Source organism: Ruegeria sp. HKCCD4884, assembly GCF_013110855.1.
GTDB lineage: Bacteria > Pseudomonadota > Alphaproteobacteria > Rhodobacterales > Rhodobacteraceae > Ruegeria.
Genome location: NZ_WVRJ01000018.1, coordinates 1 through 57,671, shown reverse-complemented (window position 1 = coordinate 57,671; position 57,671 = coordinate 1). Strand labels below are relative to the sequence as shown.

The window sequence follows — 57,671 nt, the reverse complement described above, 5'->3', positions numbered from 1 at the left end:
GTCACGAAGGCCACCATCCCTGTTTGACACTGCCGCAAAAAGATTTCCGCTCTGGCTGGCATTGTTCGCCGTCGCAAAAAGGCTGTTGCTTTGGCCGGCATTGTTTGCTGCCGCAAAAAGATTGCCGTTTTGGTTCGCGTTGAAGGAGAACCAGGAATTGAAATCGGGTTCTGAGCTGCCTCCGCCCCGATGCAGGTCGATGGCAACGTAGACGGCTTCGGGCCCGACACTTCCTCCCGAAGTGTCGATCGGTGTGGCGGGGGGGGTACTCCCACCAGTTGACTGACCGGTGCTGGGTTGCTGCCCGCCAGTTGTCTGCTGATTGTCGACAATCGGTTGTCCGGCGCCCGTATCGGGCTGATCTGGATCGGTTGCGGGTTGGTTCGAGCCTGTATCGGGTTGGTCAGCGCCGCTCGCGGGTTGATCCGGGTCTGTTGTGGGTTGATCCGTTCCCGGCTGATTTGCAGGAGGCGGGGTCGGACTAATGGAAGGCTGACTCCCTCCGTTCGTCGGAGGAGATACGGGCGTATTGTTTGTCAGCAAATCCAGTGAGGTGCCCGGAGGATTGGTGGTATAGAGCGAGCCTGCGCCCAATGTGTCGGCCAGGCTGCCAGTTTTGACGACATACTGGGTATAGCCGTTCGCCTGCGCGGTTGCCTGAAAAGTAAAGTTCTGAGCATATTCGCCAGGCTGGATCAGGGCGTTGTTGGACACGTTCCAGTCGGATTGCCCTGTGTACCCACGTACCTGCGACGCGATATTGTAGTCGATCGTCACATTCTTAGAGCCCGAGGTCACGTTGATCACCGGGATCTCGATGCCACCGGTCAGAGAGGCCACATCCAGATGCAGGACCGAGTTCTGCGTGATTGTCAGCCCGTTCGCGCCATCAATGGAAATACCGTGGAAGTGGCCATTATAGATGGTGTTGCCCTGAATCAGCACGTTGTGATGCATGACATTCGGGTCGCTGGTATCTTTGCCGTCGCCCCCCATCCAGATGGTCTGGGTGTGGTCGCCATTGCCCATGTCAAAGATGTTGTCGCGGATGGTGATATTATCGCTGCCGCTGCCGTTGGCGCGCTGCACCTGGATCATGTCGCGATGATCGCTGGCCCCTGGCATCGCGCCAAAATCGTGGAAGTAGTTCTGGGCGACCAGAATGTTGTCGACATTGTCAAACACCAGACCGTCAGACCGGATGGAGTGGATATTGGTGCTAACGACGTCAACCCCGTCAGAGTTGGTGGCGATGACACCTTTCCACCAGCTTTTGAATTCCGAATTCGTGACCGAGACGTTGTCAGAGCTTTTGATGCCCAGCCCGACCCCGGTTCCCGCACCACCGGAATAATCCCCATCGAAGACCGAATTGGTGAAGGTAATGTTCGAGCTGTAGTCCACAGAAAACGGGCGTTGGAAATAGTAATCCCCGTTGCTGTAGGAGTAGTCGAAATTGATGCTGTCGAACGTGATGTTCGAGGCCTGGTTCAGCTTGACCGTGGAAAAGCTGGCCGGGGCATTCGGATCGGCAGACTTGATTGTTACGGTCGACGCGAACTGAGTCCCGTTCAGGCTCAGATTCCCATAATCGCCTGCCGCAAGCAGAATTGTTTCGCCTCCGGTCGCCTGTGACAGAGCCTGGTTCAGCTCTGCCGCGGAGGATACTGTGATTGTTGTAGACATTCTACACCTTCTGAGTTCGTAAGCGCCCGAAAGCGCACATGATCCCGCTCACCCAGATCGGAGGAAACAGTCGCGCGACGGCGACACAGAGGCCAAAGTGCGGCTATATTTTGAAACTTGTGCCTGTTTGTAGACAATGTTGTCTAAATGCTCTGGATTTGTGAGCGTGCACGAAACTCGATACCGGGAATTGTTCCTCTTCCCTTAGCGGTTGTCGGACAATTCGCAAATTGATTCCCCTATCGCAACAATGGACACATAGCTGCCACAATTCAGGCGTGTCCTCGCGTATATCTATCAGGTGTCGGCAGGTAATTGCCCGGTGCCGTAAGGGAAGCCTGGGCCTTGCCTTTGGTGGGGCCGGTGGGGGTGCAATCGTGGGGTGGTATTCGGGTGGGGCAAGTCGCGCCTTGATAGACAGCGCCCAAAGCCTCGCCTACACTTTCCCACAGGTAGTGATTTGAAAGGTGCGTCATGTTTGGATCAAGGCTTCTTGCCCTGATGGGAGGGGTCGTTTTTCTTCTGAGTTCCGCATTGGCTGCAGAGACATCCTGTGCGACCGATGATTTCAAAATCGGACTGCCCCCCGCTGCGGCAGGGCAGGCTGTGTCAGATGCAGGATCCCTGGCGGCTGCGTTGCAACAGGCCCAGGGCGGCGAGACCTTTCTGCTGGCACCGGGGGATTACGGCGCCTTGAACCTGCGCAAGTCGTTCCAGTCGCCGGTGGTGATCCGTTCGGCGAACCCCGATAAACCCGCCTGTTTCACCGGGCTGAACCTGAAAGGGTCCAGGAATGTGACCCTCGAAGGGCTCTATTTCGATTACACCTTCCGGGAAGGAGACCCGCATTTCACCGTTCCCTTCAAGGTCAGCAACAGCGAAAACATCAAGATCACGCATTCGGTTCTGGATGGTGATTATGCCTATGGGACCAACTCTGTCATCGACGGCAAGGCCTATGGGATCGGGCTGCGCATTCTTGAAAGCAACAATGTCCAGGTGATCGCGTCAGACCTGCGCAAATGGTGGGCAGCGGTTCTGACGATCCGGTCGGGGGGGCTGGTGTTCGCGGACAATCAGATCCACATCATCCGGTCAGATGGGATCGATATTGATGCCGCAACGGGGCTGACCATAGCGAGCAACCATTTCTTTGATTTCCAAAGGGCGGTGGGGTCGAAAGATCACAGCGACATGATTCAGATCATGCGGGTCACGCCCCGGGGGTCATCCGACATCGTCATTCGCGACAATATCTTTGATGTTGGTCGGGGCGACTACACGCAGACCATCTGGGCTGGTCAGGATGGAAAGGATATCAATCTGCCCGTCATGCGGCATCGCAACGTGCTGGTTGAAAACAACATGATCTACAATGCGCATATCCACGGCATATCGATTCATGGATCGGACAATATCTCGATCCGAAAAAACTCGCTGATCCATGTCCCCGGCGGCCATTCCTCTCCGGCAATCAACATCTCGTCCGACTCCAGCTCTGTGGTGATCGAACAGAATGTCACCTCGCAGATCATTGGATATGAAGGGCAGCGTGACTGGGTGGTGCTCAACAATGCCATTGTACAAAGCGAAAGCCCGTCGAAGAATGGCTTCTATGACAGTCAGTTCATTTACTATGCGCTTGGGAAGAGGCAGGGGTATAACGAATATGGCGTGCGCCCCGGCAGTCTTGTTGACAGTCTGAAGGCCGGATCGACATTGGCGGAAAGCTATCCAACACAAAAATGAGACATGATGACAGGTATGTCTGTACCCAGAATTGCATCCCCCCGCAGGCAGGCGTTTGAATGACGGTGCGCGTGGCAACCCAGACCGACACTCGGACAACAGGGCCGCTGGTCCTGATGCTATTGCTCGTATCGTTTGCAATGCCGTTCTATTTCCAGTTCCTCGGGCTGAGGCTCAGCGGGTACCGGCTTATTCTGCTTGTCTTCATGATCCCGGCTGTCTTGGGATGGCTGACGGGCAAGGCTGGCAAGATACGGTCAATTGATCTGCTGGTCGTGGCGTTTGCGTTCTGGGCCAGCCTGAGCTTTTTGGTCAACCATGGGGTTGTCGAGCTCTGGCAGTTTGTCGGGATCTTCATGATCGAAACATTGGTGCCCTATTTCATCGCCCGCACGTATATCAGGTCATTGGCGGCGTTTCGGTATTTTGTGAAATGGTTCCTGATCGTCATTCTGATCCTGCTGCCCTTTGCCATATTCGAGACCGTGACGGGCAAGACCCCGCTTCTGGATATCTTCGGTAAAGTGCTGAGCGTCTATCAGAAATGGGTGTTCCCGCCCCGGTTGGGGCTGTTGCGGGCGCAAACGACGATGCCGCATCCGATCCTGTTCGGGGTGTTCTGTGCCCCGGCCTTTGCCCTGTGCTGGTATGTACTTGGTTGGGGGAAATCCCTGTCCTCGAAACTGGGCTACGTGTCCATCGTTGGCGGGGCTGTGTTCTGCTCGCTGTCGTCCGGGGCATTCCTGAACGTCATCATTCAGGGCGCGCTGATGGGCTGGAACTGGACGTTCCGCTTTGTGAAAAGCAAGTGGAAGATCCTGCTGTCCGGTTTCGGACTTCTGATGCTGATTGCCGAAATAGGCTCGAACCGAAATGTGTTCGAGATCTTTGCAACACATATGACACTGACGCCTGGGACAGCCTGGGCCAGGATCAACACGTTCAATTTCGCAACAGATGACATCATGCGAAATCCGATTTTCGGGATTGGTCTGCATGACTGGACCCGACCGGCCTGGATGTATCTGCTGAACAGCGTCGACAATTTCTGGCTGGTCATCACCATGCGACATGGGTTCCCGGGGCTGTTTCTTTTGCTGGGCTCTGTGATCGCGATTTATACGCAGCTTGTCCGCAAGCCTTTGACCGGTGCACTGGCAGATGCGCGACTGGGCTATCTGATATCCTTGACCGGCTTGTGCGTATCGGCTGTGACGGTACATCTGTGGGATGCCACGTTCTGTTTCCTGATGTTCCTGCTGGGGGCGTGTGTCTGGATCCTCGATGCGGATGAGACGCAGGATGGAGAGGCCAGCGCGCTGCCGGATGCGGACGGGCAGAAAACGATGCGCTATACGCGGTTTCCCAAAGACCTGCCTCGCCCTGAAGGCCAGGAGGACGCCCCGGCTCAGGTCGCGCGCGTTGCCCGAAGTTCCGGCAGACGCAGGAGGGCACCGCCGCCCCGGACGGTCAGGGCCCGATAACGGTCCAGCGTTTCCGTACCATGCCCACTGCGCGGCGCAAGCGGCGCAACGGGGCCATCCGGCCCGAGAGGATGGCGTCTAGGTCCGAGCTGTTCATGCTGCCCTGCAGTGAGGTGCGGGGGCGCAGGAACGCGTCCTGCCGAAAGCGACCGCCATCGCTGGACCAGGCTGCTGTATACCCTGCCGCCTGCAAGCCCCTCAGGACCCTGGCGTCATATAAGCCGAAGGGAATACCTGCCTCGGTCACGGGATGTCCGCAGATGTCTTCCAACTGGGTCCGCGAGTTCTGCAATTCACGCACCAATTCGGCCTTGTCCAATCCGGTCCAGGCAACGTGCCGGATGCCGTGACTGCCGATCGTCATCCCTGCGTCTGACACCGCCCGCAGGTGCGCGGCGTCAAGCGATCCCGCCTGTCCGATGCGCCCTGTCAAAACAAAGAACCGGCCGCGCAACCCGCGCTCGACCAGGGCGGGCAGGGCAATGTCATGGTCCGACAGGTTGCTGTCGTCGAACGTGATCGTGAAACGGGTGGGGTCGGGGGCGGCCGCGATCCGGTCAAGCACGTCATGAAACTGCCGGAGCGAGATCCAGTAGGGTCCCTCGCCCGGCTCCAGATCGCGCTGCGGTGTTCCGATGCCGTGAAAGTTGATACCCACCAAACCGGTCATGCGCGCGCTTTCTTCAAATAGCCATGTGCCGTCTCGGCAGCGCTGACCAGAGTGGGTTTCAGGCCACCGGGGCGGAACTCATACGGGCCCGCGGCCATCAGGTCAGTGCCGCCAGTGCGCAGCTTGAACTGTGCGACGGTGGGATTGATCTCGGGGTCCAGGCCATTCAGATCATACCACCTCAGACCTTGGTCACGGCACCGCAGGATAGAGTGCCACATCAGGAAATGGCCAGCATTGGGGCGGCGGCCCGCCTGTGTGGTGGCGCCAAAGATATAGACAGCCCTGCGCCCGGCCTGCCCGATAGTCATCCCGGCAATATCGACCCCGCCCTGTCGGGCGAACAGAACGTCATGAGAGAAATCCGGGCCCGTGAGGGTATAGTAGAATTCAGGCGGGATATCCGTCTGGAACCCTTTGGTGGTCTGAACTTCCTGGTACAAGGTCTGAAACCGCTCAGCAGCTTCCGAGATCGGCGCGATATCAAGCTCCAGACCGGATTTCAGGGCTTTGCGCAGGGCGTTTCGCCATTTCCCGTGCAAATTTTGCATCAGGGTGTCTTCGTCCTGTGCGCAGTCGATGATCACGGTGCGCTGCCGGGGCGAGCGGTCCGTTGGCTGAAAGCCTGCCGCATCTGCAATCGGGTCGAGCGCTGCCGGGTCATGCGCGGTGGCTGCGGGCAGCCGTAGCCGCATGATATGGCCGGCCTTCTGCGCATAGTCACGCAAAGCGGAAAAGATGGCCTGTTGCAGATCTGGCGGCGGATACGGGTGATCCACCGGCTGGATCATCGGGCCGCCCGCAATCCAGGCGATCCCGCTGCTGAGAACCGGAACCCGTTTGATCCTGAGACAGGCGGCGGCCACCGGTGTGCCCTGCGGATCCTGCAGGCAGATGAACTCGGCTTCTGCACCAATCCGGCGAGCCGCTGCCTGCGCATAGGTGAGGGTCTGCTCAAAGGTCAGATCGTCAAACAGCGCGCTGAGGGCAGGCCAGTCTTCCGGGGCGACCCGGTGTAGGGAGAGCGCGCGCGCTGACATCAGCTTTTCACCGCCATCGGTTGGGTGGCCAGCAGACGCACCAACTGCGCTTCCTCGTCTTCGGCGAGCGGTTTTGAAGCACGCAGGGTAAACCCGGTTGGCACCGGAGCGTCGGCGCGTGGGGTTACAGGCAGGCCATGGGGTCTCAGAAATCGGGCTACATCTTTCAGGGTATGTTCAGGATTGGCGCAAAGTGCTTCGTAATCGACCCGGAGATGTCGATCCGGCCCGATATGGGCGCAATCGCGTTCAATGTCCTGCGCAACCCCAAGAACCTGTCGGCAGGCGCGTTCGATCAGGGTGTCGCCGCCCGCATTTGAAGGGCGGACGGACCACCATGCCTGCTGATCGGGTTTGGGCCCCTTGTTGCGCCGTTGCGCCCGGATGATCGAGCGGGCGGTGTCACTCGCATCGCGCCGCACCTCAAGAAACAGGCAGCCGGGAAACAGCGCATCCAGCAGCCGGACGCGGTTGGAATGCATGACATTCTTGTTGATGAAAGGCGCCTCAGCCAGTGCGGACATCCCCGCCAGCGTTGCCCGGATTTCGTCGACGGGCAGCGTCGGCAGAACGCGTTCGTCTGTCCAGGGCCCATCCTCGAGCCAGCGTTGCCAGATCCATCCGCCCTCATTTGGGGCAGCCCAGCCGGAAATATGACCGTAATCGCTTTGATAGGCGGGGGAATGGGGTGCGATCATCCATCCGCCCAGACGGGTCGCGGCCAGAGGGGTCTTGTAGAAGCGGTGCGCCAGATTCGAGAAATAGGCGAATTCGAAGCCGGTCGTCATGAGCTCATAAAACAGTGAGGTTCCAGACCGTGGGGCCCCCAGAATGAAGACATGGGGCCATCGTGCAATCGGGTGCTGTGCGATCATTCTGGATTCAAACGGGGCCAGAAGCGTATGCACCGTGCTGCGCGTGATCGATTTTGCCAGAGCTTTCATGCCGGGTGATCCGGCTTGGGATGGGGCGGCGTCTGTCCGTGTGGCGGTCTGACCAACGCGCCGAGCAGAAACAGAAACCTGGCCCGCCAGGCTTTGGCCCCTTCGTTGCCGGGTCGCAACAGGCTTTTGGGCAAGAACCAGAGGGCGCGCAGGGCATCGCCCACGGCCATCAGCAGGGTTCCGAGCCACGCCACCAGAGGGCCGCGCGTGAAGCGCAGAAACAGAATATGACCCTTGGCGATTTCAACGGATTTCCAGGGCGATATCTGCCCGGTGGACACAGCCCCGTAATGCATCAGCCGGATGTCGGGGTTGTACCGCACCTTGAGCCCGGCCTGCCGGACCCGCCAACACCATTCTGATTCCTCGCTATACATGAAGAACCGGTCATTCATCATGCCAACCTCATCAATGACATGTCTGGGCAGCATCATGAAGCACCCGGCAACGATGTCGACATCCTGTACCATGTCGCGCGGGCGCGACGCATAACGCTGATCCCCGAACAGCCGTGTTTTTCTGAGGATGCGGTTGGGCACCAGAATGTTCCAGAAAATGCTGCTGAGAGAGATTTCGCGGAACAGCGTGGGTTGCTGTGTGCCGTTCTCCAGCGAGACATGGCCCGCCAGCACGCCGACCTCGGGGTTGGCTTCCAGATAAGCCACGGCGCGTTCAAGCGTGCCATCGTAAACCTGTGCATCGGGGTTCAGAACCAGAATGTACCGACCCTGCGCCTGCCGGATGCCGATGTTATTGCCCCAGGCATAGCCGCCATTATACCCGGCTGCGATGACGTTGATGCGGGGAAAGTCCGCTCGCAGCGCCGCAACGCTGCCATCGCTTGAGTCATTATCGATGACAATGATCTCGACCCGCAGATCGCCGCAGTGTTCCAAAATCGACCGGATCGCCGCAGATGTGATGTCACGTGTGTTGTAATTCACGATCAGCACACTGAGATCGACAGCAGTGTCCGTCCCGCCTGCCGGGGAAGGTTCGACAGCGTGGGTCACGGCTCGGCTTCCGTCCTGATGTGGCGCCAGACATACTCGGGACCGCCCGTTGAATGCGCCCCAACCGATGTTTGGGGTCATGAGCTCTCTCCCCTCGGGCCGCGGGTGAAGACATGCCTGCACACCCCGCCGGCAAGGCTGAGGGCTGCGCTTTCAAAGCCTTCGGGGCGTTTGGACAGATGCCACAGGAACAGATGTGTCCCGACATAGGCGATCACACCGGCCAGGACTTTGGCAAGGAAGCGGATACGCAGCAGCGGCAGATCGTCAGGTGAGTTGAAGGCCCAGCCGACCTGATCGTGGTTGCCCAAAGCGCCTCCGACCAAAAGCACCACAGCAACCATAACAAGCGTGGACACAATGCTGCGCCACGCCACAAGAATAGGTCCGAAAAAGCCGCCTGTGCCAAAATCCCGTGCCATGATCAGGGTCAGGAAAATCGCAAACACACTGGACAACCCAGTGCCGAGGATCGCGCCAAAATAGCCAAAGCTCGACCCGATGAGCATCAGCACGATGGTGACCACCAGCAGGATGCTGTTTCGGATGCACAGGCGCTTTGTATCGCCTTTGACATAGCTTGCAGACCGGACATTGGCCTGCAGGGTTTCGATGGCTTTCAAGGGGGCAAGGACCCAGATCACCTGCGCTGCGGCCAGCCATTGCCAGCCGATGACCACGATAATCATGTGGTTGGCGACCAGCGCCATGCCGACACTGACCGGGATGATGATCCCAAGAAGAATGGCATTGGTCTGCTCAAAGGCTTTTTGCGTGGTGCCGTCGGTTCGCGAAATATGTGCCAGTGCCGGATAGATCACCCGCTCCAGGGGGGCGATGGCCTGATTTGTGAACAGCGATACCAGGCGAAAGCCGATCCGGAACGTACCCGCATCCGCCAGGCCCAGGGTCGCGCCGATGATCAGCTGGGGTGTGTTTGTGGTCAGGAACTGCGTGATCTGTGCCCCCAGGGACCAGGATGAGATGTTCAGGCAGTCCCGCCAGCGGCTGAGGGTCAGTCTGGGCCACATGGGCGCGGTGGAATAGGTCCAGATGACACGGGCGACCTGGGTCAGGAAATTGGCGACGACAACCGCCCAGAAATCCCGCCAGATCCAGGCCAGAAGAATGGCAAAAACCGTGTATACAAAACGGCTTATGGCCTCTTCACCCGCCACAAAAGCAAAGCGCAGATCACGTTCCAGCAGCGGAAAGCGTGGGCTCTTGAGCGATATGAGAACCGAGATGATGCAAAGCGCCGGAATAAGCTCGGTCAGCTCTGGCAAGCCCAGCATTGGCATCAAGGGGGTGCTGAGCCAGATCAGACACGCAGCACCAAGCCCCAGCAGAACCTGCATCGTGAACACCGTGTTCAGATGCGCTTCGGTGATGTCGGGCTGGCGGATCAGCGTCATCGAGACGGCCCGCTGAATGATTTCAAGCAGCGCGACGGCAATCACGAAATAGGCAATGACACCGAAATCCGTCGGTGTAAGCAGCCGTGCAGTGACAATCAGTGTCGCAAGGCCAAGGATCTGGCTGAAGATGCTCGAGGCAAACAGCGTCGCTGCCCCTGTAACGACCGATGTCTTGCGGTTTGGAGCGCGCTGCCCCGATGCGGCTTCAGGGGGTGGTTTCAAATGCGCCATGTTCCTAAGTTTAAAACAATACTCAACTGGTTACTCCAATGTTTCCGATTTAGCATGTCGCCGGAGCCGTTCCGGGTCGATTTGGATGGGCCTGTTCTGGCAATCCTGTCGGGTCATTGATACTGAGGTAAGTGAACCTGATCCTTATGTTGCATCCACATTATTGTTGTTCAATGTCAAATGATTACCCTGTTTACTCCCTGTGGGCTTTGACTCGCTTACAGAAAACCGTCCCGGACTTCAAAAAGATTATCCTGTAACGATGTCAGGAATTGGACACGAAACAAGACAAGATGCCAAGTATGTGAGGGTTTGGATTTTTTGATCCTGCGTAAGATGTTGAGTTCTGAGTATTAGAGCGGTGTGACGGAATGAAGATTGCGATTTTCGGGTTGGGATATGTGGGGTTTACGGCGGCCTGCTGTCTGACCGGGCAAGGACATACGGTGGTCGGTGTTGATGTGAATGCGGACAAGGTCTCTGAGATCAACGCCGGACAGCCCCCAATCAAGGAGCCCAAAGTGGCCGAGCTGCTGACCGAGGCGTTGGGCAGGAACCTGATCCGGGCCACGGTTGAAATTCCGAATCTGTCCGATGTGGATCTGGCAATCGTTTGTGTGGGCACGCCCAGCTCCACAGATGGCTCGCATAACATGAACTTCGTGGCCGAGGTGACGCGCCAGATTGCCAAGGCCGTCTCGCCCGACCGGGCGCGACCCCTGACGGTGGCGTACAGGTCCACCTTCCGGCCCGGCACCGTGCGGCAGCTGATCGAGCCGATTTTTCAAAGCTATCTGGGCGATCAAACGGCGCAGGCGGTCGAGATTGTCTATAACCCCGAATTCCTGCGCGAGGCTTCGGCGGTGGATGATTTCTTCAACCCGCCCAAGATCGTTGTCGGTACAGCAGACGGCAATCGATCCGCAGTGATGGATGAAATGCACGAAGGGCTGGATGCGCCGGTGTTCTATACCGCCTTTGAAGAGGCCGAGATCACCAAATTCGTCGACAATACCTGGCACGCCACCAAGGTGGCCTTCGCCAATGAGATCGGCCGCATCTGCCACAGCATGGGCGTGTCGGCCAAAACCATGCACGAGATTTTCGTCTCGGACACCAAGCTGAACATCTCGGCCTATTACACCCGTCCGGGCGGCGCGTTCGGGGGGTCATGCCTGCCCAAGGATGTCCGCGCGCTACAGCATATCGCCGGAGAGGTGGGCGCGCATACCCATTTGATCGACAGCCTGTTGCAGACCAATCAGGCGCACAAGACCTATCAGGCGCAGGACATCATGGCGCGTCTGCCCGAAGGGGGCAGGGTTCTGATGGCGGGGCTGGCCTTCAAGGCCGGAACCGACGATCTGCGCGAAAGCCCCAATGTCGATATCGCACGGCGCCTGCTGCAGGCAGGTTATCAGCTGTCGGTCTATGACCCGGCCATCAAGCCTGCCGATCTGCGCGGACAGAACCTGGGCTATGCCTTTACCCATCTGCCCAATGTCGGCAGCCTGCTGGTGGACCATACCACGGCCGAGGCCGGACCCTGGGATTTGGTGGTCGGGTCGAACCGGATCATCAATGAGCTGAACCTTGGCGATACAGAAGTGGTAAGAACCTATGAATATGACTAGCCCTGTATCCGCCGTGCAACCGATCTCGTTCGAGGAGTTGCGCCAGAGCCAGCCCCTGAAAGGGCTGAAGGTTCTGATTGTGGTGGAAAACCTGCCCGTGCCCTTCGACCGCCGCGTCTGGATGGAGGCCCGCACGCTGGCCGCCGCAGGCGCGCTGGTCTCGGTCATCTGTCCCACCGGCAAGGGGCATGAGGAGCGTGTCTGGGAAGACGAAGGCATCAAGGTCTATCGCCATCCGCTGCCTTTGGATGCCAGCGGCGCGCTGGGGTATCTGTTGGAATATGGCGCGGCGCTGTTCTGGGAAAGCTGGCTGGCGCTGAAGATCAAATTCACCCGCGGTTTTCACGTCATCCATGGCTGCAACCCGCCCGATCTGATCTTTCTTGTGGCGCTGCCCTTCAAACTGTTCGGCGTGCGCTATCTGTTCGATCACCACGACATCAACCCCGAGCTTTACGAGGCCAAGTTCGACAAGCGCGGCTTTTTCTGGAAGCTGATGAAGACGTTCGAGCGGCTGACCTTTGCCTCGGCCCGGGTGTCGATTGCCACCAATGAAAGCTATCGCAAGATCGCCATCGAACGCGGCGGCATGGCGCCCGAGGATGTGTTCATCGTCCGCTCCGGCCCCGATCTGAACCGGTTGCAGCACCTGCCGCCAAACCCGGACTGGCGCAACGGTCGCAAATATATGGTCGGCTATGTCGGTGTCATGGGCGATCAGGAAGGCATCGATCTGCTGCTGGAAACCGTGGCGCATCTGGTGCAGGTTCAGGGGCGCGACGACATTCAGTTCTGCCTTGTGGGCGGCGGCCCCAGCCTGGACAAGCTGCAGGCACAATCGGCTGAGATGGGCTTGTCGGACTATGTCACCTTCACCGGCCGTGCGCCGGATCAGGATCTGTTCGAAATCCTGTCGACTGCGGATGTCTGCGTGAACCCGGACCGGGTGAACGAGATGAACGACAAATCCACCATGAACAAGATCCTTGAATACATGGCGTTCGAGAAACCCATCGTTCAGTTCGACGTGACCGAAGGACGCTTCTCGGCGCAGGAGGCTTCGCTTTATGCCAAGGCCAACGATCCGGTGGATATGGCCGACAAGATCACCGAACTCCTGGCGGATGACGATCGCCGCGCTGCCATGGGCCGTTATGGGCGTGCGCGGGTCGAAGCGGAAATGGCCTGGCCCCATCAGGTGCCTGCCTTGATCGCGGCTTACAAGCGGATTTGGAAAGGGTAGGACCCTACGGCGGCTACTTGGCGGCTCGCTTCGCTTTGATGCACCTTGATGTATTTATCTAATGTTACTGTTCCATGGTTGGAGCATTCTTAGGAATGTTCAAAAATAACGGTATGTTTCAGTGTGGCGGAAGCGGTATGGCAATACCTACGGAACGCATTTGAGCGTGTGGAAATAGCCTTCAAAGGCAAAGTTACTTCGAGGGTAATTTGAGAAAAAGCGGATCCCTAAAATTGCCTACGATTTACTCTTGGTGATTATGACAGGATAAGGTGGTTGTGTTACAAATAATTCAGCCATGGGCTGAAGTGAACGGGACCACCTACTTCACTGTTTTTCGCTCATCTGTCAGTGGACGCACTGGCGCGTGTGTCGATCACCAGTTCAGTCGTCTGGTGACAGACGGTGTTTACTCGGCTGCCTGTTTGGCATCGGTAGATTTCGGTGGTTTGTTTAGGTGACGTAATTTCATCGCTGGAGCCTCGATCAGATGCCAGGACAGTACGGCGCAGAACAAAGTGAAGGGCAGAGAGATTGCCATATTGATGGCAGGTGTTGTGACACCGGATTGCGCCACAAGCTGCTGGATGGGAAAGGCGTAGATATAGACCCCGTAGGAATAATCCCCCAGGCGGTTGTACTGTAACAGAGCCGGCCATTGGGCGTATCCCAGAACAAAGACCGCATAAGACAGCGCAACCGCAAAAACCGGCAGGAACAGCGGGGTGAACCAGGCCGCAAGGGCCAGCGCACCCATCACTGCCAGCACGCCCCAGGACAGGGGAATCTCGTCGCGCCACAGATAAAGCACCATGCCCGACAGGAAGGGCAGCCCAAGTGTGGTCAGAGTCTCGATGCGCGGGTTCAGGTCGACAAAGGCGGTCAGGGCATAAAAGCACAGGAATGCGACGGCCATCCCGGCAAAGATCTTTCTGTGACCCAGCAGCCCCAGCACCCCACAGATGAGAACGCCAACATAGCACGTGACCTCATAGGACAGTGACCAGAGCGATCCATTGATTGCGGGCCCATATGGGTTGTTCTGAAACACGCCGGGCAAGTCGTATTGCAGCTTGAAGAGCAGCATGTTGCGTATGAAATACTCACCAGCCTCTGACCAGAAAACCGTCGGGGGGGCCTGGGTCAGGACAAAGCCGGCAATCAGGATCGAGATCAGGGTGACAACGGCCAGCGCGGGAAACAGGCGCAGCCCCCGAGCGATCAGGAACGCTTTGGCCGAGGGCTTTCGATCAAAGCTGCGCGTGATGAAAAAGCCCGAGATCGCGAAAAATGCCCACACGCACATCATGCCCAGCGAAAGCCCGTGCAGAACCGATTCAAAAGGCTGTCCATACGCGCCGCCCAGGCTGAGCGGATAGGCATGAGCCACCAGCACAAGGGTGGCTGCGATGATCCGGATCAGGTTGAAGTTGTTGTCCCGCCCGTCTGCCCGATCCGCGATACGGGGTACGGCCCTGACCGCTGAGATGTGCTTGGTGCTGTCACTCATTACGGGCACCTCCAGGATCAAAACGGTACGAATTGCGGCAGGCGGTTCAGGCTTGGCTCCATGAACCTTTGCAGCCGCGCGTCTGCTTCGGCTTCGGTTTCGCCCGGCAGGATGGGGGTGACAAAGCGGACAAGCGCCCCATCGGTGCGTCCCATGGTAAAGCCGTCCTGGATAACGCTCAGCTTGGCGCGGAAATCATTGACCATGCGTTTGCCGCGCTGCTCGAACCAGTAATAGACCAGCTGTTTTGAAAGCTCTTTCTGGATCACGGCGCGGTTCACTGTGAAGCTGCCGTAAGGGGTGTTGCCAGGATTGATCTCATAAGGTTCGAGCGTGAAAATCTCCCAGCCGCCCACCGGCAGGCACACTTCGGGCGAGTGGATGCCTTCGCCTTCGGTCTGCTTGTCGTAAAAGGCCACGAACATGTTCACGAAGTCACCCGAGCCGGTGTCGATATAAGTGGCGTTGAGATAGTCGCTGGCCCCCAGAACCTGCTCGACCTGCGGGTCAAGGCTGGTGGTTGAGCCGGACCAGTCTCCAAGCTGGCGGGGATAGAGCACAAAGGGATCCCGTTCAACCGGCTGCACTTCGGACGCAGGGCGCAGAACCCAGGCCGTGGACACCGCCAAAGTCAGCAGGGCCGCCGCCGCCAGCGCAACCGAGGCGCGGATGCCAAAGATACGCAGCGCAATCGGAGCCAGCCCCTCAGTGTCCAGATCGATTGTCTCGGCAAAGGGTTTCGGATTGGGGGCCATGCGCTGCAGGCCGATGGCCATCAGGAACAGAATAGCCACACACAAAAGGAAGATGATCCAGCCTTCGAAGAAATGCATGAACCCTTCGGCATGTTCGATGCCGTTCTGGTTAACCAGAATACCGATCACACCGATGCGGACGGAATTCATCAGCACGGTCAGCGGCGCGGCTGAGACAAGCAAAACCACCTTGTGCCAGATCGGACCGCGGTAGAGCAGGGCGAAGAGATACGAAAAGCTGAGGATCGGGAACAGGTAGCGCAGGCCCGAACAGGCTTCGGCCACCTGCAGCTTGTAGACGCCCAAGTCAATGACATTGCCTTCGATGAAGACCGAAACCCCCGCCATCTGGACGAACCAGACCCCAAGCTCGGATGAAACCCATTGCAGAAAGATCGTCAGTTTCCAGTACAGGAATTGCGGCAGGGGCAGCATGAACACAAGGTGGATCACAGGCAGCTGGTGATGTATGCCGCGCTGCCAGCCGAACACCGTAAGCATGACGCCGCCGGTCCAGATGATCATCGCATAGGTGACGATATCCGGGATGCGGGCCAGATTGCCCAATATGGCGATAGCCAAAGCCACCGCCACCACGGCCACACCGGGCCAACGGTCATGAATGACCGGGTTGGGTGGGGGAAAGTTCCGCAATTCCCGCAGGAACAGATACAGCGAGATGACAGGGATCAGCGGCCCGTGGCTATATTCTGGTGTGCTCCAGGCCGCTCCCAGCGACACGATCCCGATCCAGAAGATGGGCAGGGATCCAAGCAGCAAAAGCGCAAACCAGAACAATCCGGTTGCATTGATTTCCGGCAGAACCCTTCGGGCGGCCTCAAGCGTTTTGCCGGGGCTGTCATTCGAATCGAGATGATGCATCACCATCCATCATGCACAATAAAATCCGATCCTGAATTATGCCGCGTCCGGGTCGCGGTGATTTGATCGAAAATAAAAACAATTATCGCCAATTGGCCATATTTGTTGCCATTCAGGAATCGGCTCGGCGAGGGGTCAGGGTTTGAGTGTGAACCGCCGTCCAAGCGTCACAAACACCGAGCTCGATGTAGCCGTAAAGCCGTTCTGTTCATCCATTTCATATTGATAGCCCAGGTTCACGGCCCAGTCCCGCGTAATGGCGCGGGAATATGAGGCGTTGAACGTGCCGCGTTGACGCGGATTGGCCGCGCCGGTCCCTTCATCTTCCTGCTCAATGTAATCAAGGCTGAAAGACAGGGCCGAAACCGGATTGATGAAATAGTCATAGGTCAGGAAGGCCAGTGTCTGGCGGGTTTCCAGACTTTGCGTGCTGGTGCCGACCCGACGTTGAATCGTGGCTCCGATCCGGGAACTGGGCAGTTGGTAGCTATAATCCAACTGACCGATCGGAGTGGTTTCGCCAAACGGGCCATCTGACAGGCCGAGATTGAAGCTCAGCGAACTGTTTTGCCGTTGATAGCTTCGGCCGAATGTGGCGTTGGTCCGCGCTCCGTTCACTCCAAAGGTCTGGTCCAGCAAGATATCCGCAGTCCCGTCCGGCAGGGTTTTGCTCCAGCCAAAGCTCCACACAAAATCTTCGGTCACAGTATTTGTGTTGGTTGTGCGGAATGTCTCGTCGACCTGGCTATAGCCGATATTTGCGGTGACGGTTGTGACTGCAGAAATGTCATAGATCGCCCCAACCGAGACGACGGTGGTCTGCCGGTCGGTCCGCACATTGTCTTCAGCCTTAAAGTCACTGTAGCTGAGGTCCAGCGTTCCCTGCAGAACCGGTGAGAACCGGAAGAACGTGGTCGCGGCATAGTCGTCGAAGCTGTTGTCGAACAGGTTGGGGTCGATTGTGTTCTGATATGTGCGTTCGCGGTAGCTATAGTTGAACTGAAAACCCACAGGATCGTTCAGTCCAACCTGCCAATCCAGATCGGCGCGGGTGTTGACCCGGTCGCCGATGGTGCCGATCACATCCGAGGCGTCGATGATCCCGTCCAGATTGGTATCCGTCAGCGCCCGGTTGAAGGCCAGATCCTGTTCGCGATACTCCAGCCCAAGCCCCAGCTGGCTGTTGGCACGCGTGCGCTGATAATCCAGCCGCGCGAATGGGTCGGCAAACGAGGAATCGGTTCCGATTATTGGCTCATTGGCGATCCGGTAAAGCCCCGACAGATCAAAGATCAGCGTTGAATCCGGCGTTTGGTTCACAATCCCCAGGGCTAGGGTGTTTTCCCACCATGTGGTGGATCCAAGCGAAGGGTCGGTCAGTCTGAGATTGTCGTCATGCCTAAGGGAAGACAGGTAATCTAGGGTGATGCTCAGACCCGATCCGGTTCCGGTCGGCTGCCCAACCGTGGGTCGGCCAACCCGCCGGGCCGGGTTTTGCAAGGCCCGCTGGGTGATCAGCTGCTGGCTAGGCGTTTGTTGCACAACGGTGGTAGGTGCCGTCGTCTGTTGCAAGGTCGTCTGCTGCGTGGACGTTTGCGTTTGTTGTGTGGATGTCTGCTGTGCAACAGCAGGCGTGAGCGAAAGGATCACCCCTGCACTGCCCCCAATTGCAAGGAACAGTTTATTCCCGATTTTCCCCACCTGTATCAGCCCCTATTCGAATAGGCGGCGCGACGGCACAACAACAACGTCTCCGGCTTTGAGTACGGTATTGCCTTTGATCCCGCTGCCCGAGCCATTGTAGTTGTAGGTATACTTGTTCATCACGCCTGTTTTACGATCAGCTCTGCGCAATTCGATGCGCTTGGGAGCCGCGAAGTTGGTCAGGCCTCCGACCTGAGCCAGAACCTGAAGAATGGTCGTGCCTTCGGTCGCAAGGTGCTTACCGGGCACGTTGACCTCACCCATGACAAAAACCTCAATGGTCGGTCCGGTTGCTGCCGCTGCACCCGGAAGCGGGGGCGGGGCCAGCGCCGCGATCGAGACGAAGACGGTCGGGGGCGAGTTGAAATTTGAAGCCAATGCCGAGGAGAGAGACGCGCTGAGGCCGTTGGTTGACTGACCCGCGGCACGAAGCGTCCCGGCCAACGGGAAATTGACAGAGCCATCGGGAAGGACCAGCACGGTCCTGTTGAGGGTGGGGTCTTCCAGAACTTCCACCTGAAGGGCGTCACCCGGCTGGATTTGATAGGCCTGTGCCCAGGCACCAACGGCCATACCCATGGTAATGACGAGAGCGATCAATGATCCGATGACTGTACGCATATTCAAATCTCTCACTTTTTCTTGTTTATGCCGCCATGATTTGTGCAAAACAATCCGCGGCGTTTCGGATAAGGGCGATATGCGGCAGAAATGCAGCGTATTTTGCCACTATTGCCCGGCAGCGTTCGCTGTGCTGAGCCGTTGGACTTCCGCCTCCAACTCAGCTGATATATTTACAGGCCCCCCGGCGGCCTGGGCGCGCTTGTAGACCCGCAGCGCATCTTCCGGCCGGTCGACAGCGGCGTAGGCATTGCCCAGGTGATACAGAACCAGCGGGTGTTCCGACAGCACACGTGCCGAAGCTTCAAGATATGTGACCGCTTCTTCGTAATTGCCCAGCCGGTACGCGATCCAGCCATAGGTGTCCTGGAACGCCGGATCACGCGTGCCGCGCAGGCGCCTGGCCAGATGCTGCGCCCTTTGCAGGCTCTCATCGTCGCTGCGGTGGGTGCTGAGAAGGCTGGCCAGATTGTTCGCCACAACAATGGATCGGTTGCTGAGCGGGTAAAGCTGTTCATACACGGCAATGGCCTGATCCAGATCTCCGGCCCGTTCAAATTCGGTCGCCAGCAGCATCAGCAGATCGGGGTTTTCCGGCTGGGCAGCCAGCGCTTCGCGCAAAATGGCCTGTGCTTGGGTGGGATCGTTGCGGCTTGAGTGCAGTTCAAACAGGGCAAACCAGGCGCGGGTGGCATCCGGGCGGGTCTCGAGGATTTCACGATACAGGCGCTCGGCCTCGTCCAACTGTCCTTCGCTGGTCAGAATGCTGGCCTTCATGAAGAGCAGGATCAGCGAGTCGGGATCTTCGCTCAGCAGCCCCTCAAGATGGTTGGTGGCACCGGTCATATCGCCCTGGGCCAACATCAGGCGGATCAGAGCAACCTCGGCAGGCAGGCCGAAATCGGGGTCCCGGGTCAGTTCGTTCAGGAAAGCTTCCAGCTCGTCTGTGCGCTTTTGGCCCGCAAGCATATGCGCCCTAAGCTCTTTTGATTGCCGCAGAACCTGAGGATCGTCCATATCCCGCAATGTGCGCAGGACGATATCGAGCCGGTCCCAATCCTGTTGGCTCAGATAGACCTCGCCCAAAGCAATCAGCAGATCCGCATTATCCGGAGCCTGCCGCAAGGCATCGACCAGAATGCCTTCTGCGATTTTCGGGTCATCGCCGGCCAGAAGATACCGGGCATAGTTCAAGGATTCAGCGGGGGCGCTCTGGGAAAGCTCTGTGGCCAGCGCCAGCATTTCGCCGGTCAGTTCGCGGTCACCATTGCGTTCATGTGCCTTGGCCATCAGCGTTGCAAGATGCGGATCCCGCGGGGCTTCGCCAAGTGCTTCGCGCAGAAGAAGGATGGCATCGCCGGTGTTGTCATCCTCGATCAGCCATGCGGCCTTCAGTTTGGCGGCCTCGACCTCGGTGGGGTCTTCGGCCAGCACTTTCTCGACCACGGCCCGCCCGGCTTCATCCTGCCCGGATACAAACAGCATCCGCGCATATTCCACTTCGCTCTGGCGGGTTTGGGTGGTCCGCTCGGCATTCTCAAGCAGGGCCTGCATATCCGTCAGGGCCCCCTCGACGTTGCCCGAACGGAACTTCAGCGCAGCGCGCATGGTCTGAAACTGAAAGGCGTGGGCATCACTGGCTGCGACGATCGTATCCAACTCGGAAATGGCCGCATCCGGTCCCCGGTGATCGTTCAGAAAAGCGATAAGCCGTTGAACCGAAAGCGTTGTTTCTGCTGTTGGATCGGCTCGCGCCCGCAAGATATCTTCGGCGGCATCCAGATTGCCGTTGTCGATGTGATGTTCGACCAGCAACTGTTCTACGCTGGTGTCGCCGGGAAAGACCTGCATCATATGCGTGAGTTGCTTTTCGATCTCTGCGGGATTGGACAGCTCCTGCAGCGCCCGCAGTCTGATGGCGTAAAGACTGCCGTTCTTAGGCGCAAATGTCAGCGCGGTGTCGGTTTCGTCCACAACTCCCTGCCAGTCCTCGCTCCGGACCAGATGGTCGATGACCGTCTGTCGCGCGGTAATCAGGTCGGGATTGGTATTCAGCATTTCGCGGGCTGTATGGACGGTAAATTCCGCCTCAGCCTCATTGCCGGTCGTGACTGCCTGAGTATAGGCCAGCGTGTTGTTGAGGGATTGGATCACGATATCATCGGGGGCCAGCGCCAGCGCGGCTCCGGCATGGCGCTCCAATTCTTCCCAGTTGCCCAGATCCAGAGCCATTTCAGCCAGCGCCTGATGTCCTTCGAGATTGTCCGGATATTGTTCGACCAGCAAAAGATACTGACCATAGGCGATCTGAGCATTGCCGCGTTCACGCTCCAGGCGGGCAAAGGTCAGGCGGGCATCTTTATGCTGGCCGTTCAGCTTGAAGACATTCTTGAATTCGACCAGCGCGCGTTCGACATCCCCGTTTTCCAGATGAGCAAGCCCGGTCTGGTAATGCGCTTCCGCGCGTTCTTCGGCGGTGTCACAGGCGCTTAGAAACAGAGTGGCGGAGAGCAGGAGGACCGCCAGCGTTTTGCCAAAAGGGGTGTTGGTCGATGTCATTGTTGTGTCTCCCGCAGGGCCTGACGTGTCCAGACAGCGCCCGCCCGGGTCCATCCCTGTGCCATGTTACGGCGATATCAGCAGCCGGTGCAGCGCAATACGACCGTAACGGTCCGGGCCAGAATGGACAGATCGGTGCCAAAGGACATGGTCTTCCAGTATTCGGAATCGTGATAGGCCCGTTCGGCAAATGTTGACTGATTGCGCTTGGAGACCTGCCACAGACCCGAGATGCCAGGGCGCATGGAGTAGTAAAGCTTGCTGGGGTACAGCTCTTTTTGGGTTTCCATCATGGGGCGGGGGCCGACAACGGACATTTCACCGACAAGGACGTTCCAGAATTGCGGCAACTCATCCATGGAGGACTTCCGGAGGAACGGGCCCAGCTTGGTGATCCGCGGGTCATCGCGCAGCTTCTGGTTGAGGTCCCATTCGGCCCGCGCTTCGGGGTTCTCGGCAAGGTGCTTTTCCAGAACGGCCTCGGCGTCGTGAACCATGGTGCGCAGTTTTAGCAGATTGAAGCTCTTACCGTTCCGACCGACGCGTTTCTGGCGATAAAACGGGGTGACACCCTGACACAGCAGCAGGATGGCAAACATCAGAATCAGCGGAACAACGAAGGGTGCCGACAGCAACACGAAAGCAACATCGAAGATGCGCTTCCCACCATTTCTGTAAAACCCCGACCCGTGCGCCACGACAGGCATAACCGGAGCATTAGGGTAGCCAGGGTTGGCCACCTCTTTCGAATGAATTGTCACTATATAACCCCCCGGCACACACAAACACCCAAAACACCACCTACTCAACTCAGGAACTAGCTATGCTCAACCTCAACTTATGTATAAAAAATGTTATACATTTATATCAATTTAGCTCTGCCGATATCAACAACGCTTGGCAGACTTCCACGGAACAATTCTTAACAAATTCCAAACCACATGCCAAACAATAATCATGTGACAGGACCCTGGCTGACCACCAGAACCGCTGTTTTAAAGGGGTGATTTAGGGGCTTCGTTCTTCTTGCTTTGGTACGAGGACCCAGAAGTTGTGTCGAATGGAGCTACAATGATGAAATTTACGTTAATTTGATCGCAAAAAAGGTATTAATGAGTGGGCGCCCGCCCGCATGGGCCTTAGGCATGTGGTGCCAGGATTGACGCTATTTTGAGCAGTTTTTGAAGGAGGCTTCCGGAAACAATCACCCTGATGAGCATTGATTGAATTTGCCTGAGAGGGCTTTTAACGCATGTAACTGTTAGGGGTGTGACATGTCTTGATTTTATGGCACGCTCGTCACTAAGTACTTTTGGTTCATGTGATATGTTAGTGTCTGTAAGGGTTTTCTGGTGGTTCAGAGTGTTAAGTTGGATGATTTCCGAGAAACCAGAACCGGGTGTGACAAAGCGGAAGGCGACCGTGCGACCATGGTTCCCAAAGACGGATTTTACCTAGATTTCTTTGGACTGGACCGGCGCCCTTTCACGCTGCTGCCGGACCCCGGGTTCATGTATTGGTCGCCGCTGCACAAGCGCGGCTATTCGGTGTTGCAGTTCGGAATCATGAGCTGTGCCCCCATCACTGTCCTGACCGGTGAGATCGGGGCCGGGAAGACCACCCTTGTGCAGCACTTGCTGAGTGAGATGGAAGATTCGATCACGGTAGGGTTGATCTCGAACGCGCAGGGGGGGCGGGGCGAGTTGCTGCAATGGGTGTTGCACGCTCTTGGGTTGCCGATCGAGAATGACGCCAGTTATGTGCAATTGTTCCGGGCGCTTCAGGATTTTCTGGTCTCTGAATATGCCGAAGGCCGCCGCGTGGTGCTGATCTTTGACGAGGCGCAGAATCTGACGGTCGAGGGATTGGAAGAAATCCGTATGCTGACCAATATCAACGCAAACACGGATGAGCTGATCCAGCTGGTTCTGGTCGGGCAGCCCGAGCTGCGTGATCTGGTTCTGGATCCCAAGATGCGACAGTTGACGCAACGGGTCGCGGCAAGCTTTCATTTAGAACGCATGGATGAAGAGTCGGTCGACCATTACATCAGGCACAGAATGAAGATTGCCGGCGGGTCGGGTGAGGAGTTCACGGAAGCCGCTTGCAAACAGGTCTTTCAGCAAACCAGGGGCGTGCCGCGGCTCGTAAACCAGTTCTGCGACTTTGCGCTGCTTTATGCCTGGACCAATGAGACCAAGGATATCGACGAACATATCGTCAGCCAAGTCGTTCAGGATGGTGTATTTTTTGGTGGAAACTCGCTTGAGAAGGAGCTGACAGTCTGAAATGGGCCCCGTTCGCTATTACTTTTCCATTTTCCTGAGACGGTTTCCGTATTTTCTGATCGTTGCTCTGATTGTGTCTGTGGCGTCGATCATCATCGCCAGAGCTTTGCCTCCAACATATGAATCCCAGATGCGGCTGATTGTTGAATCCCCGCAGATTCCAGGCAACCTGGCGGCCAGTACCGTGAATACATCTGCGGCTGAACAGCTACAAATCGTGGAACAGCGTCTGCTGACACGCCCGGTTCTTTTGGACATTGCTCGCAATTTTGAGGTTCTGCCTGATCAGCAAGAGGCAACGCCCGACCAGATCGTCGATGCCCTGCGCCGGAATACACATATCCACATCAGCACTGGCCGCAATCAGGCCAGCTTGATGACCATCGTCTTTGAGGCACGTTCAGGCGCGATCGCGGCCGGGGTGCTGAACGAATACCTGACCGAAATTCAGAAGCTGGATGTCTCGTACCGTAAGGGGCGTGCGTCCGATACACTGGAATTTTTTGAACAGGAGGTGGAGCGGCTGAGCGATGAACTGGACAAGCGCAGCGCCCGGATCCTGAAATTCCAGAATGAAAATTCGGATGCGCTTCCCAGCAGCCTGCAGTTCCGCATGGCCCAGCAAGGCACGTTGCAGACCAATCTGGAACAGACCGACCAGCAGATATTTGCGCTCAAAGGTCAGCGCGAGAAACTGCTGAGCATCTACAGTTCGACCGGACAGATTGTCGGTGTGGGGCAGCAAGCGCAGACGCAGGCCCAACAACAATTGGCGCAACTGCGCAACCAGCTGGACAATCAGTTGGTGCTGTATTCGGAAAGCAATCCGCAGATCAAACTGCTGCGCGCCCGGATTGCCCGCTTAGAAGAGGTTGTGGCGGCTGAGCAGGCCGCTGGCAGTGTACCTGCCGATACGCAGACGGGGAACTCGGCGCTCGACATTCAGCTGGCGCAGCTGGATTCGCAGATTGCCGCCGAGGAAGATAAACGCGCCGTGATCGAAGAACGCCTTACAGATTTAACCCTGACGATCGACCAAACCCCGGCCAATGCAATTACGCTGGCCGAGTTGCAGCGCGATCACGATAATATCCAGACTCAGTACAACAACGCTGTGACACGCCTTGCCTCGGCATCAACGGGCGAACGGATCGAAGTAACCTCTCAGGGACAGCGGATTTCGGTGATCGAATATCCGGTGGTCCCAAGCGGTCCGACCAAACCCAACCGCCTGATGATCGCAGGGGGCGGAACGGTCTTTGGCATCGGGCTGGGGCTTGGGCTGATCCTATTGCTTGAGCTGTTGAACCGTTCGGTGAGACGGCCCGAAGATCTGATCAATAAACTTGAGGTGTGGCCGATTGCGACCATCCCTTACATGCGTTCGCGCAAAGAGGTGATCATTTACCGCCTGGCCTGGATCGCGGTGATCCTGGCCATCATGGTTGGTGTTCCGGCGGCGGTGTGGGCTGTCCACACGTATTATCTGCCCCTTGATCTGATCGCCGAACGTGTGATGGATAAATTGGAGGTTCGCTGGTGATGTCTGTTCTGTATATCCTGAGGAGGGTGTAATGGACCGTCTTCAGCAGGCGATTCAAAAGGCCCGTGAAGAACGGGAAAACCGGCAGGTTCCGCCGCAGCAAGCACCGGAAGAGTTTCAGGTTGAGCCCGAGGAAAGCGGTGTCGACGCCTGGGCAGCTGTGCCCGAGATCAAGATCAAGCCGCGCCTCATTTCCAGAAACCGTCTGGTCTCTTATGGGGGCGGTCAGGCAGCGGGATCTTATGACATGCTACGCACCAAAATGCTGCAGCAGATCCTGTCAAATGGCTGGCGTCGGGTGGCGCTGACGTCTCCGTATAGCGGTTGTGGGAAAAGCACGGCGGCGGCCAACCTTGCCTTCAGTCTTGGGCGGCAGGCAGACCTGAAAACGATTGTGATTGATCTGGACCTGCGGCGCAGAGGGCTGGCCGATATCCTGCAGCAGACCGGCGAACACAGTATGGCGGATGTTTTGCAGGGATCTGTAGCGTTCCGGGATCATGGCCGCCGCCATGGCAGCAACGTGATTTTCGGGTTGAACTACGCCCAGACCCGCAATCCGGCTGAAATTCTGCAGAGCCGGCGCGCCATCGAAATTCTGGAAGAGATCGAGGCGGAATTCAAACCGGACATTATTCTGTTCGATACGCCCCCCTTGATGGTGAGCGATGACAGCCACGGGTTCCTCAAGAATGTCGATTGCGCGTTGCTGCTGGCGGCAGCTGAAGAAACAAGCATCGATCATATCGACGTCGCAGAACGGCAGCTGGCCGAACTGACGCAGGTTATGGGGATCGTCCTGAACAAATGCCGCTATATCAGCGGAGCTTTCGGCAATGACCAAGGTTACTACTGAAACACACCCGGCTGACGCGGTCATCATCCCGCATTACAACGACATTCCCAGGCTGGAACGCTGTCTGAGTGCCTTGATGGACAATGATATTTCCAACACGGAAATCATCGTTGTCGACAATGCCTCTCCGGTGTCTCTGGATCAGATAAGCCGCGCCTTTCCCAAGGTGCGGTTTGTGGTGGAAACCCAAAAGGGCGCGGCCCATGCCCGCAATCGCGGCGTTGCCGAGACCACAGCCCCGCGGTTGTTTTTCATCGACGCCGATTGCGTTCCCGCCTCCGATTGGCTGACGGTTGGGCGCAGGATTGCCGACAGGGCCGACCTGATCGGGGGGCGCGTTGATGTCTTTGACGAAACCCCGGCGCCCCGCAGTGGTGCCGAAGCATTCGAGGCGGTCTTTGCCTTCAATTTCCGCAGATACATCGAAGTTCAGGGCTTTTCAGGCGCAGGCAATCTGCTGACCCGGCGTGACGTGTTCGACGCAATCGGCGGGTTCCTTAACGGTGTGTCCGAAGATCGGGAATGGACCATGCGTGCTGTGTCCCGTGGCTATAGCCTGATCTATGAAGACGATTTTCGGGTCAGTCATCCATCACGCCAGGATTGGCCTGCGCTCAAGGCCAAGTGGCGTCGAACCACGCAAGAAGCGTATCAACTGAACGGAACCGATCTGTCCGCGCGTTTGCGGTGGGCGTTGCGTGGTTTGGCCATGCCTGCAAGTGCGGTTGTGCATACGCCCAAAGTGTTGGCCAGCAATAAGCTGGGCTCGGTGGGTGAAACCATGCGGGCGGTTGCGACCCTGATCCGGCTCAGATGTACACGCATGGTCTGGATGCTGCTTCAGGCCGCCGGCGGCAGGATCTGATCTGTGACCAATAAAAAAGGGCCGCATCAGCAGCCCTTTTAACATAACATCTGTTATGAAGCTTCTTTTACACCGTCTGGCGGCGACGCATCAGCGCCAGCCCACCCAAGGCGGTTAGCAGCAGCATGCCACCTGCTGGCAGCGGAACCGCCGAGACATCGAAGTCAAAGCCGATCACCCCACCGTTGGTCGGTGCGGTCGATCCCGCCCACGAGAACACAAGTGTTTGGCTCAGACTGGTTGATGCGCTGCTGAACAGCGTGTTGAGCGTTGTCTGAAGGCCGTTGCCCAGAATCGCGCTTGTTGCAAACACGTTCGATGGGTTGGCTGTATCAACCCAGCTCATCGTCAGGCCAGTGAACAGGCCAAAGACATTGATCGTAACCGATGCGTTTGCTTGCCCAATCAGCGGATCAGTCGGTGATGTGAAATTCACCGCATAAGATCCCGGCCCGCCAGGGCTGGTTGCCGTTCCAATAAACAGCGGGTCTGACTTGATATCGTAAGTCCCGCCTGCACTGACCACCGTCACGGCGCTTGCTGCGCTGCTCATCAACACGACCGCTGCAAGCGCGACCAGCATGGTCTTTAAAGATTTAAACATCTATTCCACCCTCGTTAACTGTCGCGGTGAGGTCTGCCACGTCTAAAACCATCGTGACGCACACTCCCTTAACTTGAACTCTACCCACTCTTTTGACACATATCGAGTGTTTTTCTGCGAAATATGTCATTTATATGGCCACTTAGGGGATCTTGAAGCCACAATGAATTAAGTTATCAGCATCTGTTTCCAAATATTGAACGGTCATTTGGGGTCGGCGCGACTTAAAACCTCTCACTCTGAGAGCTGATTCTCGAGTGAAGCAGGTTCAAACAGTTGAAGAAAGGCCATCTTTTAACGGCCCGAAATTCGAAGGCGACGCGGTCATGCGTGTGCAAGCCGCATTTCGGGGAAAGTTGCAGGGATTGCACGTCTTATTTCCAAGAAAAAATTACAATGAGCTGCAATTTTATTTATTGTTTCCCGTCGTGGAGATGATCAGTAGAGTAAAGCACATCAACTGAGGAAAAAGCGCGAAATTATAGGGCTTTTGTAATTGTTCTTCGTTGCACGGAAAACTTCGTGTAGCTTTGGCAAGGTGATATTCTGAGTATGGGCGTTCAACTCTGCAGTCCGGATATATTCTTTATCCATTGTTACGCCTGATCGATTTTAAAAACGCCAGTACCGGATGGTGCGGTCTGGCGCATAGCTGCTGAGACCGCTGATGGATGCGTCTGATTTTTATCCTGATTATTTTTTCGATGACAAACATGCGACCCCCAGCGAGCGCCTGCAGGGCGGGCAGCAAACTCTTAAGCCCTGTATCTGGCTGATTACCCTGGCAACGTCCCACGACGTTGTGGCGTGGAAGTGACCTCGAAAAGCATAACAGGGCCGCCGCGTTGGTTCGGGGGGCTGCTGTTGCTGGCCGCAACAGTCATCGCCTGCCTGACCGTGCTGACCATCAATCGCGGCCCTCTCGTCTATTTCGATACCGGCAGTTATTTCCGGCAGGGCAACATTGCCTTGTCCATGATCCTGCCTGCGCCTGCACCACAGGATGGGATAGCCGCCCAATCCCCCGGTGCGGCGGCGGGAAAGGATGATGATGAAACTGCGGGCGGATCGCGTTCAATCGTATATGCCTTGCTGGTGGCCGCATTCTGGCGCGTGGATGCATTGGGTGGGGTTGCGGTCGTTCAGCTGGCGCTGCTTATGTTGGCGGTCTGGTTGGCAATGCGGTTGCTTGAACGCAGCGCCCCCACAGGGCGCACGCCTATTGTGCTGATCACCCTGCCCCTGTTGGCGGCTGCGACAACGTCACTGCCCTTTTATGTGGCTTATATCATGCCCGATATTTTCACATCGGTCATGCTGATCTTGATTGCTGCGGTGGTCGCATCGGGCCGGCAGATACAGATTGGCGAAGTGCTGGCCATTTTTGCGCTTGGCCTTTTTGCAGTCGTCCTGCATCCATCGCATCTGGGTATCGCGGTTTTGATGTTCCCCCTGACCGTACTGGCCGCTGTGTTGCGCATCGGACAGGGCCGCTGGCTTGCAGTCGGGTTCATGATTTTTCTGTCCGGTCTTGCCATGGCAGAGCGCAAAGTGTTCGAGGTGGCCGTTGAAACCGCCACCCAGAAAGAGGTGGTTTACACGCCTCACATAACAGCCAGGCTGATCGTGGATGGTCCTGGAATGGCATATCTGGATGACGTATGCCCATCATCCGAGCTGGCGACATGTGCGCTGCACGAAGCTCTGTCCTGGTCCGATGACCCCTATCGTTTGACCGCTTCGCATATCATTTTTGAGCGCTCCGAGAACCTTGGCTCGTTCCGCCTGATGACGGCAGAAGATCAGCAGGCTGTTGCCTTTGAGCAGCGCGATTTTTTCCTGCGCGTTCTGGCGGCACGCCCCATTGGCACCGTGTTGGCGCTGGCGGGCAACGCCACCGAGCAGTTGCTGACCAACAGCGTCGTGATGACCATCCCGAATGAAGTGGTGGTCAGCAATGTAAAATCATTGTCCGGGTTGCCGGAAGGCCAGTTCGACGTTTTGGATGACACCGTACTGACGGCGGATCAGGGTTGGATCGGGCCACTGGATACGGTTCATGCGGTGATCTACCTGATCTCTGCCGTCATTGTTGTTGGGCTGATTATCTGGCCCGGGCAGGTGGCCACAGCCTTCAGGGTCTTTGCATTGTTTCTGCTGCTTGGAATTGCGGTCAACGCACTGGTCTGCGGAGGGGTGTCACAGCCCGCCCCGCGATACGGTGCCCGCGTGATGTGGCTGTTGCCTTTTGCGGCCACCCTGCTTCTTCTTGTCCGGCGCCCCAAGGCGCTGCGCTCCGTTTCCGCTGAGGATCCATGATGTCCAACCCGTCTCTTTCCATCACTGTGGTCATGCCGGCTTATAACGCCGAACATCTGCTGCCCCGTGTCCTGCCGCCCCTTCTTGATATGCTGAAGGCTGATCAGGTGCAGCAGGTTCTGGTGGTGGATGACCAATCCCCCGACGGCACGGCCGCGCTGGCGCGCGACATGGGCGCAACCGTTCTGACCACTCCGGTCAATGGCGGTCCGGGCGCTGCCCGCAATCTGGCCGCACAGCACGCCACGGGCGATATCCTGTGGTTTGTGGATTCCGATGTCATCGCCTGGCCGGACGGGCCCGAGCATATTCGCCGGGCGATGTCCGAAGACAATGTAGGCGCCGTGTTCGGATCTTATGACGATGCCCCGGATGGGCAGGCCTGGTTTTCACGCTACAAGAACCTTCTGCACCGTTATCACCATCAGCGGGCCCGCCGCGAGGCGCGCACTTTCTGGGCCGGGTGTGGCGCCATCCGGCGCAATGTGTTTCTTGAGGTCGGAGGCTTTGATGTCAAAACCTACGAGGTCCCCTCGATCGAGGATATCGAGCTGGGTTACCGGATCGCGGCCACCGGCCGCCGTATCCTGGTCGAGCCGCAGTTGCAGGGCAAACATCTGAAAGTCTGGACTATTCGCAACAGCCTGAGCACGGATATCTTCTGCCGCGCCCTGCCCTGGGCCCGGCTGATGATCTCGCGCGAGGGGCTGACAGATGACCTGAACACCTCGATGGCCGAGCGGGCGCGGGCTGCAATTGCGGGGCTGTTGCTGTTGTCGCTTCTGGCTTTGCCGTTCTGGCCGGGGGCCTGGCCCCTGCCCTTGCTGTTGCTGGCGGCGGCCCTGATCGCCAATCTGGATTTGGTGCGCGCCATGGCTGGACATGGCGGGCCATGGTTTGCATTCAAATGCCTGCTCTACCATCAGGTCTATTACGTCTATTCCGCCACCGTCTATGTCTGGTGCCTGTTCGAATATCACGTGCTGGGGCAGAAGCAGAAGCTGCGCGTCACACGCGGATAGATGCATTTGATCTTGCCCCGCCAAGACCGTCGGTGGCCGAGTCGGTTCAGGCCGGTTTGCGGTGCTTGCGCGCATATTTTTTGCACAATAGGCGCAATGCCGCAGAATTGTTGAAAGAACGTGCATTGCCTCTCGGCGTTGGCCTTTGATTTCTGCATAGCAAATCGCGATCTGGCCCCGGTACGGGGGCAACGTATCTCAGAACAGCGGCAGGCCGAGCCCGCGAAATAAAAGGGTTTACTCTACGCCCTATTGTCTTTCTTTATATTTTCAAGGGCTTGTTGTACCGCTAACATAGCCAGGCTCGCTCCCCTCAAACGACCTCGGCTTCCATCCCGAACCCGGGCCTGACCACCCCCGGCCGACAGATCGTTTGCAGGCATCCTCGTGCCAGCTCTGGGTGGGCGGAACCTGTTTTAAAATGTCTGCGCATTAATTTCGGCGGGACACAGGAATTTGTTGTGAAAGCGGGGGAACCTCCTGTAGTTTGAAGGCAGAAATTTGTGTGTGACATTTAGTGTGGGTATGAGTGATTTGACCAAAGATACAATTCCAGTCGTCGTCATTGGCGGAGGCCCCGCTGGCCTGACCGCAGCATACGAACTCCAGAAGCTGAGCGACAAGCATGTGCCGCAGGTCTATGAATCCTCGGACATGGTCGGAGGCATCTCGCGTACCGAAACCCATAATGGGTATCGTTTCGACATTGGTGGGCATCGGTTCTTCACCAAGGTGCAGGAAGTCGAAGACATGTGGCACGAGGTGATGGGCACGGATTTCATTACCGTGCAGCGCCTGAGCCGCATTTTCTATCGTGACAAGTTCTACGATTACCCGTTGCGCATTTTCAACGCGCTGGGAAATATCGGCCCGTACGAGACGTATAAGATCATTGGCAGCTTCGTTAAGTGGAAACTGCGTCCCCGGCCGCAGGAAGACACGTTTGAAGACTGGGTCGTCAACCGCTTTGGTGGACGTCTCTATATGCACTTCTTCCACAGCTACACCAAAAAGGTCTGGGGTATTCCGCCCTCTGAAATCCGGGCCGACTGGGCTGCGCAGCGGATCAAGAATCTGTCGTTGCCCAAAGCGGTCTGGAACGCGATTTCGGGGGCCAATGATACGGCCAGCCTGATCGAGGAATTCCAGTATCCCCGTCTGGGCCCCGGCATGATGTGGGAAAAGACCCGCGATATGATCCGGGAAAAAGGCGGTAGCGTTGAAACCCATTCCGAAGTGACCCAGGTCAACCGGGACGGCAACCGCGTGACCTCGATTGACGTGCGCCACTGGAATGAAGACGGCGAGAAATGGACCGAGCGCGTCGAGGGCGAAGAATTCATCAACTCGATGGCCGTGCGCGATCTGATCCATGCCTTTGATCCGCCGCCGCCGCCCGAGGTGATCGAAGCCGCGGACCGTCTGCGGTATCGTGACTTCCTGATCGTGACCCTGATCCTGGATCACGCGGATCCGTTCCCGGACAACTGGATCTATATTCACAGCCCGAAGGTGAAAGTGGGCCGGATTCAGAACTTCCGGGCGTGGTCGGCAGAAATGCTGCCGGATCAGAACACCTCGTCCATAGGGATGGAGTATTTCTGCCAGAAAGGCGACGGGCTGTGGTCTTCGTCTGACCAAGAGCTCAAAGAACTGGCCAGCACCGAGCTTGAAAAGCTGAACCTGGCAAATGCTGACACGGTCGTCGATTATTCAGTGATCCGGCAGCCCAAAGCCTATCCGGTCTATGATGGTGAATACAAAGAAGCCCTGGATACGGTCAGCGACTGGCTGAAAACGCTCGAAAATTTCCAGACTGTCGGGCGCAACGGGCTGCACCGTTACAACAACCAGGATCACTCGATGCTGTCGGCCATGTATGCGGCGCGCAATATCATGGGCGAAGACAATGACGTCTGGGACGTCAATGTCGAACGGTCCTATCACGAGGAATTCGAAGCCAAGCCCGAAAAGAAACGCGCGGCAAACGCGCAGCTCAAGAAAAAGGGCGCTGTCCTCGAATGATCAAAGGGCGGAGGCGAACCATATCGCCCCCGCCAGGCTCATCTGATGAACAGACGGGTCATCATCCTTGGTCTTTTTGGGGTCGCTTTGCCCGGCGTTCTTGCGCCGTTGGCCAGCGTCCCGTTTAATGCTCCGTAAATTTATCTGACGGCTCGGTATTTGAATGAATCGCAAGTTGCGCAATCTCTTGTTCACGCTGCACACCTGGCTGGGTCTGCATTTTGCGATCTTTTTCTTTTTTCTGTTTCTGACCGGATCGCTGCTTGTGGTTGGGGTTGAGCTGGAATCGGTCGGTCGCCCCGCCGTCTGGACCACGGCCGCCAAAGAGGATCGAACCGCCAGTTTTGGGGAAATCTATAACAATATCAAAGAGGCTTACCCCGAAAGTATGGTCCAAACCATCACCAAGCGCCCAACCCCCTGGTTCGTAGACCGCAGCGAAGGCCGCACTGGTTGGGGTGAGCAGGTGAATTACTGGACCGATCCCGAAACCGCAGAGGTTGTGCAGGTGACGCGCTATCCCGGTTTTGACAGGATTCTGCGGGAACTTCACGTCAAACTGCTCTCGGGTCAAAGCATCATCTACAAGGCCGTGGCGGCAACCTCCATTGTGGTTCTGTTTCAGATCATAAGCGGGCTTATTACGTATAGACGTTTCTGGAAGGGATTCTTCCGGCGGCCCAGACAAGGGGCCGACTCCCGATCATGGGCCGGCGCGATGCACCGGTTGACCGCTGTCTGGACAGCGCCCTTTCTCATTATCAGTGCTGTCACAGCCTTCTTTTTCATGTTGAGCGATTTCGGGATTGACGGTTTCAGGCCAAAACCTGAGCCGTCCGTTGAACGCGAGACCCGGTTACCACCCGACTTCGGGGCCGCCATCCTTGATCAGGCAGAAGCCCGCGCCCGCGAGGCCCTGCCCGGATTTGAACCCCAAAGCGTGGCACTTCCTGTCAGGAAATCGGACGGTCTCAGCTTTTCGGGCCACCTGCCCAGCATTCCCGAGATCAGGGGACCCAGCATCGTGACAGTTGATCCCGTGACATTCGAGATCCTGGGGGCCTTCACCCCCTATGACAACACGCACATTGCCCGCTGGCGTCATGTGATAGATGAACTGCACTATGGCTATTGGGGTGGGATCTTTTCAAGGGGGCTCTGGATTGCTCTGGGGCTTGTTGCAACCGGTGTCGCGTTCACCGGCGCTTTGATTTTTGCCACCCGGCTGACCTCGGATGCCGCGCAATATGGTCCGCTCAGACGCATCTGGCGTGGTCTAGGGATTTTCCGCTGGGCCTATGTGCTGTTGGTGCTGGGAGTTCTGGCGGGCGGTTATGTGAATTACGGCCCCATCTCTTACAAAAGGGCTGGCATTCTGCCGGAAAAGGCCCCGGCATCCCTGGCCTATCTGGTGCTGGACGACCCGCTCAGACGTGGAACCCCGCTCGACGTCGAACTGCGGATCGGCGCGCCCGAGGTCGACACTGCATCGGTTGAAATCAACGGGCGCACAGCGCAGTCGCTGACGGTGACACCCGCAGGTCAATCTGCACACGCCTATTTCCAACTCGACCCGGCAGACTCATCCAACGATGTGATCGTGCAACTGGTTGAAACAAACGGAAGGACACAAACCATCACTTTCCGCCTGGGGCAGCCAATCTGGTAGACTGCGTTTCAAGCGGAAGATCTCTGTCGCATGCAATCTGAACAGGTACAATTCTTGACGCCGAAACGATCTAATTTGGTCAATTTTATTGTCTACGTTCAGTCAACATGTGGTTGAATGAAACACGCAAGACACGGAATTAAACCAGTTCCCCTTTGTCCTTGGGTATTCTGCAAGCGGAGCGGGTTAAATGAATTATGAATATAAAGGGTTTCTGTTTACATGAATAAAGTCGCAGAACGGATCGATGCAGACAGCACCGCAACCAGTAAAGCGGCTGCGACAGATGTCGAAGGCATGAGCCTGAGCGTGGTCATCCCCGCGTTCAACGAGGAAAACGCCGTACGTCACACAGTCGAGGATGTGCGCACCCACCTTGAACCGCTGGGCATCCCCTACGAGATCATCGTGGTGGACGATGCCAGCCAGGACAACACCCGCGCCGAGGCCGAAGCCAGTGGAGTCACCGTTACCTTCAACGATGTCAATTCCGGTTATGGCGCCAGCCTCAAGCGTGGGGTGCGGATGGCGCAGTATGAATATGTCGCCATTCTGGATGCCGACAGCACTTATCCCGCGCGTTATCTGCCGGGTATGTTGGCCATGTGCCGCGATCAGGACATGGTGGTCGGCGACCGAGGTGCCGCGATGAAAAACGTGCCGCTGCTACGCAAACCGGCCAAGAAATTCCTGTTCGCCTTTGCGTCGTTCCTGGCCGAGCGCAAGATCAACGATCTGAACTCGGGCCTGCGTGTGTTCCGCAAGTCCGAGTTGATCCCGTTCCTGCCGCTGCTGCCGCAGAATTTTTCGTTCACCACCACGATCACGCTGTGCATGACGTCAAATGGCAAGCGGATGATCTATACGCCGATCGAATATGGTAAACGGGTGGGCAAGTCGAAAATCCGGCCGATCGATTTTCTGAACTTTATCATCCTGATCCTGCGTATCAGCACTTTGTTCAACCCGCTGCGGGTGTTCATCCCACTGGGTCTGGCGTTTTTCACGCTGGGAACGGTGAAATTCATTGTCGACATGTTCTACTGGAACCTCAGCGAAACGGCAGTGTTCTCGTTCCTGGCGGCGATCATGATCTGGTCGCTGGGGCTGATCGCCGACATGATCTCGCGGCTGCATCTGAGACCCTGACAGGAGCGGCGGGATGTTTTCCGATCCAAGTCAACGGCGCTGGCTGATCCGGGTTGCCGGATCGGTCGTGGTGCTGGCGATCCTGTTCTGGATTCTGCCTGCTGATGCAATCGTGGCCGCGCTGAAGGCAATCCCGATCTGGGTATTTCTATGCGTGCTGGTCCTGTTCCTGCTGGCCCATGTCGCGGCGGCGCTGAAATGGTGGCTGCTTCTGGGGCGCGGATGTGCAGCCCCGCTGGCCATCCGGGCACATTTTGCCGGGCTGGCCGCCAACCTGTGCCTGCCGGGGGCGATTGGCGGCGACACAGTCCGCGCCGGTCTGGCGCAGGCAGCGATGAAGGATGGCGCGCGGGTTGTTGCGGGGGCCACCGTGGATCGGCTGATCGATATGGTGGCCCTGCTGACCCTGTCTTGTCTGGGGCTGATCCTGACATGGGAAAGCGCTGCGGGCGGGCATATGATCTGGCCGGTGGCGCTGGTCCTGCTGGCGGCGCTGGCGGGCATGGTCGCTTTGCCGCGCCTGCTGCCCCTGCCTTGGCGCTATGTGCCGTCCCTGCCCGGCAAAGGCTTTGCTCATCGTCTGTCCGATGCGTTGGCTGAAATGGGCCGCAAGCCCGGCACACTAGCCGTGGCCTTTATCGCCTCGGTCGCCATCCAGCTGGGGCTGGTCCTGCTGGCCTGGTGGCTGGCTACCGCAGCCGGTGTCGATGTGGCCGCCGGACCATGGATCTTTGCCTGGCCATTGGCCAAGATCATTGCCGTGCTGCCAGTATCTCTGAACGGGTTGGGCCTGCGCGAGGCAACACTGGCCGGTTTTCTCGCCCCCTTTGGTGCCAGCGCCGCCGCGGTCGTGGCCGCGGGGCTTGTCTGGCAGGTTGTTTTGTTTACGGCGGGCGGGTTTGGCGCGCTGGTTCTGACCATGTCCGGGATGCGGCTTAGCGCTCCGGCGAGTTCCCAGAAGGAAGAGTGCAAGTGACGGATGTTTCCCAAAACCCAGGCAACGACAAACCCCATATCATCATCCTCGGCGCCGGACCGGCTGGCCTGGCCGCAGCCCATGCGCTGACCGGACAGGCCCGTGTAACCGTGATCGAACGTGCGCCTGTTGCGGGCGGCAATTCGGCCTCGTTCCCGGTTGAAGGCGTGATTTGCGACTATGGCTCGCACCGGTTTCATCCGGCGGCCGAGCCCGAAGTTCTGGCCGATGTGAAATCCCTGTTGGGTGACGATCTGCTGCTGCGCCCGCGCCATGGGCGCATCCGGCTGGGCGGCAAATGGATTCACTTTCCGCTGAAACTGACCGATGCGCTGATGCGCCTGCCCAAACCCTTTGCCGCGTCGCTGATCGGGGACATGGCGCTGAAACCCTTCCGCAAGAAAAGCGAAGGTCCCGAGACATTCTCGACCGTGCTCTATGACGGGCTGGGGCCGACGATTTCGGACAATTTCTATTTCCCATACGTGCGCAAGCTTTGGGGGCTGGATCCGGACAAGCTGGCGGTGAAACTGGCAGAACGTCGGGTCGGCAGCGGCTCGGTCGGCAAGATCCTGATGAAGATGCTGCGCCTGCTGCCGGGGCTGCGCAGCGAAACGGCGGGGCGGTTCTTTTATCCGCGCAAGGGGTTCGGACAAATCTCGGACGCGATGCGGAACAGTGCGGAAAGCAACGGGGCCGGCTTCCTGTTCAACACCGAGATCACCGCCATCGAGCGGGACGGCAATCGTATCACTGGGTTGACGATCCGTGACGAAGATGGCGAGCGGCACATGACCGGCGATCTGATCCTGTCGACCATCCCGCTGACCGGGCTGACGCGCCTGATCGGCGACGCTCCGGCCGAGGTGGTCGAAGCCGCCCGCGCGATCCGGTTCCGCGGCATGATCCTGCTGTACCTGGTGCTTGAGACCGACCAGTTCACCGAGTTCGATGCGCATTACTTCCCCGAACTGTCGATCCCGATCAGCCGCATGTCAGAGCCCAAGAACTATAACGCCAGTGGCGAGCCGAAAGGCGTCACCGTTCTGTGTGCCGAGCTGCCCTGCGACCCGGATGAAAAATGGTGGTCCATGTCCGACGAGGAACTGGGGCAGGAATTCACCAAATGGCTGGGCCAGCTGGGCCTGCCCGTCACCGTACCGGTGCGCCGCTGCGAAACCCGGCGGCTGAGCCATGCCTATCCGGTTTACGATGTGGGCTATGAAGAGCGATTTGATACGGTGGATCAGTGGCTCTCAGATATGGACGGATTGCTCGTATTCGGACGGCAGGGGTTGTTTGCTCATGACAACACCCACCACGCCTTTGCCATGGCTTATGGCGCGGCGGATTGCATTGACGGCAAGGGCCATGTCGACCGCGCGAAATGGAACAGGTATCGCGAGGTCTTTGCCACCCATGTGGTGGAAGACTGACCCATGCCCGCCTGGCAGGCCGATATCCTGATGTATCATTCGATCTCGGATGCGCCGGGACCGACCTCGATTGCGCCCGAGGTGTTCAAGGCCCAGATGCAGGCGCTGGCGGCATCCGGCCTGCCGGTGGTCACACCGGATGCGCTGGCCAACCCGCCTGCCCCGCGCGTGGTCATCATCAGCTTCGATGACGGGTTCGAAGATTTCGCCGACACCGCCTGGCCGATCCTGCGCGATCATAATTTCACCCCGATCGTCTATCTGCCTTCGGGCCGGATGGGCCGCAGTGACAGCTGGGCCGGCGGACATGTCCCCCCGCGCCCGCTGATGGGCTGGGACAAAGTTGCGGCATTGGCCGAAGAAGGGGTCTGTTTCGGCGCGCATAGTATCAGCCACCCCGACCTCACCACGCTGGACCCTGAGGCGCTTGAAGACGAGATAACCGGCCCTGGTCAGGACATCACCGCCCGGCTGGATCAGCCCATTCGCCATTTTGCACCCCCTTATGGGGCATCGAACCCGGACATACGCGCGCGGGTCGCCCGGAATTACGACACCTCGGTCGGCACAAGGCTGGGCGTGGCAAAAGCGGGTGATGACATGCACGATCTGCCGCGGCTCGAGATGTTCTATTTCACCGACATCGCCCGCTGGAAGGCTCATCTTGCCGGGCGCGGCGGGCCCTATCTTGCGGCACGCAAACTGATGCGCAACGTGCGGGCCGCCATTCGGGGGAAGCCTTGGTGAGCAAACCTTTTTTATCCGCGACTATAGCCGGAGGCGCGGGACAGATTGTACACTTCGGCACAGTGGTTCAGAACAAGTGACAGGTATATAGATATGCATATTCTGGTGACCGGCGGGGCCGGGTTTATTGGCTCTCATCTGACGGAAAGGCTGATCGGGGATGGCCATACCGTTACGGCTCTGGACGATCTGTCAACGGGGCTCATGTCCAATCTGGCCAGTGTTGCGGATCACCCCGGTTTTACCTTTGTCAAAGGCAGTATTCTGGATCGCCAGCTGGTCACTGATCTGGTTGGACCGGCGGATGTGGTGTTCCATCTGGCGGCGGCCGTTGGGGTCAAGCTGATCATGGATGAACCCAGCCGGTCGATCCTGACCAATGTTGCGGGCACGGAAAACGTTCTGGATGCAGCGCTGGTGGACAAGACACATACCTTCATCGCCTCCAGTTCCGAGGTCTATGGCAAAAGCACCAATTTTCCCTTTCAGGAAGAAGGCGACCTGACTATCGGCGCCACCCGCAACCTGCGCTGGTCTTATGCTTGCGCCAAGACGCTGGACGAGTTTCTGGCACTGGCCCATGCACGGGAATCCGATCTGCCTGTCACGGTGCTGCGGTTCTTCAACACCACCGGCCCGCGTCAGACCGGGCGTTACGGGATGGTGCTGCCAAATTTCGTCAAATCCGCGCTGGAAGGCGCGCCGCTGATGGTGCACGGCACTGGCGAGCAATCGCGCTGCTTCGGCCATGTGGCGGATGTGGTCGAGGCCATGTGCCGTCTGATGACCCTGCCCGATGCACGCGGTGACGTGTTCAATGTCGGCACCGATCAGGAGGTCACGATCCGCGCACTGGCCGAGCAGGTCATTCGAACAACCGGCTCGACCTCGGAAATCCAATTCGTCCCCTATGACACTGTCTATCCCGAAGGGTTTGAGGACATGCAGCGCCGCCTGCCCGATGTCTCGAAACTGCAACGCGTCACCGGGTTCCGCCCGATGCGGACGCTGCAGCAGATCATCGATGATATCGTTGCCGAGATGACCCGCCCGGTTCCCGCATGAGGGCGCTTCTGTCGGTACAAACGGGCCACACCCCGTGACCGATCTTGTCATCGGGTCGGGGCCAGCAGGCGTATCGGTGGCCATTGCCCTTCTGAACCGTGGCCGTCAGGTTTTGATGATTGACGGAGGGGAAGAGCTTGAAGTCTCCGCACAGGAGCGTCGCGGCCGGATGGCGGCCTCAGAACCTGAGGACTGGTCTGCGGCAGATATTCGGGCCTGGCAGGCCCCTCAGTTAGACACGCCGCCCGGACAGGTGCGCCGGTTCGGGTCCGATTTTGCCATGGTGCCGGGTACAGACACACTGGTTGCGCCGGATCAGATCGGATTGCGTGCCTCACATGCGGCGGGGGGGTTATCCAACCTTTGGGGCTCGGCGATCCTGCCCAACCGGGATGCAGATATCACCGACTGGCCGCTGAGCGCGCAGGATCTGGCACCGCATTACCGGGCGATTGCCAAATTTCTGCCGGTCAGCGGGCGAGAAGATGCCTTGCAGACCCTGTTCCCCGCCTTTCCGATGCAGCACCGGGTTCCACTGACCCCATCACCTCAGGCCGGGCACATTCTGCACCGTCTGGAGCACCACCAAAGCAATCTTGCCCGCTTGGGAGCCTCTGCCGGGATGGCGCGCCTGGCTGTGGATCCGGGTTGCCGCTACTGCGGCCAGTGTCTGCATGGGTGCCCTTGGGGGCATATTTATTCGGCCAGACAAACACTTGAGGATCTGCGCCACCACACGGCGTTTCGCCACCGCCATGGCCTTGCCCATGGCTTTGAAGAACAAGCTGATCATGTCACGGTCCGGCTGGACGGCGGCGAGAGCCTGAAGGCTGATCGCGTTTTTGTCGCCGCAGGCGTTCTGGAAACGGCGCGCCTGCTGTTGCTGTCTTCGGCGGATCCGGCTGCCCGCCTGCAATTGCAAGACAGCCAGCATTTCTTCCTGCCCAGTCTTCACCGCTGGCGCGCCCCGCGCCGCCCTGATCAGGTTCCCTATCACACTCTGCCGCAGATTTTCATCGAGCTGGATGACCCCGATCTCTCGCCCCATCTGGTGCACAGCCAGATCTATACCTGGAATGAGTTCTATGCCCAGGATCTGATCCGCAGCTATGGCGCAAAGCTGCCCGGCTCGACCCCTATATGGCATATGCTGGCCCGGCGGCTGATCGTGGCGCAGGCGTTTCTGCATTCCAACCATTCTGCCCGTATTGATCTGACACTGGCCCCTGACGGGCGGCTTGTATCCACGGTCCTGCCGAATGACACAACCGAGCAGGTCATGGCGCGGGCCACATCCCGGCTGGCGCAAGTGCTGAAACTGGCCGGGCTGACCCCGCTCAGCTTTGCCCGCCGCCCCGGCGATGTGGGGTCAAGCTTTCATGTCGGCGGCTCGGTGCCCATGGCCGAAACGCCCCGCACAGGACAGTCGGATATTCTGGGTCGACCCAAGGGGCTGGCGCGGGTGCATCTGGTCGATGCCTCAATCCTGCCCAGCATTCCGGCCACAACCATCACCTTTTCGGTCATGGCAAACGCCCACCGGATCGGAACGCTGGCCCCCTGACAGCAACGCTCGCCCGGGATGCTTATCCGGTACCGGTTTCAAAGGCCCCAGCTTCCAGCGCCGCAGCCAATCTTTGGTTTCCTGCACCATGGGCCACGCGCGCCAGCGCCGCGCCATACGCCTCCAGCACGGGTGTTTCGTGCCAGATCTCTAGAAACGCCTTACGTGCTGCAGCACCCTGTACCGCGCGCTGGTCGGGCTGGTGCTGAAGGTTACGCATTGCCGCGATCAGATCATCCTCGGTTTCGAACAGCTCTCCACCCCCTGCCCGCTCGACGATCTCGGGGAACGGGCCCAGCCGTCGGGCAATCACCGGTGTGCCCAACCGGAAGCTTTCGATCAGGATGATGCCGAAGGTTTCATAACAAACCGAAGGTACAATCAGCCCCAGTGCGCCACGATAGTAAGCGTTCAATTCGTCAGGTGTCTTGCGGCCCAGGAACTTGATCCGGTCATTGCCTGCGGCCTGTGCCTTCAACTCATCCGCGTAATCACCATCGCCAAGGATCAGCAGATCGGCATCCGGGTAACGATCAAAGGCGGGGAAGACATCCTGCAGCCCCTTGATCTTTTCCAGCCGACCGACAAACAGGAAATAGGGACGTTCATGCGCCGCCGGTTCCGGCAAGGCGCTCTGGTCCAGATCGGGCAGGAAATAGGGCAGCACCTGCATCTCCTGCCGCAAGCCAAACTCGCGATGTTTGGCGCGACTGAATTCGCTTTTGGCAATGATCAGATCCATGTGATCCAGTGCCCGGTCCAGTGCGCCGGTATAGCGCCACAACTGCGGCGGGCGTTTGTAATTCAGCACACAGCGCAAGCACTGGCGATCATCGCACAGTTCCCGCCCATGCCGCCAAAGAACGTGGGTTGGACAGACCAACCAGTGTTCATGCGCCTCATAGACTTTCAGCCCCTCTCCCATCGGCAACAGGCCGGGCCCGCCGATCAGCGAAGTGTTGTTGTGCCAGATGATATCCGGCTTCCGCTCGGCCAGTATCTCGCGGATGCGCGCGCCATGAATCACCGGGCGGCCCATCTGTTGGGTCAGCAGGTTCGACATCATGCCATTGCGGCTGCGCAATCCGATCCGACGCACCCCGTCAGGGGGCCCTTCGGGCTGCGGCTTGCCGCCCAGGATCAGATAGCTGTCTTCGTCATGCACCACCGTCACATCGTGCCCCCGCGCCACAAGCGCCCGGGCCATGCGCTGAATGCCAATGGCATCGCCGCCAAAGGAATAAGGGGGATAAAATGTAGTGAACATCAAAATGCGCAGGGACTGCATGTGACTCAAACCGGATTACCAATGACTTTCCGATATGAAAGCATGATCCATACCATGATCGAAAGATGGAACTTGCCCTGAAGCCCTGTTCACAGGCTGTGTTGCGGGCATGCTGCAAAGGAATGCAGCTTTTGTCCGCAGCTCAGTCAAGAAGACTGAAATAAAGCGCCTCAATCTGCCGATTGATGTGGTCTGGATCAAACCGGCTCTCTTTCGACCTGTCCAAGGCCCTGGCTGCCATGTCGGCGCGCTTTTGGTCATCTTCGAGAATATGCTCAACAGCCTGCGTGATCGCCGCGACATCGCCGATTGGCACACAGGCACCGACCGTATCATGCACCAGTTCGTGAACACCCGAACAATCGGTGGCCACAACCGGGGTTCCAACCTGGAACGCTTCGGCAATAGAGATGGGCAGCGCCTCCCACCGCGAGGTCAGCAACATCAGATCCGCTGCCCGCAAATAGCGATAGGGAACCTCGGTACGTCCGGCGAAAAACAAATGCTCATCCAGACCACGCTGTGTCGCCAGCGCCCGCATCTCCTGATCCAGCGGCCCATCCCCGACAACGACAAAGCGATAGCCGGGATGGGTGTCCTTCAGACGCGCGACGCAATCGATCAAGACGTCAATGCCCTTTTGATAGGCCACCCGCGCGAGAGAGACGACAAGATGCGTGCCACCGCGCAGTAAGGTGTCGCGCAGCGCAGCAACATCCTCGGCCGTGTCCGAGGGCGGCGGTTTGATACCTAAGCCAATCACCCGCAGCTTGTCCTGCGGAATGCCCGCGATCTCGGCCAGATCATCTGCGGCCCGGTGGCTGGGCGTAACCACCAGGTCGGCATGACGTGCAATGGTTCCAAACCCTTTGATCCGTTGGGGGTCCGATCCGTGATAGGTCACGACAAGCGGTATATTCAGATTCAGCCGTGCCAGCAGCGCCACCAATGCTGGGGCCGATTCATGCGCGTGGATCACATCGATCTGTGAAGACACAAGCCAACGGCGTAGCGCGGCAGCCCCACGCCCTGCATTGGCCAGACGGCGCGGCAATGTGCCTCCATCACCACCGACATAACGCGTCGGGATGGGCAGGAACCTATCTTCGGCCCATTCCCCGGCCCATTCATCCGGTGTTCCCGCCAGATAGAGATCATGACCACGCGCTTTGAGCCAGGTGCTCAGATCAAACGCGTGCCGGGCGATCCCGCCCAACCCGAAATCAGAGCATGTCTGTACGATACGCAAGGGTTTCAGGCTATCTTGGATCGATTCAGGGCGCATGGAGAATCCAAATATTGCGGGCATAAATGGTGTAACAAGAGGGGAAGCAGATACCAAAAACTGACTTGGTGAGTAATCATTCAAACGATACAATTTGGCTTATCGGATAACATTAACATCGTATTCGATACAATGATCATCCCCGACCGCCATTTGCATGTTCAACCGTGGCAAACTTTAATAGGCCGGGGTCAGGCAGAGCCAGACTGAGGACACTGCACAAGACTGTTTTGGAGAGAGATATTATGAAACAGGCCCAGATTTCGGTCATCATTCCCTGTGTCAATTCTCTGGCTGATTTCAGAACCTGCATGGCGGCGCTGCAAAACCAGACGGGCCCCCAGCCCGAGGTCATTGCCGTGGAGCGCCTTGGCCCTGAATTTGTAAGCAGCGTCAGATCAGAGTTCCCCGAAGTTCATGTGCTGTCAGTTGCGGCAGACGCAACAATCCCGCACATGCGTGCGGTTGGCATCCGCAGCGCCGGGGCCGATGCAATCGGGATGATCGAGGATCACGTGATTGTTCCTCAGAACTGGACCGAGCGCATGCTGGCCGAACTGGCGGCAGAATCCGATGTTGTGGCCGGGCCGGTGGACAACGTGGCAACCGATACCCTGATCGATTGGGCGGCGTTTCTATGTGAATACAGCGCGGTTCTGCCACCGTTGAAAGACGGACCATCAGATTGGCTGCCGGGGAACAATACAGTCTATCGGCGTGACGTTCTGCAACAGTTCGACAGTGTTCTGGATGACGGCAAATGGGAAAACCATCTGCATGACCGGATGCGCGCCGAAGGCGTCACCCTGATATTGCGCAATGATATCGTCGCCGGGCACAAGATGCATTACACGTTCGGCCTCTATATGGCGCAGAGATATCTCTATTCCAAAAGCTTCGCCGGGGCCCGCGTTCGCGGTGAAGGGCTGGGGAAAAGGTTTCTTATGGGCTGTTTTGCCTTTGCCCTGCCGCCGCTTGTCTATGTCCGCGTGGTCAGGAACATCCTGTCCAAACGGCAGCATGTCCGGCAACTGCTGTTGTCCCTTCCACTTCTGGTACCGTTTTCGCTGTCCTGGGGGGCAGGCGAGATCGCCGGGTACTGGTTCGGGGCCGGGCAATCCTTGTCAAAAGTCCGCTAAGAGGGATCCGCCATGCCTGAGCAGGATCCGTCACGGCCCGATATCTCGGTCATCGTCGCGATTGTCGACGGCAAAGAAGCGTTGCGCACATGCCTGCGCGCGCTGACGAAACAGACGGGTGACCAGACGGCCGAGATCATCATTCCCTATGATCAGCTCTCACACGAGGCCGCCGATATGGAATCAGAGTTTCCCGCATTCAGGTTTCTCGACCTCGGCGTGGTGGCTGGTGGCATGGTGCCGCGCAATGCGCTTGATCTGCACCGGTACTGGGATATACGCCGCGCCAAAGGCATCAAAGCTGCCCGGGGACGCCTGATCGGCCTGATCGAAGACCGGGGTATTCCGGCACGAGACTGGATCACATCTGTCATTGAGTTACAGGAACAGACCGGGGCGGCGGCGGTGGGGGGATGTGCCGATAATGGCTATGATACCACTTGGAACTGGGCCATCCATATCTGCGATTTCAGCCGTTACATGGCCCCCGTTCCAACCGGTGAGGCCGATTTTCTATCAGCAACCAACGCCTGTTACAAAGCCGACACGCTGCACGCGCTGCACGCGCTTTATGAACACCGCTTCTATGAACCCTCAGTTCATGCCGCCCTGCAGGCAAAGGGTCACAAGCTGGTATTGTCGGATCGCCCGCGCACAACGCAGTACCGCCCGCGTATCCCAACATCCAGGCTGGCCGTGGAATGGTTTCACTGGGGCCGCAAATATGCCCGCATCCACACCGGTGAAATTTCGACGGGTCATCGCCTTTTTCGCGCGGCCGTGACTCCCCTTCTGCCTTTTGTTCTGTTCTTGCGGCACCTACGCACCCAGCGGCAAAAGAAAATCTATCTCCGCCAATTCCGGAGGGCGTCTCCGCTTGTTTTCCTGATCGTCAGCATGTGGGCCCTGGGTGAGCTAGCCGGCTACATCCAGGGCACTGAACCCGAGATTGTCTAGGATCAGGGCCGGACCGGTTCCAGCACAGGCAGGTCGACGGCCTGGCCGGTCCGGGTGCTTTCCGCGACGGCGTTGGCAATCTCGATCGAGCGGAGCCCGGCGTTGCCATCTGCGATCCTGACGCTGAGATCACCTGAGCACAGCTTCAGGAAATCCTGCAACTCGGCAGCGAAAGACAACTTGGCAGTGGATTTCCAAGAGAACAACTTTTCCCGAATCGCAATGTCGAAATACTGACGCTTTGTTGTTGTTGGCTTTCCACCAGGCTCTGTCAGGGTCACCAGCGTGTTTTTCATCGGCGCATAAGCCCCCTGTACCATGCCGTGTGTACCATGAGCCTCAATCACAAAGTCATAGCCCCGCCACTCATCCCAGGTGGCCTGATATATCGCGGCAAGACCTTCGGGGTTCTTGAACACGGCCATGGCATTGTCCTCGGACCCCGGCAGGTTCCAGACGCTTTCGCTCGCCACGCCATAGACCGACGTCACCTCGCCCAACAAATGGCGCACCAGGTCGGTCAGGTGAATGCCGATATCCCACATCGCGCCGCCCCCGGCGATAGGTGTCCGGTATTCCCAGTCATGGGTGAAATGAGCCAGCCCATCATGTCCGCCAAACGCACGCACATGGGTGAGATCCCCGATCTTGCCGCTGGTCACGGCGTCTTTGACATACGCAAAAGCCGGGTAATAGCGCATATTGAACCCGGTCGCGACCACACGGCCCGCTTCTTTGGCCGTTTCCAGAATCCTGCGGCAGGTTTCAACGTTGTTGGCCATCGGCTTTTCGACAAGCACATACATGCCGCGTTGCAGGGCGGTAATGCAGGGGTCTTCATGCGTATGCGGCGGTGTAGAAACCACCACGGCATCCATCTCGGTCTCAAAGAATTGCGCGGGGTCGGTAAAGACCGGAGCCCCCCCGGCCACGCGGCGCGCCGCTTCTTCGGACAGATCAAGAACTGCCGCCAGTGTCGTGTCCGGGCATTCTTGGATGGTTTCGACCCTGAGTTTGCCAATTTTCCCGGCACCGCCCACAACCCCAATACGCATGGTTTACTCCTCGTAAAATAACTGCGGGCAACCTGAAACTGGGCGCCCCCTACCGTGTAACACTATTCAATTGAAGATCGTGAATTCATCCCCTGCGCAGTAGCATAGGTACCTGCCCTGCGCTAGGCTTGTGCAATACAACACGTTGCTTTGAATCGTGGGTTTGAGGAAGGGCCGTAAACCGTGACACCGGTAGGATCGGAACAACTCGGCGGTACATCTGTCCTTGTAACCGGGGCAACGGGCTTTATTGGCAAGCGGCTTGTCCCTGCCCTGCTGCAAATCGGTGCCCGGGTTACAGTCGTGCTGCGCAGTCGCCATGGCGCAGCCACCCTCAAAAGAATGGGTGCACGGGTTGTGACCGGATCCATGGCCGACAGGGCGACTATGGAAACTGTTCTGCGCGATCAGGATGTATTGTTTCACCTGGCTTATGACATGCGCGCAACGGCAGCCGATAATCTTGCCCAATTCGACGTGCTGCGCACAGCCGCCGAAACCGCAGGAGTCGGGCGGATTGTTCATATCAGCTCGATTGTGACCTATGATGGCTGGCCTCAACAGGACCTGACCGAAGACAGTTCCAGCGCCCGCGCAGGCGGTGGCCAGTACCGGCAGGCCAAAAGAGCGATGGAGCAGGCCCTGACAGACGGCGCTTGTCCGGTGGCGATCTTGCAGCCGACACTGGTCTATGGTCCAGGCAGTATGTTCTGGACCGATCAACTGGCCGCGTGGCTGGCGGCGGGAACCGTAGTGCTACCCAACCCCGAGGGGGTGTGCAACGCGGTCTTTGTGGACGATCTGGTTCTGGCCATGCTGCGCGCGGCAACCGTTCCGGGTTTGCAACAGGAGCGCTTCATTATATCCGGCGCCGCTCCAATTGCCTGGTCGGATTTGCTGAACGGTTATGCCGACATCATTGGTCAGGGCAACGTGCATCACGTCCCGCTTGCCGATCTCAAGGCGCGTCTGTCGCCGGAAACACCGGATGACAGCGCAGACACGCAATCTCTGGCCGCGCGGATCAGCGCGACGGCACGGGTCTGGATAGGTCGGGACAGGTTCGAAAAACTGGTACATCGGGTCAAACAGCACCTGCCGCAATCGGATGTGGTTTACCCCGACCGCTACATGCTGGATCTGCTTTCCGCCAAAGGCCAATGCCGGATTGACCACGCCCGCACCCGGCTGGGATACGCCCCTACGCATGACCTTGAGGCTGGTCTGGCCGCCACCCGCGATCATTTGCAGGCGCGATTTCCAAAATAGCATCTCGTAACAAAAGTATTCAGGATTTCAGAGTTTTGCCCCATATCACCATTGACGCCACATCCTGGGAAAACGAACGCGGCTTTGGCCGGTTCACCCGCAACCTGATTGTCGCGCTGGCCGCCCGTGACAGCGGTTTCCGCTATACGCTTCTGTTCGATCAGGAGCCCACACGGCCGGTGCCCGATGGGGTGAAAACCCTTGTCGCGGGGTCTGACACCTCGATGTCCGAGGCCTCATCAGGGGCCAAAGCCCGGGGGGGGGCTGATCTGATGACAATGGCGCGGGCGGCACGGCGCATTGAATGTGATGTCTTCTTCTACCCCGCCGTGTATTCCTATTTTCCCCTACCCGCCCGACGGCCAACGGTTGTGTGTTATCACGACACGATCCCTGAACGCTTTCCTGACCTGATCTTTCCCAAACGCCTCAATTTCCGCCTATGGCAGATAAAATGCTGGCTGGCCAAAAAGCAGGCAACGCGGGTCATGACGATTTCAGAAGCCTCGGCAAAAGATCTGACGCGCCTCCTGCATATCCCGCGGGACCGGATCGACATCATCACCGAAGGTGCGGAATCCATGTTTCGTCCGATCGGGGATCAATCCGTTCTCATCAAGGCCAGACAGACCTATGGCATTCCGCCCGAGGCGCCGCTTCTGGTCTATTTGGGCGGTTTCAATCGCCACAAGAATGTGCTGCGCCTGATTGAGGCCATGCCCCGTATTCTAGCGCACGTACCCGACGTCTATCTAGCCATTGTCGGGCGCACAACCGGGGCGCGGTTCTGGGACAATATCGAAGATCTCAAAGCCAGCGCAGCATCGGATGCCGCCCGATCCGAACACATCCTCTTTACCGGCGAGATCGACGACACGGGTTTGTCAGCTCTACTCAATACTGCCGACGCGCTGGTCTTTCCCTCGCTTTGGGAAGGGTTCGGCCTGCCCGCACTCGAGGCGATGTCCTGCGGCACCCCGGTTTTGTCCTCAGATCGAGGCAGCCTGCCCGAGGTTGTGGGCGATGGCGGGCTTTATTACGATCCCCTGTCCGACCAGGCCCTGGCGGATCAGGCCGTTCGCCTGCTGACCGAACCCGACCTGCGGGATGACTTGTCACAAAAAGCCCTAGCGCGGGCGTCAGAGTTCAGCTGGGACAAGGGAGCAGAGCTAGCCGAGGCCTCGTTCCGGCGCGCGATGTGCTCAAAATAACCGGAATATTCCAAACCCGGTTTCCCTCAGAAAACCTCGACAGTCTTAACTCATTCGCATAATTGGGCAATTATTGGAAACATGCTGCGCCGCTCTCGATCCAGGCCGACAAATATATTGGATTCGCACCCATTCCACCCTATCCGTGAAGAGGGGTGGAATTTTCGGCACCCAGGATGCCAATTGATTTCAGTGTGACTTTGTACGATCAGGATAGATTATGAATTACGAAACCTCGCACCATCAGTCCCTCAAACAGCTTATTGCGGCGCGCGATGCGCGGGTTGCCGTGGTGGGGCTGGGCTATGTCGGCCTGCCCCTGGCCCTGACCGCTTATGACAAAGGGTTCGACACCACCGGTGTTGACCTCAACCCCGACCGCGTAGCGCGTATCAATCAGGGCGATCAGGTCATCTCGTACCTGGAACAGGACCGGATCGCGCAGGCGGTGGCCAGCGGCAAATTCCGTGCGACGCAGGACGCCGCAGCACTTGCCGAGGCCGATATCATCCTGATCTGTGTGCCGACCCCGCTGACCGACGCACAAGACCCGGACATGCGCTTTGTCGCCGCCGCCGCGCAAACCATCGCACAGCATCTGCGTCCCGGTCAGATGGTAGTGCTGGAAAGCAGCGTCTGGCCCGGTGCCACGACGACACTGGTTCAGCCGATCCTCGAAGCAGGCGGTCTGCGCGCAGGGTCCGATTTCTTCCTGGCATTTTCGCCCGAGCGCGAAGATCCCGGCAATGACACATTCGACACGCACAGCATTCCCAAGGTGGTCGGTGCCGACGACCCGCAATCGCGGCAACTGGTCGAGGATTTCTATCGCGCCATCGTCACCAGTGCCGTGCCGGTCAGTTCAGCTGCCACCGCCGAGGCGGTGAAACTGGTCGAAAACAGCTTTCGCACCGTCAATATCGCGCTGGTCAACGAATTGAAGACCGCGCTCGAAGCAATGGACGTGGATGTCTGGGAAGTGATCGAGGCTGCGGCGACCAAGCCGTTTGGCTTCATGCCCTTCTATCCCGGTCCTGGAATCGGTGGGGCCTGCATCCCGGTGTCTCCGGCCTATCTGGCCTGGCGCGCTGCGGATGCAGGATCTGATACGCCGCTGATCAATCTGGCCCGCACCAGCAATGACGCGGTGCCGGAAATGCTGGCGGCACGGATGGCGGCAGAACTGGCCGCACGCCATGGGTCGGCGCTGGCAGAGACCGGTCAGCCCCTGACCGGACAGCGCATCCTGCTGATGGGCATCGCCTATAAGCGTGATGTTGAAGATACCCGCCGCAGCCCGGCGCTGGTGTTGCTGGACGAGCTGGAAAAGCTGGGGGCCGAGGTCGACTATCACGACCCCTATTTCCCGCGCCTGCCCGAAGGCGGCGAATACCCGCAACTGGCGGGCCGGACCTCACAGCCGCTGACGGCAGACACCCTGAAACGCTATGCTGCCGTGGCGGTGATCACCGATCACAGTGCCCCGGATTACAACTTGGTTGCCCGCGAAGCAGCCATGATCTTTGATACACGCAATGTTTTTGCAAAACGCGGAATCACAGTAGACAGCGGGCGGTTCAGGAAACTCTGAAAAAGGCCAGGGGCCCGGCACCCGGAAGCTGCGGACCATGGCCGAGACACGCCACCGACAACCGGTTTACTTTCAGGCATGTGCAATTCGAAAGAAGACCCCCAGTAATGAGTAAAAAACCGGAAAAAATCTTTGTTGATCTGGATGGGACGCTGGTCAGAACAGACCTGTTTGTCGAGGCTATTCTGCTGTTCCTGAAGAAAAACCCGCTCAATCTTTTTCCGGTTCTCCTGTGGGTGTTCCACGGCATCCCCTATGCCAAGGCGCGGATCGGCCGGGAAATCGGATTAGAAGCTGCGGACCTTCCGTTCGAAACCGACCTGCTGGATTATCTGCGCGTGCAGAAAGAAGAAGGCAGGCATCTGATCCTCGCAACAGCCTCTCACCGCATCTATGCCGAAAAGGTGGCCGCGCATCTGGGCCTGTTCTCGTCTGTTCTGGCCACAGAGGAGGGCCGGAACCTGAAAGGGTCCAACAAGCTTGCCGCCATTCGTGACACAGCCGGATCCGACGCCTTTACCTATGCCGGAGACAGCACAGCCGACAGCCCGATCTGGGCGGCGGCCGGGTCGGGTATTTACGTCAATGCCCCGGCCTCGGACGTGGCCGCGGCACAGGCTGCGGGTACCGCTGAAAAGATCATCGCTTCACGCCCGCCGGTATGGCGCGCCTTCGTCAAGTCGATGCGCCCTCATCAATACGCCAAGAATGCCCTGATCTTTGTGCCGATCTTCACCTCGCAAATGCACCTGCCCGCAGCGGGGTTCCTGGCGGCGCTTCTGGCCTTTATCTGCTTCAGCCTCTGTGCGTCGGGCGTATATTTCCTGAATGACCTGATGGATCTGCAGGCCGACCGCCATCATACCAGCAAGCGGCATCGCCCCCTGCCCGCAGGCGATCTGCCGCTTCAGACCGGCGTCATCGGGGCCATTGCCCTGCCCGGCATCGCCTTTGCCTTGTCCCTGCTCTTTCTGCCGCCCGCCTTCACGATTGTGCTGATCGCCTATCTGGCCATCACCATGGCCTATTCCTTCTGGCTCAAGCAGATCGCAACCGCAGATGTCATGGTGCTGGCCTCGCTTTACACGCTGCGTGTCATCGCCGGAGCAGCCGCCACAGGCATTGTGCTGTCCTCGTGGCTGTTGGCATTCTCGATGTTCATCTTCGTCAGCCTCGGCTATCTCAAACGGTATATCGAGGTCGCGGCGGCCCCTCATGATGAAGCCAATGTGCATGGCCGCGACTATTCCCATGCCGACAGCGAGACCATGTTCAGCCTTGGCGTCGCCAATATCACAGCCGCCGTTGTCATTCTTGCGCTCTATATCAACAGCCCCGAAGTGAAAGGCTTTTACAGCACTCCGGAAATCCTGTGGCTGCTGTGTCTGCTGCTGCTGTATTGGGGCAACCGCATCTGGGTCGGTGCCCGACGCGGTCGGATTGCCGACGATCCGGTCCTGTTCGCCTTGCGTGACAGAATAAGCCTTTTGATCGGCGCAGGGTTTGTACTGATCACCTTAGCCGCCAAATACCTGACCTTTTGAAGCCCGCACCGGACCTGCCGGAAGACACTGTTTAGCTGTGCCCAGCAGACCCGCACATGAAGGAGAACACATATGTCACTCTACTGGTCCGCCCTGTTGATCGCCGTTTGCGCCAATATCTGCACCAACCTGTCGTTCAAGCTGGCCGTGCAGCAGCTTGCCGGGCCCTTCGACATCCGCGCCTTGATACTCTCACCCTGGGCTTGGGCTGGCCTGGTCAGCGGCCTGCTGCTGCTTGGCAGTTTCATTGTCGCCATTCGCGGCATTGAACTGAGTGTGGCCTACCCTGCCGTCACGGGCCTGGCAATGGCCGGTATTTTGCTGGCCGGATATATCCTGTTTTCTGAAACCCTGAGCTTTCAGAAAATTGCCGGGATCGGCCTGGTTGTTGCCGGAGTGGTCGTACTGTCTCAGGTCAAACCAACCTGAGACCAGCGCCCGGCAGGCGGAGATTTGCACATTTGCACGGCAAAACCGCTCAAATATTGCCCTTTCTGAGAATTCCAGAGAAGAATTGAGAAAGGCAGTCCTTTAGTCACAGGCAATACGCAGTATCGAACGAGTAGTGGAGTTCAGCTCCAGCGGGTATCCAATAACCAAATTTTAACCTCAGGTGGTTCATAGTTTTGCCATGATTCCACGTCGGAATTGACAAGGGGGAATCCCCCTATGGCACTGCGATGACCCGCCCTTATTGGGGTGAAAGAAACCGGAACCAGAACGGAGCACCTGGACCAACATGCTGGGAATTATTGGTATAGCGATATGTGTCGGCCTTGTTGCCAGCGTCGCGACCTGGCTGTCGGGGTATTCTCTGCTGTTGGCTTTTGGGGTTTATGCGCTGTCCGGCTGGCTGTTCATCCTGATTGCCATCACCGCAATCTACGCCACCAGATCACTGAGAATGCGCTCAGAGAAACCGGACCACGCCTATTCAGGCTGAGCTATCACTCTTTTCCACTTACCCTCTTGGCCACATAGCCTAGAAACGCCCGTTGCGGGTTCCTGATCTGTGGGCGGCCCGACGCGGCCCAATAGGCCAACCAGTCCGCCTCCAGCGCATAGACATCGCGGCCCGGCGCCATCGCCCGGGCTTCTTCCAGCGCATCTGAGGGCAGGATCGGCTTGTCCGGTCCCTCGACCACCTGCCCCCTGCGCGAGAACCGGATCAGGTCGCCTGGCTCTTCACTCATCTCGTAATCAGGCAGGTGATCGGCCGCGATCATGTCGCGGATCATCTTGCGGAACACCCGGCGGGGCGAGGCTGACCCTGATTTCTTCAGCAGCACCTCAACCGAGATCCGCCACTCGGGCTGACGGCCACAATGTTTGCGCGCCAGTTCATAGATCCGCCGCTCGAGCGGTTTGCGCAGGCGGAAGTAATCACGGCTGAGGGTCAGAACCGATTTCGCCAGCACCGCCCGAAACAGCCAGTCTGACAATTTCACGCTGACGCTGACCATCCGGCCTGCCCTTGTGTGACGGACGATCTCCCAGCTTTCGATCAGGCCAAAGCCGGTGGTGGTTTCCTTTTCGCCGGTAACGATGTTGGTGGTGATCCTTGTGCCCGCCAACCGCTCGAACGCTTCGCGCAGACGCTTGTAGCCGTCACCGCTGGTTTCGCGATTGGTTGCGACCAGCAGATCATGCGCCTTCAGATGCAGCACCCGGCTGACCGTCCGGCCCGCATTGATCGCCGCCATCAGCTGGCTGATACAAAAGATCAGGATGTCCTTGTCATGGATCGTCGCCAAACCGCGCACCGAAGGCGTCACCGTAATCTCGACCCCGTTATGTTCGTAATTCAGAATCCGCCGGTCCGGCCGGGTCGAGAGCGAAAACATCGGATGCTCCATCGATCCCATATCTGTCTTGGGCAGCGCATCGAAGATGTCGCATACAAAAAAATCGCCCGTTGGGTGCCGGTCGGGCAACAACGCCCCCGACCCGCTCATACTGCCCTGCCCATATGTCCTGCCCGAATCTTTGTTCGTGGTTTTATTGACGCTTACCGTAGAGTTATCCACAGGAGGCGTAAAGCCGCCGGAACGTGGGTTCAGAGTCACTACAACGTGGGATCAGAGTCACCTTATCGTGGGATCAGATTCACTGTAGACATAAAAAAACACAAAAATCTCTTTTTTTTCTTATACTTAAAGGGAGCAAGGCTTACCCGTAACTAATAAATTAACAGGATTCTAACTGGATATTTTTTGACCACTCACCCTAAACCTGCCTTTCAAAGGGAATTTACCCCTTATTTTTGCTTAGAAAATTCGGTTTTATGCTCACAATGCTTCCACATGCCCCATTTTGTGGTATATTGACCAAAACATAGCACATGAGCAGATTTTCAATGCGAGCAACACCGTCCGAAGGGCTTCCCCCTTATTTCAATATCGATCCCGATCTGGCCCATGCTGAACTGGGTGAACCAACCGGAACACATGAATTTTCGCAGATTGCAGATGCCTGTGCCCGAGGACGGGCAGATCTGGCGAACCGCGGTCTGGAAGACGACGGGCAAAAAAAGCTGCGCCTGTTTTCAACATGGGAGATTACCAAATATCTGATCCCTGTGGCGCCTGCCCATTTTAGGCGTGTGCTCAAAGGTAACCCGGATTTGCCGCAAGGGCAGTCTGAAACCGAAGGCGGGGCCAAGTGGTTCACGTTGGATGAGGTTCTTCGGCTGCGGACATATTTTGCTTCGGAAGGATCCAAGGCGAAAGAATACCGTCCCTACCGTCCTGAAGGGTTGCCAGCCAAAATCGTTTCGGTGGCCAATTTCAAAGGCGGCGTGGGCAAAACCTCGACCTGCGCGCATTTGGCCATGTCCGCCGCATTGGACGGCTACAAGGTGTTGGTCATCGATCTGGACAGCCAGGGCTCGATGACGTCGATCTTCGGCGGCAAGGTCAGCGATGAATGGCAGACGGTGTTCCCCTTGCTCGCCCGTCATTACGCCACCCATCTGCGCCGCGACAATCAGGGGCGGCTTGACCGGGGTGAAGCGCCGCATCCGATTGACGACACCCTGTCCGAGGCGCTGAAAACCCGCAGCAGCGATCTGATCCAGACCACCCACTGGCCGAATATCGATCTGATCGGTGCTCAGCTGAACCTCTATTGGGCTGAATTCCAGATCCCGGTCTGGCGGATGCAAGGCCGCAGCTGGAAGCTTTGGGATGCACTGACCGATACGCTGGACGAGGATGGGGTGCTGGATGACTATGACATCATCTTCATCGATACCCCCCCTGCCCTGGGTTACCTGACGATCAACGGGTTGGCGGCTTCGGATATCCTGCTGGTGCCCATGGGAGCCTCGTTTCTGGAGTTCGACTCCACCGGTCGGTTCTTCGACATGCTGCATTCGACGTTCCAGTCCATCGAAGATGGCGAGAACATGGCCGCCCGCGCGTTGGGGCGCCCTGAGATGGCGTTTCAATGGGACGCAGTGCGCACGGTCATCACCCGCTATGACGGCAGCCAGCAGGCCGAGCTGGCCGGACTGATGCAAGCCTATCTGGGCCGCACCCTGTCGCCGCACTGGCAGGGCTACACGGCGCTGATCGGTCAAGCCGGGGAACAGGTCAACGGCATCTATGAAGCGGATTACCGCGATTTCAACCGCGAGACCTATGTGCGGGGTCGGGAAACCTTTGATGCCACTTATGCTTCGTTCAAGAAGCTTTTGATTGGCGTCTGGCGAGGCGAAGAGCGGGCCCAGCAGGCTGAAGAGGCAGGAACACCGGAATTGTCGCTCTGAGCGCGATGTTTCGCGCGCGAAACACGTCTTCTATGCCCCGAAACAGAGTCTGATCCGAGCAGGAAAAGGAAAAAGTGATGGCGAAACGCAAACGACTGACCCCAGCCCGGCCGGATTATCTGGAAGACAACCGCCCTGCCCCCGGGTTGAACCCCATGTTCCCCGCTGAGACACCCCGCGCCGCACCACCTGTTGCACAGGTAGCCGGGGCCACGGCAGCCCAGGCCGCTTTGGAAGAGCTGTCCGGAGAATTGCGTGCTGCGCGGGCCGAAGGTCGTTTGGTGCAGGACCTGCCGCTGGACGCCATCGAGGAAACCTATCTGGTGCGCGACCGGATGACGGCTGATGACGCAGATATGGAGGCACTGAAGGAAAGCCTGAAGGCCCGCGGGCAGCAAACACCGATCGAAGTCGTGGAATTGACCGAAGGGCGGTATGGCCTGATCTCTGGCTGGCGGCGTCTGGCCGCGCTGCGGGCTTTGAAACAGGATACGGGTGAGGCGCGCTTTGAAACCGTTCGCGCGTTCCTCAGGCAGCCGCAGAGCGCCTCAGACGCATATGTGGCCATGGTCGAGGAAAACGAAATCCGTGTCGGGCTCAGCTATTACGAGCGTGCTCGGATCGTGGCGCGGGCAGCAGAGCAGGGGGTTTATCCGGATGAGGCCGCTGCCCTGCGCGGACTGTTCGCATCGGCCAGCCGGGCGAAACGGTCAAAGATCGGATCCTTCATCGCGATCTATCACGCGCTGGATGATCACCTGCGCTTTACTTCAGCCATCCCCGAGCGGCTGGGGCTGGCGGTCGCAAAGATACTGAAAGATGATCCCGGGGCGGCTTCGAAGCTTTCGAGGGTTCTCGCCGATGCGTCGGTTGGGACATGGGAAGACGAGAATCAAGTCCTTACACGAGCGGTTGCAGGTCTGCCGAAAGTGGAGCGGAGTAAACCTAAGGCCGAACAGAACCCAAAGCAGGTGGAGACGATAGGCAATATCCACTTGAAACAGAGTCGAAATGGCGCGCAGCTTGTGTTGTCCGGCAAAGGGCTTTCGGATGAATTTGTCGCTGACTTAAGGGATTGGTTGAATGCACGGACCCGATAATGTTTCGCGCGCGAAACAATCCAATCGCCCGATTCCCCGTTCGAGACACCGCGGGGTTTTCCTGCGAGATAGCTGAACATTTTTGTTGACTGGTAGGTACTGTCGCTTTCCGCAGGGGATATCTTTCTAGGGGGCTGTTTTTTTTTTGAGTTAATTTTGATCTGTGTTACGGTTCGCTTGTGTTTTCAGGCT

The 57,671-nt window shown here is 58.0% G+C and carries 46 protein-coding genes (1 of these 46 running past the window's edge); 29 read left to right on the top strand and 17 right to left on the bottom strand.

Annotated features, from left to right (window positions below):
* Positions 1–1,686, bottom strand: partial view of a right-handed parallel beta-helix repeat-containing protein gene (locus GS636_RS20695; protein ID WP_171672209.1) — the 5' portion only. The gene continues 249 nt to the left of window position 1, outside the view; 1,686 of the gene's 1,935 nt are visible here — the first part of the coding sequence; it begins with the start codon at positions 1,684–1,686; its stop codon lies off the left edge, out of view.
* Between the two features lie 474 nt (positions 1,687–2,160).
* Between GS636_RS20695 and GS636_RS20690 the strand changes: the two genes are divergently transcribed.
* Both GS636_RS20690 and GS636_RS20685 read left to right on the top strand, forming a co-directional pair.
* Entirely contained in the window at positions 2,161–3,435 is a 1,275-nt protein-coding gene (locus tag GS636_RS20690) for a right-handed parallel beta-helix repeat-containing protein (RefSeq protein ID WP_171672206.1), read from the top strand.
* Positions 3,436–3,494: 59 nt separating this feature from the next.
* Positions 3,495–4,919, top strand: a complete 1,425-nt coding sequence (locus tag GS636_RS20685) for an O-antigen ligase (protein WP_171672204.1) — start codon at positions 3,495–3,497, stop codon at positions 4,917–4,919.
* Here the strand turns inward: GS636_RS20685 and GS636_RS20680 are convergent.
* The 5 genes from GS636_RS20680 to GS636_RS20660 are packed head-to-tail and all read right to left on the bottom strand — an operon-like array spanning position 4,906 to position 10,226.
* The gene (locus GS636_RS20680; RefSeq protein ID WP_171672201.1) at positions 4,906–5,589 is read right to left on the bottom strand and encodes a polysaccharide deacetylase family protein; all 684 of its coding nucleotides are present in this window, start codon (positions 5,587–5,589) and stop codon (positions 4,906–4,908) included. The two genes, GS636_RS20685 and GS636_RS20680, sit on opposite strands and share 14 nt — an antisense overlap.
* Positions 5,586–6,629, bottom strand: coding sequence for a GNAT family N-acetyltransferase (locus GS636_RS20675; protein WP_171672199.1), 1,044 nt, complete (start codon positions 6,627–6,629; stop codon positions 5,586–5,588). The genes GS636_RS20680 and GS636_RS20675 overlap by 4 nt, the downstream gene beginning before the upstream one ends.
* Complete coding sequence (locus GS636_RS20670) at positions 6,629–7,573, bottom strand: sulfotransferase (protein WP_171672197.1); 945 nt, start codon at positions 7,571–7,573, stop codon at positions 6,629–6,631. The genes GS636_RS20675 and GS636_RS20670 overlap by 1 nt, the downstream gene beginning before the upstream one ends.
* A complete protein-coding gene (locus tag GS636_RS20665; protein ID WP_171672195.1) occupies positions 7,570–8,667 on the bottom strand; it encodes a glycosyltransferase family 2 protein in 1,098 nt (365 codons plus the stop codon). Before GS636_RS20665 ends, GS636_RS20670 begins: the two co-directional genes overlap by 4 nt.
* Positions 8,664–10,226, bottom strand: coding sequence for an oligosaccharide flippase family protein (locus tag GS636_RS20660; RefSeq protein ID WP_171672192.1), 1,563 nt, complete (start codon positions 10,224–10,226; stop codon positions 8,664–8,666). The genes GS636_RS20665 and GS636_RS20660 overlap by 4 nt, the downstream gene beginning before the upstream one ends.
* 380 nt (positions 10,227–10,606) lie before the next feature.
* Here GS636_RS20660 and GS636_RS20655 point away from each other — a divergent pair, with 380 nt between their 5' ends.
* Both GS636_RS20655 and GS636_RS20650 read left to right on the top strand, forming a co-directional pair.
* Positions 10,607–11,869, top strand: a complete 1,263-nt coding sequence (locus tag GS636_RS20655) for a nucleotide sugar dehydrogenase (protein WP_171672190.1) — start codon at positions 10,607–10,609, stop codon at positions 11,867–11,869.
* Positions 11,856–13,112: a glycosyltransferase family 4 protein gene (locus tag GS636_RS20650; protein WP_253762932.1), complete on the top strand. Its 1,257-nt coding sequence runs from the start codon at positions 11,856–11,858 to the stop codon at positions 13,110–13,112. Before GS636_RS20655 ends, GS636_RS20650 begins: the two co-directional genes overlap by 14 nt.
* A gap of 409 nt (positions 13,113–13,521) precedes the next feature.
* Here GS636_RS20650 and GS636_RS20645 read toward each other — a convergent pair whose 3' ends face one another.
* The 6 genes from GS636_RS20645 to GS636_RS20620 form a co-directional block, all read right to left on the bottom strand.
* Complete coding sequence (locus tag GS636_RS20645; protein ID WP_171672187.1) at positions 13,522–14,622, bottom strand: acyltransferase; 1,101 nt, start codon at positions 14,620–14,622, stop codon at positions 13,522–13,524.
* Positions 14,623–14,639: 17 nt separating this feature from the next.
* Complete coding sequence (xrtD, locus tag GS636_RS20640; RefSeq protein WP_171672185.1) at positions 14,640–16,259, bottom strand: VPLPA-CTERM-specific exosortase XrtD; 1,620 nt, start codon at positions 16,257–16,259, stop codon at positions 14,640–14,642.
* A gap of 135 nt (positions 16,260–16,394) precedes the next feature.
* The gene (locus GS636_RS20635) at positions 16,395–17,831 is read right to left on the bottom strand and encodes a hypothetical protein (protein ID WP_171672182.1); all 1,437 of its coding nucleotides are present in this window, start codon (positions 17,829–17,831) and stop codon (positions 16,395–16,397) included.
* A gap of 141 nt (positions 17,832–17,972) precedes the next feature.
* Positions 17,973–18,584 (bottom strand): polysaccharide biosynthesis/export family protein, encoded by a 612-nt coding sequence (locus tag GS636_RS20630; protein WP_171189090.1) that lies wholly within the window; start codon positions 18,582–18,584, stop codon positions 17,973–17,975.
* A 108-nt stretch (positions 18,585–18,692) separates the two neighbouring features.
* A complete protein-coding gene (locus GS636_RS20625) occupies positions 18,693–21,143 on the bottom strand; it encodes a tetratricopeptide repeat protein (RefSeq protein WP_171672180.1) in 2,451 nt (816 codons plus the stop codon).
* Positions 21,144–21,220: 77 nt separating this feature from the next.
* The gene (locus GS636_RS20620; RefSeq protein WP_371808758.1) at positions 21,221–21,904 is read right to left on the bottom strand and encodes a sugar transferase; all 684 of its coding nucleotides are present in this window, start codon (positions 21,902–21,904) and stop codon (positions 21,221–21,223) included.
* 609 nt (positions 21,905–22,513) lie between these two features.
* Between GS636_RS20620 and GS636_RS20615 the strand changes: the two genes are divergently transcribed.
* Genes GS636_RS20615 through GS636_RS20600 form a run of 4 tightly spaced genes read left to right on the top strand, consistent with a single transcriptional unit; the run spans position 22,514 to position 26,695 of the window.
* Positions 22,514–23,431 carry an ExeA family protein gene (locus GS636_RS20615; protein ID WP_253746791.1) on the top strand — a complete coding sequence of 306 codons (918 nt, stop codon included), beginning with the start codon at positions 22,514–22,516 and terminating at the stop codon, positions 23,429–23,431.
* A 1-nt stretch (position 23,432) separates the two neighbouring features.
* Entirely contained in the window at positions 23,433–24,974 is a 1,542-nt protein-coding gene (locus tag GS636_RS20610) for a lipopolysaccharide biosynthesis (protein WP_171672177.1), read from the top strand.
* 31 nt (positions 24,975–25,005) lie between these two features.
* Complete coding sequence (locus tag GS636_RS20605) at positions 25,006–25,830, top strand: CpsD/CapB family tyrosine-protein kinase (RefSeq protein ID WP_171672174.1); 825 nt, start codon at positions 25,006–25,008, stop codon at positions 25,828–25,830.
* Complete coding sequence (locus GS636_RS20600) at positions 25,811–26,695, top strand: glycosyltransferase family 2 protein (RefSeq protein WP_171672172.1); 885 nt, start codon at positions 25,811–25,813, stop codon at positions 26,693–26,695. Before GS636_RS20605 ends, GS636_RS20600 begins: the two co-directional genes overlap by 20 nt.
* 67 nt (positions 26,696–26,762) lie before the next feature.
* Here GS636_RS20600 and GS636_RS20595 read toward each other — a convergent pair whose 3' ends face one another.
* A complete protein-coding gene (locus tag GS636_RS20595) occupies positions 26,763–27,299 on the bottom strand; it encodes a VPLPA-CTERM sorting domain-containing protein (protein ID WP_171672169.1) in 537 nt (178 codons plus the stop codon).
* 667 nt (positions 27,300–27,966) lie between these two features.
* Here GS636_RS20595 and GS636_RS20590 point away from each other — a divergent pair.
* The 11 genes from GS636_RS20590 (at position 27,967) to GS636_RS22945 (ending at position 41,271) form a co-directional block, all read left to right on the top strand.
* Entirely contained in the window at positions 27,967–28,116 is a 150-nt protein-coding gene (locus GS636_RS20590; protein ID WP_171188992.1) for a hypothetical protein, read from the top strand.
* Between the two features lie 47 nt (positions 28,117–28,163).
* The gene (locus GS636_RS20585) at positions 28,164–29,618 is read left to right on the top strand and encodes a hypothetical protein (protein ID WP_171672166.1); all 1,455 of its coding nucleotides are present in this window, start codon (positions 28,164–28,166) and stop codon (positions 29,616–29,618) included.
* Positions 29,618–30,640, top strand: a complete 1,023-nt coding sequence (locus GS636_RS20580; RefSeq protein WP_171672164.1) for a glycosyltransferase — start codon at positions 29,618–29,620, stop codon at positions 30,638–30,640. The genes GS636_RS20585 and GS636_RS20580 overlap by 1 nt, the downstream gene beginning before the upstream one ends.
* A gap of 525 nt (positions 30,641–31,165) precedes the next feature.
* Positions 31,166–32,665 carry an NAD(P)/FAD-dependent oxidoreductase gene (locus GS636_RS20575; protein ID WP_171672162.1) on the top strand — a complete coding sequence of 500 codons (1,500 nt, stop codon included), beginning with the start codon at positions 31,166–31,168 and terminating at the stop codon, positions 32,663–32,665.
* A 163-nt stretch (positions 32,666–32,828) separates the two neighbouring features.
* Positions 32,829–34,334: a PepSY domain-containing protein gene (locus GS636_RS20570; protein WP_171672159.1), complete on the top strand. Its 1,506-nt coding sequence runs from the start codon at positions 32,829–32,831 to the stop codon at positions 34,332–34,334.
* Positions 34,335–34,556: 222 nt separating this feature from the next.
* Complete coding sequence (locus GS636_RS20565) at positions 34,557–35,483, top strand: glycosyltransferase family 2 protein (RefSeq protein ID WP_171672157.1); 927 nt, start codon at positions 34,557–34,559, stop codon at positions 35,481–35,483.
* A 13-nt stretch (positions 35,484–35,496) separates the two neighbouring features.
* On the top strand, positions 35,497–36,459 hold the full coding sequence (locus tag GS636_RS20560) for a lysylphosphatidylglycerol synthase transmembrane domain-containing protein (RefSeq protein ID WP_171672155.1): 963 nt from the start codon (positions 35,497–35,499) through the stop codon (positions 36,457–36,459).
* On the top strand, positions 36,456–37,895 hold the full coding sequence (locus tag GS636_RS20555; RefSeq protein WP_171672153.1) for an FAD-dependent oxidoreductase: 1,440 nt from the start codon (positions 36,456–36,458) through the stop codon (positions 37,893–37,895). Before GS636_RS20560 ends, GS636_RS20555 begins: the two co-directional genes overlap by 4 nt.
* Before the next feature lie 3 nt (positions 37,896–37,898).
* A complete protein-coding gene (locus GS636_RS20550; RefSeq protein ID WP_171672150.1) occupies positions 37,899–38,642 on the top strand; it encodes a polysaccharide deacetylase family protein in 744 nt (247 codons plus the stop codon).
* Positions 38,643–38,735: 93 nt separating this feature from the next.
* On the top strand, positions 38,736–39,707 hold the full coding sequence (locus tag GS636_RS20545) for an NAD(P)-dependent oxidoreductase (protein WP_171672148.1): 972 nt from the start codon (positions 38,736–38,738) through the stop codon (positions 39,705–39,707).
* A 34-nt stretch (positions 39,708–39,741) separates the two neighbouring features.
* Complete coding sequence (locus GS636_RS22945; RefSeq protein WP_171672145.1) at positions 39,742–41,271, top strand: GMC oxidoreductase; 1,530 nt, start codon at positions 39,742–39,744, stop codon at positions 41,269–41,271.
* 22 nt (positions 41,272–41,293) lie between these two features.
* Here the strand turns inward: GS636_RS22945 and GS636_RS20535 are convergent, their stop codons facing one another.
* Positions 41,294–42,538: a glycosyltransferase family 4 protein gene (locus tag GS636_RS20535; protein ID WP_171672143.1), complete on the bottom strand. Its 1,245-nt coding sequence runs from the start codon at positions 42,536–42,538 to the stop codon at positions 41,294–41,296.
* Between the two features lie 163 nt (positions 42,539–42,701).
* Positions 42,702–43,844: a glycosyltransferase family 4 protein gene (locus GS636_RS20530; RefSeq protein WP_171648812.1), complete on the bottom strand. Its 1,143-nt coding sequence runs from the start codon at positions 43,842–43,844 to the stop codon at positions 42,702–42,704.
* Positions 43,845–44,089: 245 nt separating this feature from the next.
* Here GS636_RS20530 and GS636_RS20525 point away from each other — a divergent pair, with 245 nt between their 5' ends.
* Positions 44,090–44,983: a glycosyltransferase family 2 protein gene (locus tag GS636_RS20525; protein ID WP_171672142.1), complete on the top strand. Its 894-nt coding sequence runs from the start codon at positions 44,090–44,092 to the stop codon at positions 44,981–44,983.
* 12 nt (positions 44,984–44,995) lie between these two features.
* Positions 44,996–45,940 carry a hypothetical protein gene (locus GS636_RS20520; RefSeq protein WP_171648808.1) on the top strand — a complete coding sequence of 315 codons (945 nt, stop codon included), beginning with the start codon at positions 44,996–44,998 and terminating at the stop codon, positions 45,938–45,940.
* A 2-nt stretch (positions 45,941–45,942) separates the two neighbouring features.
* On the opposite strand, the gene GS636_RS20515 is transcribed toward GS636_RS20520, so the two are convergent.
* On the bottom strand, positions 45,943–46,995 hold the full coding sequence (locus tag GS636_RS20515; RefSeq protein ID WP_171672141.1) for a Gfo/Idh/MocA family protein: 1,053 nt from the start codon (positions 46,993–46,995) through the stop codon (positions 45,943–45,945).
* A gap of 183 nt (positions 46,996–47,178) precedes the next feature.
* Between GS636_RS20515 and GS636_RS20510 the strand changes: the two genes are divergently transcribed.
* The 6 genes from GS636_RS20510 (at position 47,179) to GS636_RS20485 (ending at position 53,553) form a co-directional block, all read left to right on the top strand.
* Complete coding sequence (locus GS636_RS20510) at positions 47,179–48,264, top strand: NAD-dependent epimerase/dehydratase family protein (protein ID WP_171672140.1); 1,086 nt, start codon at positions 47,179–47,181, stop codon at positions 48,262–48,264.
* A gap of 35 nt (positions 48,265–48,299) precedes the next feature.
* Positions 48,300–49,475, top strand: coding sequence for a glycosyltransferase family 1 protein (locus GS636_RS20505; protein ID WP_171648933.1), 1,176 nt, complete (start codon positions 48,300–48,302; stop codon positions 49,473–49,475).
* A gap of 220 nt (positions 49,476–49,695) precedes the next feature.
* Positions 49,696–51,066: a nucleotide sugar dehydrogenase gene (locus GS636_RS20500; RefSeq protein WP_171672139.1), complete on the top strand. Its 1,371-nt coding sequence runs from the start codon at positions 49,696–49,698 to the stop codon at positions 51,064–51,066.
* Between the two features lie 107 nt (positions 51,067–51,173).
* Positions 51,174–52,610: a UbiA family prenyltransferase gene (locus tag GS636_RS20495; RefSeq protein WP_171672137.1), complete on the top strand. Its 1,437-nt coding sequence runs from the start codon at positions 51,174–51,176 to the stop codon at positions 52,608–52,610.
* 72 nt (positions 52,611–52,682) lie between these two features.
* Complete coding sequence (locus GS636_RS20490; RefSeq protein WP_171648920.1) at positions 52,683–53,039, top strand: SMR family transporter; 357 nt, start codon at positions 52,683–52,685, stop codon at positions 53,037–53,039.
* A 310-nt stretch (positions 53,040–53,349) separates the two neighbouring features.
* On the top strand, positions 53,350–53,553 hold the full coding sequence (locus GS636_RS20485; protein WP_171648918.1) for a hypothetical protein: 204 nt from the start codon (positions 53,350–53,352) through the stop codon (positions 53,551–53,553).
* 4 nt (positions 53,554–53,557) lie between these two features.
* Here the strand turns inward: GS636_RS20485 and GS636_RS20480 are convergent, their stop codons facing one another.
* Positions 53,558–54,565, bottom strand: coding sequence for a replication initiator protein A (locus GS636_RS20480; protein WP_171672135.1), 1,008 nt, complete (start codon positions 54,563–54,565; stop codon positions 53,558–53,560).
* 386 nt (positions 54,566–54,951) lie between these two features.
* Between GS636_RS20480 and GS636_RS20475 the strand changes: the two genes are divergently transcribed.
* Entirely contained in the window at positions 54,952–56,379 is a 1,428-nt protein-coding gene (locus GS636_RS20475; protein WP_171672133.1) for an AAA family ATPase, read from the top strand.
* 77 nt (positions 56,380–56,456) lie between these two features.
* Complete coding sequence (locus tag GS636_RS20470) at positions 56,457–57,479, top strand: ParB N-terminal domain-containing protein (protein ID WP_171672131.1); 1,023 nt, start codon at positions 56,457–56,459, stop codon at positions 57,477–57,479.
* Positions 57,480–57,671: the final 192 nt, after the last annotated feature.

Coding starts and splice junctions, on each gene's coding strand:
- GS636_RS20575 (WP_171672162.1), top strand. CDS start 31,166: ATGAGTGATTTGACCAAAGATACAATTCCAGTCGTCGTCATTGGCGGA.
- GS636_RS20485 (WP_171648918.1), top strand. CDS start 53,350: ATGCTGGGAATTATTGGTATAGCGATATGTGTCGGCCTTGTTGCCAGC.
- GS636_RS20550 (WP_171672150.1), top strand. CDS start 37,899: ATGCCCGCCTGGCAGGCCGATATCCTGATGTATCATTCGATCTCGGAT.
- GS636_RS20690 (WP_171672206.1), top strand. CDS start 2,161: ATGTTTGGATCAAGGCTTCTTGCCCTGATGGGAGGGGTCGTTTTTCTT.
- GS636_RS20570 (WP_171672159.1), top strand. CDS start 32,829: ATGAATCGCAAGTTGCGCAATCTCTTGTTCACGCTGCACACCTGGCTG.
- GS636_RS20470 (WP_171672131.1), top strand. CDS start 56,457: ATGGCGAAACGCAAACGACTGACCCCAGCCCGGCCGGATTATCTGGAA.
- GS636_RS20625 (WP_171672180.1), bottom strand. CDS start 21,143: ATGACATCGACCAACACCCCTTTTGGCAAAACGCTGGCGGTCCTCCTG.
- GS636_RS20515 (WP_171672141.1), bottom strand. CDS start 46,995: ATGCGTATTGGGGTTGTGGGCGGTGCCGGGAAAATTGGCAAACTCAGG.
- GS636_RS20545 (WP_171672148.1), top strand. CDS start 38,736: ATGCATATTCTGGTGACCGGCGGGGCCGGGTTTATTGGCTCTCATCTG.
- GS636_RS20535 (WP_171672143.1), bottom strand. CDS start 42,538: ATGTTCACTACATTTTATCCCCCTTATTCCTTTGGCGGCGATGCCATT.
- GS636_RS20475 (WP_171672133.1), top strand. CDS start 54,952: ATGAGCAGATTTTCAATGCGAGCAACACCGTCCGAAGGGCTTCCCCCT.
- GS636_RS20590 (WP_171188992.1), top strand. CDS start 27,967: ATGGATGCGTCTGATTTTTATCCTGATTATTTTTTCGATGACAAACAT.
- GS636_RS20630 (WP_171189090.1), bottom strand. CDS start 18,584: ATGCGTACAGTCATCGGATCATTGATCGCTCTCGTCATTACCATGGGT.
- GS636_RS20500 (WP_171672139.1), top strand. CDS start 49,696: ATGAATTACGAAACCTCGCACCATCAGTCCCTCAAACAGCTTATTGCG.
- GS636_RS20675 (WP_171672199.1), bottom strand. CDS start 6,629: ATGTCAGCGCGCGCGCTCTCCCTACACCGGGTCGCCCCGGAAGACTGG.
- GS636_RS20520 (WP_171648808.1), top strand. CDS start 44,996: ATGCCTGAGCAGGATCCGTCACGGCCCGATATCTCGGTCATCGTCGCG.
- GS636_RS20680 (WP_171672201.1), bottom strand. CDS start 5,589: ATGACCGGTTTGGTGGGTATCAACTTTCACGGCATCGGAACACCGCAG.
- GS636_RS20560 (WP_171672155.1), top strand. CDS start 35,497: ATGTTTTCCGATCCAAGTCAACGGCGCTGGCTGATCCGGGTTGCCGGA.
- GS636_RS20580 (WP_171672164.1), top strand. CDS start 29,618: ATGTCCAACCCGTCTCTTTCCATCACTGTGGTCATGCCGGCTTATAAC.
- GS636_RS20530 (WP_171648812.1), bottom strand. CDS start 43,844: ATGCGCCCTGAATCGATCCAAGATAGCCTGAAACCCTTGCGTATCGTA.
- GS636_RS20645 (WP_171672187.1), bottom strand. CDS start 14,622: ATGAGTGACAGCACCAAGCACATCTCAGCGGTCAGGGCCGTACCCCGT.
- xrtD (WP_171672185.1), bottom strand. CDS start 16,259: ATGCATCATCTCGATTCGAATGACAGCCCCGGCAAAACGCTTGAGGCC.
- GS636_RS20595 (WP_171672169.1), bottom strand. CDS start 27,299: ATGTTTAAATCTTTAAAGACCATGCTGGTCGCGCTTGCAGCGGTCGTG.
- GS636_RS20495 (WP_171672137.1), top strand. CDS start 51,174: ATGAGTAAAAAACCGGAAAAAATCTTTGTTGATCTGGATGGGACGCTG.
- GS636_RS20480 (WP_171672135.1), bottom strand. CDS start 54,565: ATGAGCGGGTCGGGGGCGTTGTTGCCCGACCGGCACCCAACGGGCGAT.
- GS636_RS20670 (WP_171672197.1), bottom strand. CDS start 7,573: ATGAAAGCTCTGGCAAAATCGATCACGCGCAGCACGGTGCATACGCTT.
- GS636_RS20610 (WP_171672177.1), top strand. CDS start 23,433: ATGGGCCCCGTTCGCTATTACTTTTCCATTTTCCTGAGACGGTTTCCG.
- GS636_RS20600 (WP_171672172.1), top strand. CDS start 25,811: ATGACCAAGGTTACTACTGAAACACACCCGGCTGACGCGGTCATCATC.
- GS636_RS20685 (WP_171672204.1), top strand. CDS start 3,495: ATGACGGTGCGCGTGGCAACCCAGACCGACACTCGGACAACAGGGCCG.
- GS636_RS20565 (WP_171672157.1), top strand. CDS start 34,557: ATGAATAAAGTCGCAGAACGGATCGATGCAGACAGCACCGCAACCAGT.
- GS636_RS20655 (WP_171672190.1), top strand. CDS start 10,607: ATGAAGATTGCGATTTTCGGGTTGGGATATGTGGGGTTTACGGCGGCC.
- GS636_RS20605 (WP_171672174.1), top strand. CDS start 25,006: ATGGACCGTCTTCAGCAGGCGATTCAAAAGGCCCGTGAAGAACGGGAA.
- GS636_RS20665 (WP_171672195.1), bottom strand. CDS start 8,667: ATGACCCCAAACATCGGTTGGGGCGCATTCAACGGGCGGTCCCGAGTA.
- GS636_RS20490 (WP_171648920.1), top strand. CDS start 52,683: ATGTCACTCTACTGGTCCGCCCTGTTGATCGCCGTTTGCGCCAATATC.
- GS636_RS20650 (WP_253762932.1), top strand. CDS start 11,856: ATGAATATGACTAGCCCTGTATCCGCCGTGCAACCGATCTCGTTCGAG.
- GS636_RS20525 (WP_171672142.1), top strand. CDS start 44,090: ATGAAACAGGCCCAGATTTCGGTCATCATTCCCTGTGTCAATTCTCTG.